This is a genomic window from Leifsonia sp. NPDC056824, assembly GCF_042789575.1.
Taxonomy (GTDB): domain Bacteria; phylum Actinomycetota; class Actinomycetes; order Actinomycetales; family Microbacteriaceae; genus Leifsonia.
In genome coordinates, this window is sequence record NZ_JBHUAV010000001.1 from 1 (window position 1) to 53,681 (window position 53,681).

Genomic DNA, 53,681 nt, shown 5'->3' on the forward strand with positions numbered 1-53,681 from the left:
CCCCGCGCCCGCCCCCGTCCCGCCCCCCTCCCCGGCCTCCCCTTCGCCGTGGGGCACTTTGTTGTCACTTTTCGGGCGCAAAAGTGACAACAACGTGCCCCTCGGCGCCTGGGGCTGTGGATAACTCGGGAGGGTGGGTAGCGCAGCTGGCAGGGTGGCGGGATGACGCGACGTATCGACCCTCTCCCTCGGCCGCTTCAGAGCGGGCCGTTCTCCACGCGAACCGCCCTCGAGTCCGGGGTGGGAGCCCGACGACTGCGCAGGAACGACCTCGTCAGGCCGATCCGAGGCTTCCGGATCGCCAAGGCGGACGACGGATTGGTGTCCCGGTGCCGCGCGTATGCGTCGCATCGCGGGACGGACTTCGCATTCAGTCACACCACCGCGGCAGTCCTTTATGGGATACCGCTTCCCCGGGTCGACGAAACCATCCATGTGAGCGTCCGCGCTCCCGGTCGGGCTCCGACCATCGAGGGGTTCGCCGGTCACAAGCTCGGCCGGTGGGAGGTCCGCATGGTCGCGGACCTGCCGGTCACCACACCCGAGCAGACATGGCTGGACCTCGCGCAGCTCCTCCATCGGGATGCACTGGTCGCAGCGGGCGACTACCTCGTCGGCGGATCGGAGCCGCTCACGGATCGGCTGGCGCTGGCGCACGCCGCCGCCGCTGCGACCGGCCGTCGGGGCGTCGCGCGGGCACGGGAGGCGATCGAACTCGTCCGGGTGGGGGCCGAGTCTCCCGGCGAGACCCGGCTGAGGCTTCTGCTCGCTGAGGCGGCGCTTCCTTCGCCGCTGCTCAATCACGAACTGCGGACGGCCGAAGGCGCCTTTGTAGCCCGCGTCGATTTCGCATTCGCCGCGAAGCGTGTCGCCCTGGAATACGAGGGCGACATCCATCGGGTGGACCAGGTCACCTGGCGCAAGGACCTCCGTCGGCGAGAACGCGTCGAGGACCTGGGGTGGCGCATGGTGCGCGTGACCGCGGACGACATCGCCGCACCGGCGGAACTCATCCGCCGCCTCCGCCGCCTCCTCGCGTGAAGCCGGCCCGCGAGGGGCACGTTGTTGTCACTTTCGGGCGCGAAAAGTGACAACAACGTGCCCCTCGGGGGAGGAGCTACCAGCGGGGGTGGGTGGTGGGGCGGAAGTGCGCGTCGTAGACGCCGCGGACGGAGTCCGCGAACGCGGCGGGGAGCGCGACGCCTGCGGCGGCGGCGTTCGCGCGGGCCTGCTCGGGCGAGCGGGCGCCGGGGATGACGGTGCTCACGCCGTCCTGCGCGACCACCCACGCGAGCGCCGCCTGCGCGGGCGTCGCGCCCTCCGGGGCGAGCGCGGCGAACTCCCGCGCTGCGCGCACGCCCTCCACGTAGTCGACGCCCGAGAAGGTCTCCCCCACGTCGAACGCCTCGCCGTGGCGGTTGTAGCTGCGGTGGTCGTCGGCGGCGAACTCGGTCGTCTCGGAGTAGCGGCCGCTCAGCAGCCCGGAGGCCAGCGGCACCCGCGCGATGATCCCGACCCCGGCCTCCCGCGCCGCAGGGAGCACCTCGTCGAGGGGCTTCAGCCGGAAGGCGTTGAGGATGATCTGGACGGTGGCCGTCCCCGGCCGCGCGATGGCCTCCAGGGCCTCGGCGCAGGTCTCGACGCTGACGCCGTAGTTCGCGATCGCGCCCTCCTCGACCAGTGTGTCAAGCGCGTCGTAGACGGCGGCGTTCGAGAGGACGGGAGTGGGCGGGCAGTGGAGCTGGACGAGGTCGAGCGTGTCCATCCCGAGGTTGCGGCGGGAGCGGCCCGTCCACTCGCGGAACTTCGCGAGCGTGAAGTTGGCCGGGTCCTGCGCCTCGCGGCGGCCCATCTTGGTGGCGACCGTCAGCGGGAGGTCCGGGCGGGAGGCGCGGTAGCGGCCGATGAGCTGCTCGCTGCGGCCGTCGCCGTAGACGTCGGCGGTGTCGAAGAAGGTGACCCCGGCCTCCGTCGCCGCGTCGAGGACGGCGAGCGCGTCGGCCTCGGTGACGTCGCCCCAGTCGGCGCCGAGCTGCCAGGTGCCGAGACCGATGACCGACACGTCGCGTCCGGTTCGTCCGAGGGTGCGTTTCTCCATGCCCTCCACCCTATGCGCGCCGCATGAAGCCGCCGAGGGGCACGTCGTTGTCACTTCCGCGGGCGAAAAGTGACAACGACGTGCCCCTCGGCAATGGGGATGGGCGGGCTAGGCTGCCGCGACCGTGACCTCCTGGTTGCGGAAGTGTCCGGCCAGCATCCCGACCACTCCGACGGCGGCCCAGCCCACCAGCACCAGCCACGGGAACAGCGCGTCAGCGGACGGGAAATACGACAGGTCGCGCAGCAGCGTGACGGAGGCGCCCGGCACGAACCACTGCCCGATCGCGCCCCACGGCCCGACCAGGAACTGCAGCGGCTGCGCAGCGGCCGACAGCGGGTTGCCGACCAGCACGGTCAGCACCGCGCCGATCGCGATGCCGACCCGTCCGAACAGCGCGTTCATCCCGACCACGAAGGCCGCGACCGCGAACATCGCCAGCCCGACGGCCAGCGCGTTGACCCAGTAGTCGCCCTGCAGGATGCCGAACCAGCCTTGCAGGATGCCGGTCACCGCCAGTCCGCCGGCCACACCGTAGAGCGCGACGGCGCCCAGGCGGCGCCAGCTCCCCGCGACGAGCAGGGAGATGAGCACGCCGCCGAGCATCCCGCCCAGCACGAGCGGGAACGACGACGCGGCCAGCCCGAGACCGCGAGCGTCGGTCGACGCCAACGGGACGACGTCGGTCACCTTCACCGTGATGGTGGGCGCCTTCGTTCCGGCCGGCGCGTGGCCGGAGGCGATGGCCTGCTGCACGGCGGCCTGCGCCTGCGCGTTGGCAGCGGCTTGGATGTTGGCGGCGACCGTGTTCATGATCTGCGCGACCGCGGCGCCGTTGGCCGAGGCGGTCAGCACCTCCGGGCTGTCGCCGAGGACGATCGCGCCGTAGACGCTGCGCTTCTGGATCGCGTCGACGGCCGCCTGCCGGTCGCTCAGGCTCGTGATCGCGAAGGCGCCGCTGGCTGCCTTGTCGAGCTGCTTCTCCACGACGCTGACCTGCGCGGACGGACCGGCGATCGCGATCGGGAGGTCCTTGACCGTGGAGGTCACGGTCGGCCATAGGAAGGCGAGCAGGATGACGACGACGATGGCCGCCGCTCCCACGGCGAGCGCGAGGGCGCGAGCCCAGGGCGTGTGGACGACGGGACGCGTGTTCTGTTCCTGGCGCGGGGTGATCTGGTCGACGCCGGGATCGGTGCTGGTGCTCATGGCGGCCTCCACTCAATAAAAACGAATGCTCGTTCTTTATAATCGACAGTTGAGCCGCTATTGTCAAGAACGAACGTTCTTTTTTTCGAGTCGCGAGGAGGCCGGGATGCCGAAGGTCACCGAGGAGTACCGCACAGCGCGGCGCCACGAGATCGCCCAGGCCGCCCTCCGCTGCTTCGCGCGCAACGGCTTCGCCGCCACCTCGATGGCCGACATCATCGCCGAGTCGGGTCTCTCGGCCGGCGCGATCTACGGGCACTTCACGAGCAAGGACGAGCTGATGGAGCTGACGGCGTCGGAGATCCTCGACGCACGCTTCCTGGAGGTCGCCGAGGCACGCGCGCAGCAGCCCCTCCCCACGCCCGGCGAGATCGTCCGCCTGCTCGTCACAGGCCTGATGACGCACATCGCGGACATCCAGCTCCTCGTGCAGGTCTGGGGGCAGGTGCCGATCAACCCGCGGCTGAAGCAGATGTCGTCCGACATCGGCGGCCGCATCCGCGCCATGTTCGTCGGCTACCTGACCGACTGGCACGCCCAGACGCTGCGCCTCGACGAGGCGCACGACCTCGCCGAGCGGCAGGCGCCCGTCTACATCGGGCTCGTGCAGGGCTACGTCACCCAGACCGTGCTGTTCGACGGCTTCGATGGGGAGGGCTACCTCGACTCCGTGGAGTCGCTCTCGCTCCCGTACTGAACACCAGAGGCCTGGCCGCTCGGTGTCTGGCCGCTCGCGGTCTGCCCGCCCGAGGCCTGACCACTCGACGCATCGCACGCCACCGCCACGACCCGCGCGAGCCGCTTGCGGATGAGGTGGTCGTTGGCCTCCACCCGGTGCATCGTCACATGCCGCATGGCCGCGATCACGGCGAGGCTGCCCGGCGCGATGAACGCGTCCATCGTGCCGTAGACGACCTCCACCGGCACGCGCACGCGCGCCAGGTCGTCGACCACGGTCTGCCGCTCGACGCAGTTCTGCAGCGACAGCACAAACGGCCGCCAGCTCTTCTCCGTGATCTCGAAGACGTTCTTGATCGGCAGCAGCCTCCCGAGGATGCCGGCGTTGCGCAGGGTGAACTCCTTGTTGCTCCGGAGGAACTCGTACGCCCGCAGGTAGGCGCTGACCCGGGTGCGCACCCGGCGGTCGCCGATCTCGGACGGCGTGGCGTACACGGGAGGTCCGACGAGCACCAGCCTGCTGAGCGCGCCGGGATGCTCGGCGGCGTACCGCGCGACGAGGAGGCTGCCGAGCGAGTGGCCGACGAGCACGAACGGTTCGCGCAGCTTCAGCGAGCGCAGCGTGCGGTCGATCGCGGCGACGTGCTCCTCGATCGTGTATTGCGCGTCCTCCGGCGCCGGCGAGCGGCCGAAGCCGAGGATGTCGATCGAGATGGCGCGGTGCCGCGGCTCCAGCAGCGGCACAAGGTTCTGGAACGTCACCGACGACGACGCGATGCCGTGCACGAGCACGACCACCGGCCCCTCCCCCACGTCGGAGGCGATGTGCAGCAGCGGCGCACGGCGCAGCCCGAGGCCGCGGCGCAGCCGTTCGAGGAGGCCGTCGCTCATCGGGACGGCCACCACGATGGAGTGAGCCGTTCGAGCAGCGCGAGCAGCGCCTCCACGTCCCGCGGGCCGGTGCGGGTGAGCCAGACCTCGATCGCGCCGATGATGCCGTCGGCCAGGTAGCGCTCGATCTCGCGGCGCTCCAGCTCGTCGGCGGCGGGAACGCTCACGCTGTGCTGGTCGATCAGCAGTTCGATGGAACCCTGGAAGTGGTCGCTGAGCATGGCGTGCAGGCCGGCCTCCGCGCCCTCCGCCCGGAGGCCGCGACGGTAGACGGCGTCGTGCTCGTCCATGTGCTGGAGGACCGCGCGCGTGACGCCGGTGATGGCCGCCGCGGCGTCGTCGGGTGCGACATCCAGAAGGTAGGCGGCGCGGAGCTCGTCGAGCTGAGCACGAAGCACGCGTTGCAGCAGGGCGGCGGGCGAGGCGGCGTACTCGTAGACGGTCGACCGGTGCACACCGGCGGCGGCGGCCAGGCCGGAGACGGTCACGTCGGTGATCGGCCGCTCCGCCGCGAGGGCGAGCACGGCGGAGCCCAGCCGCGCCAGTGTCTTCTCCTGGCGGGGGTCGAGGCGCGTTCGCTCCGGCCCCGCCGCTGCGACGGCGACCGTGTTCGCTCGGAGCGCATCCGGTTGCGGGCCCTTCGGCCTCCCTGTCTTCACCTTCTGATCGTACAATCGGAGTTATCCGACAGGTGTCGGATATCTGGAAGGAGAACAACTCATGGCTCAGTACGATGTCGCCGGCCGGTCCGCGATCGTCACCGGCGGTGGCTCGGGCATCGGACGCGCGGTGGCGCTGACCCTCGCGGCCAGCGGCGCCGCGGTCCTGGTCACCGATCTGAACGAGGAGCACGCGAAGGCCGTCGTCGCCGAGATCGAGGCCGCGGGCGGAACCGCCGCCGCACTCGCCGGCGACGTGACCGACCCGGCGTTCGCCACGGCGAGCGTCGAGGCCGCGAACGCCCTCGCCCCGCTGAAGATCGCGGTCAACAACGCCGGCATCGGCGGGGAGGCCGCCCCGGTCGCCGACTACTCGCTGGACAGCTGGCGCAAGGTCATCGAGGTCAACCTCAACGCGGTCATGTACTCGATGCAGCCGCAGCTCACCGCGATGGCCGCGAACGGCGGCGGCGCGATCGTCAACATGGCGTCCATCCTCGGCAGCGTCGGCTTCGAGAACTCGTCCGCCTACGTCACGGCCAAGCACGGCCTCCTCGGCCTCACCCAGAACGCGGCGCTGGAGTACGCCGGCCAGAACGTGCGCGTCGTCGCCGTCGGCCCCGGCTTCATCAAGACCCCGCTGGTGGAGGCCAACCTGAGCGCGGAGGCGCTGCAGTTCCTGGAGGGCAAGCACGCCCTCGGCCGACTCGGACAGCCCGAGGAGGTCGCCGCCCTCGTCGCCTTCCTCGCCTCCGACGCCGCGTCGTTCATCACCGGCAGCTACCACCTAGTGGACGGCGGCTACACAGCCCAGTAAGCGCTCACCCTCGACCATCGAGGGGCACGTCGTTGTCACTTGGACAGGCTCCAAGTGACATCTACGTGCCCCTCGGCGGAAGATACTGTCCCTGGTGGATTGTGCGCGCTTAGGGTGGAGGGCGTGACCACCCACGACGAGCTGCTGAGCGACGAGCGACTGGAGCGGTTCCGCGCCCGGGCCGCCGGGTACGACGCGGAGAACCGGTTCTTCACCGAGGATTTCGCCGAGCTGGCCGACGACGGCTACCTGAAGGCCCTGGTCCCGACCGAGTTCGGCGGCCTGGGGCTGACGCTGGAGCAGACCGCGCGCCTCCAGGTCCGGCTCGCTAGCGCCGCGCCCGCCACCGCCCTCGCGGTGAACATGCACCTGGTCTGGGCGGGCGTCGCCAAGACCCTGCGCGACCGCGGCGACGACTCGCTGGAGTTCCTGCTCCGGGAGGCCGGCGCCGGCGAGGTGTTCGCCTTCGGGCTGAGCGAGGCCGGCAACGACCTGGTGCTGTTCGGGTCGACCACCGAGGCCCGGCCGGAGGCGGACGGCTCGTACCGCTACTTCGGCACCAAGATCTTCACCTCCCTCTCCCCCGCGTGGACGCGCCTCGGCACGATGGGCCTGGACACGGCGAGCGCCGACGCCCCCAAGATCGTCTACGGCTTCGTGGAGCGCACTGGCGGCGGCTTCGAGATCCGCGAGGACTGGGACACGATCGGGATGCGGGCGACGCAGAGCAGCACCACCGTGCTCGACGGCGCGCTGGCCCCGGCGGACCGCGTGGTGCGCCGCCTCGATCCCGGCCCCAACCCCGACCCGCTCGTCTTCGCCATCTTCGCGAACTTCGAGCTCCTCCTCGCCGCCGTCTACACCGGCATCGGCGCCCGGGCGCTGGAGCTGGCCGTGGCCTCTGCCCACCGCCGGACGAGCCTGAAGAACGACGGCCGCAGCTACGCGAACGACCCGGACATCCGCTGGCGCGTGGCCTCCGCCGCGATCGATCAGGACGCCCTGCTCCCCCAGCTGGACGCGATCACCCGCGACGTCGACACCCTTGCCGACCACGGCGCGCAGTGGTTCCCGAAGCTGGTCGGGATGAAGGTCCGCGCCACCGAGACCGCCCGCCGCGTCGTCGATCAGGCCATCCGGGTCTCCGGAGGCTCGACCTTCTTCGCCGGGAGCGAGCTCGGCCGGCTGTACCGCGACGTGCTCGCGGGCATCTTCCACCCGTCCGACGCCGAGTCCGCGCACAGCACCGTCGCGAACGCCTGGCTCGGCCCCATCGAGGAGTGACCGCCATGCAGCAGATCACCGCCCAGCACTTCGCCGACCGGCTGGCCCGCGGCGCCGCCCAGGCGAAGGAGGCCGGGCTCGACGCCCTCCTGGTCGCTCCCGGCCCCGACCTCGCGTACTTCGCCGACTACCTCCCGCCGGCGACCGAGCGGCTGACCATGCTGGTGATCCCCACCGAGGGCGAACCGACGATGATCGTGCCCGTGCTGGAGCGCGACAGCGCCGCCGCGACCCGCTCCGCCGGGGCGATCCGCCTGATCACCTGGGCCGACGGCGAGGACGAGCACGCGCCCCTGGTCGACCAGCTCTGGTCGGGAGGCCGCTACGCCGTCTCCGACTCGGCCTGGGCGCTGCACCTGCTCGCGCTTCAGCACGAGCTTCCGGACGTACGCTTCGCCGCGTTCTCGGCCGCCCTGCCGATGCTGCGCGCGGTGAAGGGCCCCGACGAGATCGACCGCCTCGCCGCCGCAGGGGCCGCGGCCGACGCGACCTTCGAGGACATCCTCACCGTCGCCTTCGCCGGCCGCCGCGAGAACGAGGTCGCCGCCGACCTGGACCGCCTGCTGCGCGCGCACGGCCACTCCCAGGTGGACTTCACGATCGTCGGCTCCGGGCCCAACGGCGCCAACCCGCACCACGAGGCCGGCGACCGCGTCATCCAGCATGGCGACATGGTCGTGCTCGACTTCGGCGGACTGATGGACGGCTACGGTTCCGACACCACCCGCACCGTCCACGTCGGCGAGCCGACCGACGAGGAGCACGAGGTCTTCGAGGTCGTCAAGCGGGCGCAGCAGGCCGCGTTCGAGGCGGTCGCCGTCGGCGTGCCGCTGCAGGAGATCGACCGTACCGCGCGCGCAGTGATCCGGGACGCCGGCTACGGCGAGTACTTCGTCCACCGCGTCGGCCACGGCATCGGCACCACCACCCACGAGCCGCCGTACCTGGTGGAGGGCGAGGAGCAGCCGATCGTGGCCGGGATGTGCTTCTCGATCGAGCCGGGCATCTACCTGCCGGGGCGGTTCGGCGTGCGCATCGAGGACATCGTGGTCGCCGACGAGGACGGCGCGCGCCGGCTGAACAACACCAGCCGCGAGCTCCACATCGTCCGGTGAGCGCGCCGACCGCCCGCACGGGCGACGCCGAGAGCGCCGACGGCCGGCGCCCGGACGGCGAGCGCGCCGACGGCGAGCGCGCCGCGTCCGAGCGCGCCGCCTCCGAGCGCATCCGGGCCGAGCGCGCGGCGGCCGAGCTGCGCGACGCCGAGCGCCGCCGGGCCCTCCGCAGCATGAAGGCCCTCGCGACCAGCCTGCTCGCGGTCGCCGCCGTGATCTTCGCCGTCTCGTTCGCGCTCCAGGACCGCTACCCCTGGCTCGGCTTCGTGCGCGCCGCCGCGGAGGGCGCGATGGTCGGCGCGCTCGCGGACTGGTTCGCCGTGACCGCCCTGTTCAAACATCCACTCGGCCTGCGCATCCCGCACACCGCGATCATCCCGACCCGCAAGGACGAGATCGGCGAGACGCTGGGCGAATTCGTGGAGACCGAGTTCCTGTCCGACGACGTGGTCGCGACCCGGCTGACCGCGTACGACGTGTCCGGCGCCGCCGCCCGCTGGCTGACCGAGCCGGGCAACGCGCGCCGGGTGGTGGACGAGGCCTCCGGGGCCGTGGTCGGCTTCTTCGGCCTGCTGGACGACGACCGCATGCGCGAGGCCGTGGAGGCGGTCGTGCGCACGCATGTGATCGAGCCGGAGTGGGCGCCCCCGATCGGCCGCCTCGGCGTGCGGATCCTCAGTTCCGGCGGCCACCACGCCGCCGTCGACCTGCTGCTCGACCGGTTCGACGACTGGCTGGTCATCCACCCGGACGCGCTGACGAATCTCGTCTCCGGCCGGCTCCCGTCGTGGCTGCCGTCCTTCGTGGACAAGCTGGTCGACGAGCGCGTGTACCAGGAGCTGCGCCGCTTCATCGCCGACGTGCGCCGCGACCCCGCGCACCGCGCCCGCCGCGCGTTCGACGGCTACCTCGCCGAGCTCGCCGACCGCCTCCAGAACGACCCGGAGACGATCGCCGGCCTGGAGGCCGCGAAGGCCCGCGCCTTCGACGACCCGCGAATCCGCGAACTGGCCGCGCAGGCCTGGGCGGCGGCGCGCTCGGCGGCTGTGGACGCTCTCAGCGACCCGGACAGCGAACTCCGCCACCGGGTGTCCGCGGCCCTCGCCGACGCCGCCGGCCGCGTGGCCGCCGACCCGGAGCTGCGGGCCTCCCTCAACCAGCGCATCGCGGGCGCCGCCGGCCACTTGGTGTCCACCTACCGGCACGACATCGCGAGCGTCATCACCGAGACGGTGCGCGGCTGGGACCCGGCGGAGACCACCGACAAGATCGAGGTCCAGGTCGGCCGCGACCTGCAGTTCATCCGCATCAACGGAACGGTGGTCGGCGCGCTCGCCGGCCTGGCCATCTACACGATCGCGACGCTGATCGCCTCCGCATTCTGACCATCGAGGGGTCCCGACACGCCGTCATCCCGACGGCGTAGCGGCGTGTTGCGTCCCCTGGTTCGCGCGCGGAGGCGCGGCTACGCCCGCCGCAGCGCCCGGCGGCGCGCGAACGGAATCGCCACGATCCGCCAGCCGACCAGGAACACCCCGAGCACCACGAACGCCACCGCGATGAACGCCGGCTCCACGCCCTGGCCGGCGGAGGTGCGGATGAGCATCCCCAGCGCGACCGTCATCAGCCAGACCGGGACGCCCGGCCAGATCAGCGCGAGCGGGCGGCGCCAGGCCCAGGTGACGAACCAGCCGGCGGCGAGGCCGATGAAGAACGGCCAGTAGGTGCTGAGGATCCCGGAGGCGGACGCCGCCTCGCCGTGGCTGCGGCGCCCGACGAGCACGAACACGAGGATCAGCACGGCGTCGATCACGAACGCCACGGCCGCTGTCCTCCAGGTTTTCACGCGTCGATGCTACGATGCCGCGCCCGAGCGTTCGCTGGGTGCGACCCGTGCGGCGGCTTCAATAGACTGGCCGCGTCCAGCCCCCGCAGCCGAGGAGCAGCCGTGCCCAATTCCGACTTCCTGGCCCAGCCGTCCTTGCCTCGCCCGGAGGTCGGAACCGACGACGCCGCGGCCGTCGCCGAGCACGCCTTCGGGCTCACCGGCCGGATCACCGAGCTGGGAAGCAACCAGGACCGCAACTTCCTCGTCGACACCGGCACGCACCGCTACGTGCTCAAGATCGCCAACCCGGTCTTCGCCGTCGAGGAGCTGCACGCCCAGAACGCGGCGCTCGCGCTGCTCGCTGGGGCCGACGCGCGCATCCCGGCCGTGCTCGCCGCCCGCGACGGCGACGACGTCGTCGCCGTGGAGGTGCGCGGACGCACGCTGCATGCGCGGGTGCTGAGCTTCCTCGACGGCGAGCCGCTCACCGAGGTCGCGCGGCTCAGCGCCGAGCAACTGCGCACCCTCGGCCGGCTCTCCGGGAGCATCGCCGCGGGGCTCGCCGGGCTGCGGCATCCCGGGCTCGCGCGCACCACCCAGTGGGACGCGCGGATCGGCGGCGACGTCGTCGCGCTGCTCGCCGACCATGTCCTCCAGCCGGCGAAGCGGCTGGCCGTTGTGGCGGCGGCGGAGGCGGCACTCGCCGCGCTCGAGCCGCTGCGACGGCGGCTGCGGGTGCAGGCCATCCACGGCGACGTGACGGACGACAACATCGTGCTCGGCGCGGACGGCCCCGGCGTCATCGACTTCGGCGACGTAGCGGACGGCTGGCTGGTCGCCGAGCTCGCGGCGACCGTGACCAGCGCCCTCCACCACCAGCCGGAGGACCCGCTGGCCGTGCTGGACGTGATCGAGGCGTTCCATGCGGAGGCGCCGCTCGACGACGCCGACCTCGCCGCGCTCTGGCCGCTCGTCGTGCTGCGCGGCGCCGTCCTCGTGGTCAGCGGCGAGCAGCAGGTCGTCCTCGACGGGGACAACGCCTACGCCGACGAGAACCGCGCGCACGAGTGGGTCGCGTTCGACGTGGCGCGGCGGCTGCCGTTCGGGGAGGTGGAGGCCGCGATCCGCTCGCGACTGGCGACGCGCGAACCCGAAGCCCCGGCGCTCGGCCGCCTCATCGCGCTCGACAGCACCGACGCCCACCTCGCCGACCTCTCCGTCACCGGCCACGACCTGGACGACGGCCGCTGGCAACGAGCGGGCTTCGAGGACGCCGTGCTCGGCCGGATCTGCCGGGAGAACGGTCACGCGCTCACCCGCTACGCCGAAGCCCGCCTCACCCGCGCGCGGCTCGACCGCACCGAGCCGTCGCCGACGATCGCGCTCGGCGTCACGCTCGACGCCCCGGCCGGGACCGTCGTGCACGCGCCGTTCGCCGGCGAGCTGCGGCTGGTGGAGGGCGCCTGGCTGCTGCACGGCGAGGACGTGGATCTCTGGCTGGACGGGCTGTCCCGCCCGCTGACCACGGCCTCCGTCGACCGCGGCGAGGTGATCGGCAGCGCCGTGCGCCTGACCGCGCAGCTCAGCCGCGTGCCCGGCTGGCGGCCTCCCGCGTTCGTCACGCCCGCGCTGCCGGCGGCGGTGTGGCGCGCGGTCTCCCCCGACCCCTCCGACCTGTTCGGCGTCGACCTCGCGGCGGCCGCGGCCGACCCTGCCGACGTGCTGTCACGCCGCGACTCGTCGTTCGCGCGCGTGCAGGAGCACTACTTCGCCGAGCCTCCGCTGATCGAGCGCGGCTGGGGGCACCACCTGTTCGACACCCGCGCGCAGAGCTACCTGGACATGGTCAACAACGTGACCCAGATCGGCCACGCGCACCCGCGGCTCGTGCGCGCGGTCCGCGACCAGTGGGCCCTGCTCAACACGAACTCCCGGTTCCACTACGAGGAACTCTCCCGGTTCACCGAGCGGCTGGCGGAGGTCGCGCCGGACGGGCTCGACACCGTCTTCCTCGTCAACAGCGGCAGCGAGGCGGTCGACCTCGCCCTCCGGCTCGCGCAGGTGCACACCGGCCGCCGGACGATCCTCGCGGTGACGGAGGCCTACCACGGCTGGACGGTCGGAGCCGACGCCGTCTCGTCGTCGCTGGGCGACAACCCGCGCGCGCTGGAGACCCGGCCGGACTGGGTGGAGCTGATCGCGTCGCCGAACGTCTTCCACGGCCGGCACCGGGGGCTCGCCTCCGGGCCGGAGTACCTCGCCGAGCTGGACGAGCAGCTCGCCGCGCTCGACGCAGCCGGGACGGGCATCGCGGGCTTCATCGCGGAGCCGGTGTTCGGCAACGCGGGCGGCCTGATGCTCCCCGACGGCTATCTCGCGGGCGTCTACGAGCGGGTGCGCGCCCGCGGCGGCGTCTGCATCGCCGACGAGGTGCAGGTCGGTTACGGCCGGCTCGGCCACTACTTCTGGGGCTCGGCGCAGCAGGGCGTCATTCCCGACGTGATCACCGTGGCGAAGGCGATGGGCAACGGGCACCCGCTCGGCGCGGTCATCACGCGGCGGGAGATCGCCGAGTCGTTCGCGGCGGAAGGATCGTTCTTCTCGTCCGCCGGCGGCAGCCCGGTCAGCGCGGTGGTCGGACTGACGGTGCTCGACGTGATGCGCGACGAGCGGCTGCAGGAGAACGCAGCCGAGGTCGGCGACCACCTGGCCTCGCGCCTGCGCGCTCTCGGGGAGCGGCATCCCCTCGTCGGGGCGGTGCACGGGATGGGCCTCTACCTCGGCGTGGAGCTCGTGCTCGACCGGGAGACGCTGGAGCCGGCGACCGCCGAGGCCGCGCTGGTGTGCGAGCGGATGCTGCAGGAGGGCGCGATCGTGCAACCCACCGGCGACGGCAAGAACGTGCTGAAGATCAAGCCGCCGCTGTGCATCACGCGCGCGAGCGCCGACCGGTTCGTAGACGCGCTGGACCTGGTGCTGGCGACGATCTAGCCGCGCTCGAGCGCCCCCTGAGCGTCTTCCCGTTCGCCTTGACTAGTACCCCTCCTGGGTATAAAGTCGTCTCCGTTGGGATACCCCCTCTGGGTATACGCGAAGCGGAGGATGAGCCATGACGACCACGACGTTCCAGGTGACCGGGATGACCTGCGAGCACTGCGAGAGCGCGGTGACCGAGGAGGTGACCGCGATCGCCGCGGTGACGGGCGTCGGCGTCTCGGCCGCGACCGGCGTGCTGACCGTCGAGTCGGCCTCCCCCGTCGACGACGCCGCCGTGCTCGCCGCGGTCGAGGAGGCCGGGTACAGCGCGGTCCGCGCCTGATGTCCGCGACCGGCGCCCCGAACACCTCGCCACGGTTGGAACTGCTGATCGGCGGGATGACCTGCGCCTCCTGCGCTGCCCGCGTCGAGAAGAAGCTCAACAAGCTGGACGGCGTCGAGGCCAGCGTCAACTACGCCACGGAGAAGGCGACCGTGTTCGCGCCCGCGGGGTACGACACCGCGGTGCTGGTCGCGCAGGTGGAGAGCGCGGGGTACACGGCGGCGGTTCCGGCTCCGGCGTTGCAGGGCGCCGCGCGCGCGGCCGACCCCGAGCTCGCCTCCCTCCGCCGGCGGCTGATCGTGAGCGCGGCTCTCGGCCTCCCGGTCGTGCTGCTCTCGATGATCCCGGCGCTCCAGTTCCCGGGGTGGCAGTGGGTCGCGCTCGCGCTGGCGACGCCCGTCGTCGTGTGGGGCGCGTGGCCGTTCCACCGCGCCGCCGTCGTCAACCTCCGGCACGGCGCGGCGACGATGGACACGCTGGTGTCGCTCGGCGTCACCGCGGCGTTCGCCTGGTCGGTATACGCGCTGCTCTTCGGCGGCGCGGGCGCGTCCGGAATGACGGGCGCCGACCTCTACCTGGAGGTCGCCGCGGGCGTCACGGTCTTCGTGCTCGCCGGCCGCTACCTCGAGAAGCGCTCCAAGCGACAGGCGGGGGCGGCGCTGCGGGCGCTGCTGGAGTCCGGCGCGAAGGAGGCGTTGGTGCGGCGCGACGGCGACGGCGCTCCCCGCGAGGAGCGCATCCCGGTCGAGCGCCTGGTCGTCGGCGACGTGTTCGTGGTGCGCCCGGGCGAGCGGATCGCCGCGGACGGCGTCGTGACCGACGGCTCCGGCGCGGTCGACGCGTCGATGCTGACCGGCGAGTCGGTCCCGGTGGAGGTCGGCCCCGGCGACAGCGTCGCGGGCGGGACGGTCAACGCCGGCGGGCGCCTCCTCGTGCGCGCGACCTCGGTCGGCGCCGACACGAAGCTCGCGCAGATCGCCCGCCTGGTCGAGGACGCGCAGTCCGGCAAGGCGGCGGCGCAGCGCCTGGCCGACCGGATCAGCGGCGTCTTCGTCCCGGCGGTGATCGGGATCGCGCTCGTCACCCTCGCGGCGTGGTTGCTGCTGGGCGCGCCCGTGGAGGCAGCGTTCACCGCAGCGGTGGCCGTGCTCATCATCGCCTGCCCGTGCGCACTGGGGCTCGCGACCCCGACAGCGCTGCTGGTCGGGACCGGTCGCGGGGCGCAGCTCGGCATCCTGATCACGGGACCGGAGGTGCTGGAGGCGACGCGGCGGGTGGACACCGTGCTGTTGGACAAGACCGGGACGGTCACGACGGGGCGGATGACGCTGGTGGACGTCGTGGCGGCGGACGGCGATTCGGCCGGGGCACTGCGCCGCGCGGGTGCGGTGGAGGACGCCTCCGAGCACCCGATCGCGCGCGCGATCGCCGACGCGGCTAGGGACGCCGGAGCACTGCCTCCCGTCACGGCCTTCCGCACCGACGGCGGCCTCGGCGTCTCCGGAACGGTCGACGGCGAGCGCGTCGTCGTCGGACGCGCGTCATTCGTGGCGGCAGCGGGGATGCCGCTCGGCCCCGGCCTCCAGCAGGCCGTCGCCGACGCGGAGGCCTCCGGAACGACCACGGTCGTCGTGGGCTGGGGCGACCGTGCCCAGGCCGTCCTCACGCTGGCGGACGCCGTGGCCCCGCACAGTGCGGAGGCCGTCCGCCGGCTGACGCGGCTCGGCCTGACGCCCGTGCTGCTCACCGGCGACAACGAGACCGTCGCGCGCCGGGTCGCCCACGAGGTCGGGATCGACGAGGTCATCGCCGGGGTCCTCCCTGCCGAGAAGGCGGCGGTGGTCCGGCGCCTGCAGGCGGAGGGACGGCGGGTGGCGATGGTCGGCGACGGCGTCAACGACGCGGCGGCGCTCGCGGCCGCCGACCTCGGGCTGGCGATGGGGACGGGGACGGACGCCGCCATCCAGGCCGCCGACCTCACGCTCGTGCGCGGCGACCTGACCGCCGCCGCTGACGCCGTGCGGCTGTCCCGGCGTACGCTGGCGACCATCCGCGGCAACCTGTTCTGGGCGTTCGCGTACAACCTCGCGGCGCTGCCGCTGGCGGCGTTCGGCCTGCTGAACCCGATGATCGCGGGCGCCGCGATGGCGTTCTCGAGCGTCTTCGTCGTGACCAACAGCCTGCGGCTGCGCACCTTCCGCCCGGAGCGCGGGACCGAGGATCGGAGGACATCGTGAGCCAGACCGACCACACCGGCCACGCCGAGCACGCGCAGGCGCCGGACGAACACGCGGACCACATGGGCCACGCCGATCACGCCCCGGGGTCGCACGGCCACGACCACTCCGCCCACGACCACTCCGGCCACGTCGACGCCTTCCGCCGCCTCTTCTGGATCAACCTCGTCATCGCGGTCCCGGTCGTCGCCTTCTCGCCGATGTTCGCCATGATCCTCGGCTACCCCCTCCCCGACGCCGCCTGGGTGGCGTGGGTCTCCCCCGTGCTCGGCACCGTCATGTTCGTGTGGGGCGGCCGGCCGTTCCTGACCGGTGCCGTCTCCGAGCTGCGGGCGCGGCAGCCCGGGATGATGCTGCTCATCGCGCTCGCCATCACCGTCGCGTTCGTCGCGTCGTGGGGCGCGGCCCTCGGCCTCCTCGACCACCAGCTCGACTTCTGGTGGGAGCTCGCCCTCCTCATCGTCATCATGCTGCTCGGTCACTGGATCGAGATGCGCTCGCTCGCCCAGACCACGTCCGCCCTCGACTCGCTCGCAGCCCTGCTGCCCGACGAGGCCGAGAAGCTGGAGGGCGACGGCACGGTCGTCGTCTCCCCCGCCGACCTCACGGTGGACGACCTCGTGCTGGTGCGTCCGGGAGGGCGCGTCCCTGCCGATGGGCGCGTGGTGTCCGGCGCGGCGCAGGTGGACGAGTCCATGATCACCGGCGAGTCGCGTCCCGTCTCCCGGGGCGAGGGCGACCCCGTCATCGCGGGCACGGTCGCGACCGACTCGGCGCTGCGCGTGCGGGTCACCGCGGTGGGCGACGACACCGCACTGGCGGGCATCCGGCGGCTCGTCGCCGACGCCCAGAACTCGACCTCCCGCGCCCAGCGGATCGCCGACCGGGCCGCGGGCTGGCTGTTCTGGTTCGCGCTCGGCTCCGCGGCGATCACCGCCGTCGTGTGGACGGCGATCGGCCTCCCCGACGACGCGGTCGTCCGCGCCATCACGGTGCTCGTGATCGCCTGCCCGCACGCGCTCGGGCTCGCCATCCCGCTCGTCGTCTCGATCGCGACCGAGCGGGCGGCCCGGGGCGGCGTCCTGGTGAAGGACCGGCTGGCGCTGGAGACCATGCGCACGGTCGACACGGTGCTGTTCGACAAGACCGGGACGCTGACCAAGGGCGAGCCCGCCGTCACGGGCGTGGACACGGACGGCGACGACGACCGCGTGCTCGCCCTCGCGGCCGCCGCGGAGTCCGACTCCGAGCACCCGTTGGCCCGCGCGATCGTGTCCGCCGCCTCTGCCCGCGACCTGACGGCGCCGGCCGCGAGCGACTTCACCGCCTCCCCGGCGGTCGGGGTGGCGGCGACGGTCGACGGGCAGCGGGTGGAGGTCGGCGGGCCTGCACTTCTGGAGCTCCGCGGCGCCGCCGAGCGGCCGATCGCGGCGACGTGGCGCGACGAGGGCGCGATCATCCTGCACGTCCTGGTCGACGGGCGCACGGTCGGGGCGCTCCGCCTGGCCGACGAGGTCCGCGAGGAGTCGCGGCAGGCGGTGGCGGCGCTGACGGAGCGGGACATCCAGGTCGTGATGATCACGGGCGACGCGGAGGCCGTCGCCGCGTCGGTCGCCCGCGAGCTCGGGATCCAGCGCTGGTTCGCCGGCGTCCGCCCGGAGGACAAGGAGTCGACCGTCGCCGGCCTCCAAGCAGAGGGCCGCACCGTGGCGATGGTCGGCGACGGCGTCAACGACGCTCCCGCGCTGGCGCGCGCGGACGTCGGCATCGCGATCGGCGCCGGCACGGACGTCGCGATCGCCTCGGCGGGCGTCATCCTGGCCAGCGACGACCCGCGCTCCGTGCTGTCGGTGATACGGCTCTCCCGGGCGAGCTACCGCAAGATGACCCAGAACCTGTGGTGGGCGGCCGGCTACAACCTGCTCTCTGTCCCGCTCGCGGCGGGCGTCCTGGCGCCGATCGGGTTCGTGCTGCCGATGTCGGTCGGGGCGATCCTGATGTCGCTGTCCACCATCGTCGTGGCGCTGAACGCGCAGCTCCTCCGCCGCCTCGACCTCCGCCCCGACGCGCTCTGACTCCGCCGAGGGGCACGTAAACGCCCCTAAAACCGCGTTTTAGGGGGCGTTAAGTGCCCCACGGCTCCCCCCGCGGGGGGCCCCTAAACCCCCCTAAAACCGCGTTTTAGGGGCGTTTACGTGCCCCTCGGCGGGTGGGCGGGGCGGAGCGCGCTCGCCGCCGCGCGTGCGATGGCGGCCGCGACCGCGTCGAGCGCCGCCGAGTGGAGCGACCACTGCTGCCAGTACAGCGGCACGTCCACCGCGCCTCCCGGGTCCAGCACCACGAGTCGGCCGTCGGCCACGAGCGGGTCGGCCTGCAGGTCCGGCACCATCCCCCACCCCAGCCCCAGCACCGCGGCGCCGACGAACTCCGTGGACGCCGGGACGAAGTGCCGCGGCGGGCGCGCTCCCGGCGCCAGGGCAGCAACGTAGCGGTCCTGGAGGGCGTCCTTGCGGTTGTAGACCAGCATCGGCGCGACCGCGGCTCGCTCCGCCGTCCAGCCATCCGGGCACCAGCGCTCCACGAACGCCGGACTGGCGAGCGGTCGGTAGCGCATCGCCCCCAGCGCGGTGACCGTGCAGCCCTGCACCGGCTCCGGGTCGGAGCCGATCGCGGCCATCGCGGTCCCGTCCCGCAGGCGGTCGATGGTGTGCTCCTGGTCGTCGAGCACGATGTCGAACACCGCGCCAGGCACGGTCGCGAGCGCGGGCAGCACCCACGTCGCGAGGGAGTCCGCGTTGACGACCAGCGGGATCGGGGTCGCGGCGGCCCCGTCGCCGCCCTCCAGCTCGGCCGCCGCCTCCGCCTCCAGCAGCGCGACCTGGCGGGCCAGGCGCAGCAGGACGGCGCCGGCCTCCGTGGCCTGGATGGGCTTGCTGCGCCGCACGAGCACCCGCCCGCTCTGCTCCTCCAGCGACTTGATCCGCTGGCTCACCGCGGACGGCGTGATGTGGAGAGCCGCGGCGGCGCGGTCGAAGGTGCCGTGGTCGATCACCGCGGCCAGCGTGCGGAGCTGATCGGTCGAGGCATCCATCGTCAGCAATGCTAATGGTTCGTAAGGAAATCAAGCTGTACTGATGGCGCGCTGTTGCCTATCGTCGAATGGTGCTCTCCGTCTACCTCACCGGCCTCGGCTCGGCCGCCGCTCTCATCGTCGCCATCGGCGCGCAGAACGCGTTCGTCCTCCGGCAAGGACTCCGCCGCGAGCATGTGCTCGCCGTGGTCGCGATCTGCGTGGCGAGCGACGCGCTGCTGATCGCCGCCGGCGTCGCCGGGATCGGGACGCTGGTGAAGGCCGCCCCGCTCGCGCTCCAGATCGTGCGCTGGGCCGGGTTCGCGTTCCTGGTCGGCTACGCGGTGTTCGCCGCCGTGCGCGCCGTCCGCCCGACCACGTTGACGGCCGCGACCTCGGGAGGCGGGACGCTCGCTGCGGCGATCGGCACCTGCCTCGCGATCACCTGGCTGAACCCGCACGTCTACCTCGACACGGTGCTCCTGCTCGGTTCGCTGTCGGCGACGCACGGCGACCCGGGCCGCTGGGTGTTCGGCGCGGGTGCGGCGACGGCGAGCCTGCTCTGGTTCGTGGTGCTCGGGTTCGGGGCACGGGTGGCGGCGCCGGTGTTCGCGCGGCCGATGGCCTGGCGCGTGCTGGACGCGGGAATCGCGGTGCTGATGCTGGTGCTCGCGATCATGCTGGTGGTCTGAGCCGACAGCGCCGCAACGACAGCGCTCAAACGACAGTGCCTTCAAAGCAAAAGGACCGCCATTCCTGGCGGTCCTTTTCCTTCCGGTGGAGCTAAGGAGATTCGAACTCCTGACCTCTTCGATGCGAACGAAGCGCGCTACCAACTGCGCCATAGCCCCGGGGGATTGCTTAGAAACAATAGCACCCTCGCGGGGCCGTTTCGAAATCGAGCGGGGCTCAGCTGGCGGCCCGACGGCGGCGGAGGACGGCGTCCAGGTCGAGGGCACCGTCGTCGACCTGGCCGATGATCCCCATGCTGGAGTACACGCTCTGGGCGGCCTCCACGACCGTCGCGGGAGCCGGGCGGGAGACGACGGAGGCGGCCTCCTGCGCGACCGCGACCGGGCGCAGCAGCACCGGCGCGGGCACGGCGGGCTCCGCCTCGGCGACGGCGGTCGCCTTGCGCTCGAACTCCGCGCGGGCGGCCATGCGACGCAGCTCGGCGGCGGCGTCCACCGACGCCATCGCGGCCGCGGCCACGGTCCCCGGCGACAGGTGCAGGGGCTTCGGGAGCGGCTGCGGCGTCCAGCTCTGGCGCAGCGCCTCCTGCACCGGGAGGTCGTGCTTGGCGTCGTCGTACAGCGCGGGCGACGCGGGCGCGGCCGGGATGAACGGGACCGGCGCGGGCATGGCGTTCGCCGCGCGGGACAGGCGGCTCAGCATCCCGAGGGCGGCTACGGTGACCGTGACGGACCCGGCGGCCAGCAGCCACGCGCCGGTCGCGAGCAGCAGCGCTCCTCCGGACGCGACGCCCACCAGTCCGGCGACCAGCAGGAGGGTGCACAGGGCGCGGGAACGGCGCAGCCGGCGACGGCGCTGGGGCGAGAGCACAGGGCGCGCGTTCAGCGCCGCGAGCTCGCGTGCCCGCTGGGCCGCTGCCGCACGGGATGCGCGTTCCATCGCGATGGCGTGGGCGGCGGCGCGCTCGGCCTCCTCCGCGGCCTCGCGGCGCTCCTCGGCGACGGCCTGCTCGCGGCGGGCGTGGGCGGCGGCCTCCGCGCGCGCGGTGGCCAGACGCCTCTCCTCCGCTCTGCGAAGGACACGCTGCTGCTCCGCGACCGTCTTGGCGGTCGCCTCCATGCGGACCTCGTCCGGAAGCTCACTCGTCTCGGCCAGGATGCGCAGCGTCTGCTGCAGGCGCACGGCATTGCGTTCGGTCGCCAGGTACTCGCGGCGACGCAGCCACACCGGGACGAGGTAGGCCAGCCAGAGGGCGGCCGCGATGGCGACGACGACCCCTCCGCCCATCACATCCCCAGTCATGCTCCTACGGTAGGGGTCGGCCGGTCGGCCTCCCGGGACGCGCCCGGGTGTGTCTTCGATGGAGAGGACTCTCAGCGTGCGTTCGACCGGCGTGCGGCACGCTCAGAGCGACGGCCGCTCAGTGTCGCCGGGCCACCGGCAGCGGGATGGCCGCGGCGGCACGGTCCTCCGCCGTCACGGCCGCCGCCTCCGCAGGCGCTTCGCCGTCCATCCAGCGCCGCAGCACGCCCTGCTGCAGCTCCTCGGACACCAGGCCGAAGCAGTAGTGGTCGCGCCAGTCGCCGTTGATGTGGATGTAGCGCCGGCGTAGCCCCTCGTAGCGGAAGCCGAGCTTCTCGACCACGCGCAGGCTCGGCACGTTCTCCGGGCGGATGCAGATCTCCATCCGGTGCAGGCCGAGCTGGTAGAAGCAGTAGTCGGTCGCCAGCGCGACGGCGGTCGGGGTGATGTTGCGGCCGGCGAACTCCTCGGCGATCCAGTAGCCGATCGTGGCGCTGGAGAGGGAGCCGTAGGTGACGGACGAGACGTTGAGCTGGCCGGCCAGCCGGCCGTCGTACTCCACGATGAACGGGAGGCCGTGCCCGGCCCGCGCGTTCGCGAGCAGGGAGCGGATGCTGGCGCGCGTGTCGAACGCGCCGGGCGCGTAGGGGCTGGTGGCCTCCCACTGCCGCAGCCAGGACCGGTTGTCGAGCAGCGAGCGCTCCAGGGCGCGCGCGTCCTTCAGGCGGATCGGTCGCAGTCCGATGCGTCCCTCGCTGAGCGTGGGGATGACGAACGCCACGGCGTCCTCCTTCTGCGGCAACCGTTCGCCGCAGGTAGAACGCTAGCGGTTAACGCTCTCCGACGCGTCAGCCGCGTCGATCGGCATCTCCTCGAGGACCTCGCGGGGCTCGTCGTGGAGGCCGTCGGCGAACTCCTTCAGCCACGGCCGCAGCTCCGGGCCGAGGTCCTCGCGGTCGACGGCGAGCTGCACGATCGCCTTGATGTAGTCGAGCCGGTCGCCGGTGTCGTAGCGGCGGCCGCGGAAGACGACCCCGTACACGCCGCCCGTCCAGTCCGGCGCCTGGGCCATCGCCTCGAGGGCGTCGGTGAGCTGGATCTCGCCGCCGCGGCCGGGTTCGGTGCGCTCGAGGACGTCGAAGACCTCCGGGCGCAGCACGTAGCGGCCGATGATCGCGTAGTTGGAGGGCGCCTGGTCGGCGTCCGGCTTCTCGACCAGGCCGGTGATCCGCACCACGTCGTCGTCGCCGGTCTCCTCGATGGCGGCGGCGCCGTACAGGTGGATGGACTCGCTCGGCACCTCCATCAGCGCGACGACGGTGGCGTTGTACTTCCGCTGGACGTCGAGCATGTGGTTCAGGAGGTCGTCGCGCGCGTCGATGATGTCGTCGCCGAGCAGCACGGCGAACGGCTCGCGGCCGACGTGCATCTTGGCGCGGAGCACCGCGTGGCCGAGGCCCTTCGGGTCGCCCTGGCGCACGTAGTGGAGGTCGGCGAGCGAGGTCGAGTAGTGCACCTTTTCGAGCCGGTCGGTGTCGCCCTTCTTCTCGAGCGTGTCCTCCAGCTCCGCGTTGCGGTCGAAGTGGTTCTCGAGCGCGTTCTTGTTGCGCCCGGTCACCATGAGCACGTCGTGGAGGCCCGCTGCGACGGCCTCCTCGACCACGTACTGGATGGCCGGCTTGTCGACGACCGGCAGCATCTCCTTCGGCATCGCCTTGGTCGCCGGGAGGAACCGGGTGCCGAGGCCTGCTGCGGGGATCACTGCTTTCGTCACATGAGTAGCCATACCGCCCACAGTATCCGCATTTCGATCGCCGTCCCGGGGGGATCTTCTAGGATTGCGCTATGGAGACCGACACAGCAGCCCATCGCAAGCGCGCCCTGCGCGCGGAGCTGCGCGAGCGCCGGCAGAACCTCACGAGCACCGAACGGCAGGCCGCGACCGCCGGAATCACCCGGAACTTGGTCGACCTGACGACGGACCTCTCGGCCCGATCCGTGGCCTGCTACCTGTCGACGACGATCGAGCCGGACACCCGTCCCTACGTCAACTGGGCCGTCGCCCAGGGGCTGCGGGTGCTACTCCCGGTCTCCCGCGAGGACGGCCTCCTCGACTGGACCACCGGCGACGGCGAGAGCGAGACCGAAGGGCTGTTCGGGATGCCGGAGGCCGTCGGCGAGCTGCTCGGGCCGATCGCGATCAACGACGTCGACCTCATCCTCGTGCCGGCCGCCGCCGTCGACGCGGGCGGGATGCGCATGGGCTGGGGCCGCGGCTATTTCGACAAGACCCTCGGCAGCATGGAAAAATGTCCCCCGGTGTACGCCGTCGTGTTCGACGGCGAGCTCGTGGACGAGGTCCCGCGCGAGCGGCACGATCAGCCGGTCGACGGCGCGGTCACCCCCACCCGCATCGTCCAGTTCACCTGACCCACCCAGCACACGGAAGACCATGCCGACCTACTCCTACTCGTGCCGCGACTGCGGCCACGCCTTCGACATCCACCAGGCGTTCACCGACGACGCGCTCACGGTCTGCCCGGACTGCGGCGGCACGCTGCGCAAGGTGTTCGGGGCGGTCGGCGTGACCTTCAACGGGTCCGGGTTCTACCGGACGGACTCGCGCGGCGGGGCGAAGACGGGTGGAGGGGCGTCGTCCTCTTCGTCGGGGTCGTCGTCCTCGTCGTCGTCTGGCTCGGGCTCTGGCTCGTCCTCGTCGGGCTCGTCCTCGTCTGGCTCGTCGTCCTCGGGCTCGTCATCCTCCTCTTCCGGCTCGTCGGGCTCCGGCTCGTCGGCGTCGTCGGGCTCCGCAGCCTGACCCCGCGCCCTCCCGGGCGCACAGCACCACCAGTTCCATCCACCGAGCGAAAAGGACCGGTCATGCTCAAAGGCTTCAGAGAGTTCATCCTCCGAGGGAACGTGCTCGACCTGGCGGTCGCGGTCGTCATCGGCGCCGCATTCACCGCGGTCGTCACGGCGATCGTGACCAACCTCATCAACCCCGTGATCAGCGCGTTCTTCAAGCAGAGCGACCTCAGTCACGCGATGGTGGTCACCCTCAACGGATCGAGCATCAAGTTCGGCGCGATCCTCGGCGCGCTCATCAACTTCCTGATCGTCGCAGTCGTCGTCTACTTCGTCTTCGTCTTCCCGCTCAACAAGATCAAGGAGCGCGCGGACCGCCTCCGCAAGAAGGGCGTCGTGGAGCCGGACGCCCCGATCACCGACCTCGACCTGCTCACGCAGATCCGCGACCTCCTGGCAGCGCAGCAGTCGCCGCCGTCGGCGACCGCGGGCAAGCACGCCGACCCGCTGCCGTAGGGCGCGCGCTCAGTAGTGCGGCGGCACGTCCCGCCGCAGCTGCTCGTCGTTGGGCGACCAGGACTTCTCGTCGCGGTCCCGCTCCGGGAGGTGCGGCGTCGGGTCGGCGCCCGGCGCGCCGGCGCGCTGCACGCGGCGGGAGCGGCGCGCGGGGCGTTCGGGGTCGGGCTTGTCGTTCATACGTTCCAGGCTAGCCGCCGTCACAGCGACAGGTGGAACCGCAGAGCTTCGTCGACCTGGTGCATGATCCAGGCCGGCGTGATGCCGAGCGGCCGCCCGATCTGCGAGAAGCCGATCGCCCGGACCTGCTCGACCTGCACCTTGGAGGGGACGCGCAGTCCCATCTGATCCAGGTCCTCGCGTTCGGTGACCTCGACCTGGAACTCGGGGTGCACCACATCGACGTTGGACGTCAGCGGTACGAAGGTGATCACGCCGCGCGATCGCTTTGTCACAGCCGCGTTCATCCCGGCCGAGCTGACGACGACGCAGGGGCGTCGTTTGCCCGCCTCCCCGTCGACCACAGGGTCGAGGAGAACCTCGAGAACGTCTCCCCGCCTCACTCGGACAGCCCATCGCCTACAGTCTGATCCCACAGCGCCTGGTCTCCGGAACCCTCCCACTCATCGAGCGCCTGGGCGTACGCGCTCTCGGCATCGAGCTCCCGCTGGATGCGCAAGAGCTTGTGGATGGCCGCAGATCGATTGCCCTTGACGTCCGCCGCGATCTTGTCCAGGTAGACCAGGTCGTCGTCGGACAGACTCACACTCAGCTTCACGGTCATACCACGATGCTACCAGGGTGCGACCCTGACCTCCTCGCACCGATTCCGCACGAATGCGGCGAATCGCGCTGCGCGATTCGGCACGAATGTCGCGAATGGCGGCGCCAAAGGCGACATTCGGCACGAATGTCCCGCGTTAGAGCTGCGGCAACGTGATCGGCGCCGTCTCGGTGCTCGCCTCGTCGGTGGCGCCGATGAGGCGCGCGATGCGGGACGCGACGGTGTCCGGGTCGGCGAACAGCTCGAAGCTGTGCACCCGGAGGTAGTGCCAGCCGAGGCGGCGAAGCACGTCGGGGCGCAGGCGCAGCGACTCGCGGAGGCTGCCGCGGTTCACGTCGTCGTCCGTCTCGACCACGACGGCGCGGCCCACGTTCGAGGCGACCAGCGTGAGTTTGCCGCGGTAGCCGATCTGCACGTCCAGGCCGCGGCGGGCCAGGCGCTTGGCGAGGTCCACCACCATCGGGTCGGCGTCCGGGCTCAGGTATTCGGGCACGGCGGCCTGCAGCTGGTCGGCCTCCCCCAGCACCTGAGCGAGCGCGGCGATTCCGTGGCGCATCCGGGACTCGTCGATGTCGTCGGGGCGGAAGCAGGAGACGATGTCCATGCCGCGGCGGGCGCGGGTCATGCCGACCGCGAGCAGGCGGTCGCCGCCCGGCTCGGCGAGCGCGCCGAAGTTGGATAGCAGGCGGCCGTGCGGGGTGCGGCCGTAGCCGATCGAGAACACGACGCGGTCGCGGCTCTGGCCGACGGACTGCTCCAGCGTGACCACCGAGAACGGCTCCGGCCGGTCGCCGAGGATGAAGTCGGCCAGCTCGGTCCGCTTGGCGAACGCGGACAGCACCGCCTGGTTGACGCGCACCGCGTGGCGTTCGCTCGCGGTGATGACCATGAGGGATTCGCGCGGCCGGTCGGTCGCGTGCCGCAGCACGAGCTCGACGACCTTCGCCACCTCGGCGTCGGTGCTCTCGACCGCGCCGGTGTCGGTGTCGGGCATGCCCTGGCCGCCGGTGACGTAGTGGAGGGCGAGGCTGCCGTGCCCGAGGTAGGTGCCGGCCCACGGGAGGGAGTCGATGTTGCCGCCGTAGAAGCGGCGGTTGACCAGCTCGGCGAGGTCTTCGCCGCCGGCGCGGTAGCTGCGGGCCAGGGTGTAGACGGGCAGCAGCTCGGAGAGCCGGGAGAGGGCGGAGTCACCGTGCAGGGAGTCCACGTCCGTGGCCTCCACGGTCGTGCCGTACTCGTGCACGCCGACGTCGAAGCGGGACGGGGTCTGAGTCACCGGGTCGCCGAACGCGACGATCTGGCGGGCGCGGCGCAGCGCCGGGATGTTCTCGGCGAGGCTGGAGGCGCCGGCGTCGATGAGCACGACGGTGTCGAACGCGACCTCCGCGTCGATGCTGGGGACCTCGTAGGGCGAGACCAGCCAGACCGGCGCCAGCGGGCGCGCGAGGTGCGGGGCCGCGGCGTTGAGCGTCGCGGCCGTCGGCGCGCTCGTGGTGAGCAGCTTCTTGAGGGCCTTGGCCTCCTCCGGCCAGTCCACGATGCCGATCTTCCAGGTCTCGGCGAGCATCCAGGCGAGCTGCTTGCCGGTGGCGGAGGCGTGGGCCTCGTCCACCAGGCGGAAGTCCGCCTCCAGCCGGTCCAGCACGCTGGTGTTGCCGCTCAGCAGGGCGCGGTCGGAGGCGAGCAGGGCCTCCAGCACCGACTGCCACCAGGCCAGCTCCAGTTCGGCGCTGACCTGCGACTCCGGCACATGGCGCACGGACAGGTCGGACAGCAGCGGGTCCAGCCCGCGCTCGCGGAGCTGCCCGAGCAGCGCGGTGCGCTCCTGCAGGTTGGCGAGCACCTCGGACTCGGCGGCGAGGCCGGCGACCTGGCGGGTCAGCTCCTCGACCGGGAGGGCCGCGAGCGACTGCGGGGTGCCCACGCGGCGCAGCGGGATGTCGAGCCGGGCCAGATCCTCCGCGACGCGCTGGTAGGCCACCTGCACGTCCGCGATGCCGACGGGTACCTCCGGCACGACGCCGGCGACGGCGAACCGGTTCCAGAGGATGCGCTGCTGCTGGATGCGGCGCAGGGCCTCGTTGAGGTCGGTGACGTGCACGCCGGGGCGCACGTACTCCAGGGCGAGCTTGCGCAGCCTGCGGCGGTTCGCGCCCGACATGGCGGGCGACTCGCGGCGCGAGGAGGTCGCGGCGATCAGCTCGGCGATCGAGCGGTCGAACACGGCCGGCGTGAAGCGGTCGAGCGTCTCCCGGACGTCGAGCAGCAGCCGCAGGTAGACGCCGAGCTCGGCGATCGACTCGAACGGCCGCATCCGGGTCTGCCCGATCAGTGCCTTGGCGCGATCCAGGAGGCGGGGCAGCTCGGCGCGGCTGAGCTTCTTGGCGAGGTCGTGGGCGGACTTGCCCTCCTCGGTGGTGCCGAAGGAGGCGCCGTACCAGGGCGAGTCGTTGGGCCCGTAGCGGAACTCGCCGAGGCGGGCGGCGCGGATCAGCGCGTCGGCCGCGCCGTCGCGCCCGGAGGCGAGCGCCTCGATGGAGGCCGGACTGAGGCGCGCGGTCGTCGACGGCGGCGACGGCAGGAGGGCGAGCCGGGACAGCTCCCGCAGCGCGTCCAGCACCGAGACGTGCAGGACCGGGTCGCGACGGGCGAGCGCCGCGCGGTAGTCCAGCAGTACCTTGCGGAGGCGGACGAGCGCGTCGTCCACGTCGGTGACGCGCGGCTGCTCGGCCTTCTCGTTGCGGCCGATCGACTGGATCAGGTCGCGGCGCAGGCTCCGCGGCGTGACGGCGACGCCGGGCAGGCCGACCTTCGCGAACCGCTGCGCGATGTCCTCCAGGCTGGAGCGCCGGGGGCCGACGACCAGGACGCGCTTGTGCTGGGCGACCAGCGCGCCGACGGCGTTCACGACTGTCTGGGTGCCGCCGGTGCCCGGGAGGGTCTTCACGACGAGCGAGTTGCCCGCGGCGATCTGGGCGACGACGTTCTCCTGCGCCTCGTCGGCGTCGAGCAGGAGGGAGTCGGTGGCCGGCGGCCGCTCGTCCTGGCGGACGGGCTGGGCCGGGTTGAAGGCGCTCTCGATCGTGCTGCGCGCGGTCGGGTTGCCGGCCAGCGCGTCCAGGAGAGTGGTGTCCAGGTCGTCGGCCTCCGCACGCAGCTCGGGTGCGACGTCCACGAAGGACGACACCACCAGCCGGGGCTGGACGTTGAACCAGGGCAGGTGCGAGGTGAGCCCGCGCAGGCGGTCGATGACCGGCTGCGGCTTGAAGGCACCGTTGTCGAGGGCGAGCGCGACGAACGCGCTCGCGTCGAGGGTGATCTGGAACTGCTCGGCCAGCGCGCGCGACAGCTCGGGGTTGAGGAACGGCTGACCCTTGAGCTTCAGCTCGAAGTCGCGGCCGTAACGCCGGATCGCCATCGGGCGCAGCAGGATCGGCGCCATGAACTCCTCGGTGCCGTGCCGCCACTGCGCGAGCCCGATCGCGAGATGCACGGATTCGATGCCGCGCACCGAGCGCAGCTCGATCCCCTTCGCCGTGATCGCGTTGGCCGCCGCCCGCGCGGTGCGCAGGGCGAGCTCGTCGCGGATCAGGCTGGAGAGCAGCGTGCTCTGCCCGGTGATGAACTGCGGGAGGCCGCCCGGGTGCGTCGTGCTCAGCTCGATGCGCGTCCGCGGGCTGTCCTCGAAGTGCAGCAGCGGGGAGTCCCCGCCGATCGCCGCGATCTCCTCGCGCCAGCGCGCCCACACCGGCTCGGCGATGTTGCCGGCCACGAGACCGGCCTCGCCGAGGCTGAGCGTGTGCGGGGAGGTGGTGCTGGCGGCCGGACGCAGGGCATCGCCCTCCAGCACGTCGGACGTCATGTCGTCGTCGTCCTCGCTCTTCCTATCCAGTCGCCACACACCGACACCCTACGTGCCGATCCGCGAAACATCTGGCAATCGGCCGGGTTTCGCGCCAACTCGCCGCGTCGGGCGGGCGTCAGGAGGGCGTCGACCGGGAGGCGGCCGGCTCGGGCACGGCCTCCGCGGTCGTGCGGCGGCCGCCGAGGAAGAGCAGTGCGATCACACCGCACAGCAGGTAGAGGGAGGCCTGCACGTCGAGGACGTGCACAGCGCCGACCGAGCCCGCGACGAGCCCGGCCACCAGGAGTCCGACGCCCTGCGCCGCGCCGGAGATCGTCCTCACCGCTGCGATCACCCGGCCGAGGGCTGCGCGCGGCGTGACCGTCTGCACGAGGGTGATCTCACCCGTCTCGGTCGCGACCGCGGGCAGGCCCATCGCGATGAACAGCCCCGCGTAGACCCAGACGGCCGTGGTGACGGGCGCCAGGTTCCAGGTCAGCAGCGAGAGCGCGCCGAACACCAGGTAGCCGACGCCGATCAGCGGCCGCGGCGCGACCCGGCGCACGAGCAGCCCGGCGAGGAGGCCGCCGAGCACGCCGCCGATCGCCTGGACGCCGCGCAGGATGCCGACCTCGGTGTCCCCGGCATGCAGGTTCTCGGTGACGTAGACGATGAAGAGGACGAGGAAGACGCCCTGCGCGAGGCTGCCGATCACGGCGATGACCGTGACGGTCGCGAGCTCGCGGCTGCGGACGATGGTGGCGATGCCCTCCACCCACTCCCGCAGCAGGCGACGCTCGACGGCGGGCGCGGACTCCTCCCCCGGCTCCGGCACGCGCGGCGGCAGCGGGCGGGTGAACGCGACGAGCAGGGCGGTCACGACGAACGAGACCGCGTCCACGATCACGACGCCGGGGAGGCCGGACACCGCGAACGCGAGACCGCCGAGCGGCGAGCCGACCAGCCGGGCGAGGTTGTCGCTGATCGCGAGCAGCGCGTTGCCGCGACCGAGCTCGTCGGGCGTCAGCAGGCGCGGCACCATCGACTGGCGGGCCGGGTTCATGATGGCGCCGAGGCAGGCCTCCACCGCCGCGACCGCGTAGACGATGCCCATCCGGTCCGGGCCGGCGGCGAGCAGCGGCAGGAGCACGAGCCCTTGCAGGAGCGCGGTCACGACCATGGTGCGCCGCGGGTCCCAGCGGTCGACCAGCACGCCGAGGAAGGTGCCGGCCAGCAGCATCGGGATGAGCTCGGCGAGGAAGACGGTCGAGGCGCCGAGTGCCGAGCCGGTCGCGGAGAACGCGAACAGCGGCAGGGCGATCATCAGCAGCCAGTCGCCGGTGTCGGAGACGAGGCCGGCCGACCAGATCAGGGCGTAGTCGCGGCGGAGGAGCGGGGAGCGGGTCATGATGCGCCGCCCTCATCGGACGCGGCCGGCTCGTCCGGGTGCCGGAAGGCGTTGAGGCCCAGCACGACCACCGAGCTGTCGTCCGGGGCGTCCGAGCGGGTGAGCGCGATGTACGGGCGGATGAGCGCGTCCAGCTTCTCCCCCAGCTCGCGCAGCTCCTCGGGCGCGATCCGCAGCGCGTAGCCGGAGAGGATGCTCGCCTCCCGCCACTCGGTCGGAACGCTGTCGCGCTGCGCGATCGAGCGGTGCAGGCGGGCGGCGTCCTCGTCGATCTGGTGGTCGGCGAAGAAGCGCTCGACGGTGTCTACGCCGAACTGCATCGCCGGGTCCTCCGTGCGGCCGAGCGTGAGTCCGGTGGCCGTGGACTGCCAGGGCCGCTCGCGGCCGTCGTCGGCCTCCACCCGCTCCACCAGCCCGAACTTGGCCAGGGCGCGCAAGTGGTAGCTGCAATTGGAGGGCGTGGAGCCGACCGCCTCGGCGCACTCGCTCGCGGTGCTCGCACCGAACGACATCAGATGGTCGAGCAGCGCGATCCGGAGCGGGTGCGCGAGCGCCCGGAGCGCCCGCGGGTCGGTGACCGTGCGGCGGTCCTCCGGGCGACCTCCCGATATGAAAGACATGTTTCAGATTGTGCGCGCTCCGTTCTTTCACGTCAAGTCGGATGCGGGGAATGATCCCGACCGGGGGCTGTTGTTCACAGAGATGAACGAAATCACCCGGGCAAGCGTCGGCTTCCGCTCCGAGCGGGGACCGATCCTGATCGCACTCATGCTGACGACCGGACTGGTCGCCATCGACGCGACCATCCTCGCCACCGCCGTCCCCTCGATCGTGCGCGACCTGGGCGGCTTCGCGCAGTTCCCGTGGCTGTTCTCCATCTACCTGCTGGCGCAGGCGGTCTCCGTGCCGGTCTACGCCAAGCTGTCCGACACCGTCGGGCGCAAGCCCATCGTGCTGGCGGGCATCGGCCTGTTCTTCCTGGGCTCGGTGCTCTGCGGTTTCGCCTGGAGCATGCCGGCGCTCATCGCATTCCGCGCCCTGCAGGGGCTCGGCGCCGGCGCCATCCAGCCGATGTCGATGACGATCGCCGGCGACATCTACACGGTGGCCGAGCGCGCCAAGACCCAGGGCTACCTCGCGAGCGTGTGGGCGATCTCGTCCGTCGTCGGCCCGACCCTCGGCGGCCTGTTCTCGCAGTTCCTCTCGTGGCGGTGGATCTTCTTCGTCAACGTGCCGCTCTGCGTCCTGGCGGCGTGGATGCTGATCCGCAGCTTCCACGAGAGCATCGAGCCCAAGAAGCACCGCATCGACTACGCGGGGTCCCTGCTGCTGACCGCCGGGATGTCGCTGATCATCCTCGCGGTGCTGGAGGGCGGGCAGGCCTGGGCGTGGGACTCCGTCTGGAGCATCGGCGCGTTCGCGCTCGGCGCTCTCCTGCTGGTCGCCTTCGCCGTCGTCGAGCACCGCGCGGCCGAGCCGGTCATGCCGCTGTGGGTGTTCTCGCGCCGGCTGCTGGTGACGACCACGCTCATCTCGCTCGGCATCGGCGCCATCCTGATCGGCCTCACCTCGTACGTGCCGACCTATCTGGAGGCGACGGTCGGCGCGCCCCCGCTGGTCGCCGGACTCGCGGTCGCGGCGCTGACGCTCGGCTGGCCGATCGCGGCGAGCATCTCCGGACGGTTCTACCTGCGGATCGGCTTCCGCAGCACCGCCCTGCTCGGCACCAGCATCACGATCCTCGGGACGATCATCCTGGCGGCGACGAGCGTGCACCCGAGCGTGCTCTTCGTGGCGGTGAGCTGCTTCGTCGTCGGGCTCGGGATGGGCCTCGTCGCGACGCCGACGCTGATCGCGGCGCAGTCGAGCGTCGCCTGGAGCGAGCGCGGCGTGGTCACCGGGACCAACATGTTCGCCCGGTCGATCGGCAGCGCAGTGGGCGTCGCGGTCTTCGGCGCCATCGCGAACGCGATCATCCTCTCCAGCACGGGCGGGGCGCACTCGCCCACGGCCGTGCAGGGCGCGTCGACCGCGGTGTTCACGGCGGTGGCCGTCGTCGCGGCGCTGACCATCGTGGCGGGCGTCGCGATGCCGCGCTCGCGCGTGGAGGACGTGGAGTTCCGCGGCGCCGCAGCTCCCGCCGAGTAGGCGACCCACCCGCGTCATCGAGGGACGCAACACGCCGTTCCGGCCCGCCGCCGGCGGCGTGTTGCGTCCCCGCTGTGCGTCGAGGGCACGGCGGCGGCGTGATAACGTGTGGTCGGACCATGTGGTCCGACCACAGAGGGACGAGGAGGCCGCGGTGACGCCAGAGCCGAAGGCGTGGGAGAGCGTGCTCGCCCGCATCGAGGAGCGCCTGGTCGACGGCCGGCTGCGGCCCGGCGACCATCTGCGTCCCGAGCGCGCGCTGGCTGCCGAGTTCGGCGTCGCGCGCTCCAGCGTTCGCGAGGCCATCCGGGTGCTGGAGGCGATGGGCCTGGTCCGCACCCAGACCGGCTCGGGACCGAGCTCCGGCGCGATCATCGTGGCGCGGCCGCTCGGCGGGATGCAGGCGCTGATGCGCCTCCAGGTCGCCGCCAGCGGGTTCCCGGTCGCCGACGTGGTCAGCACGCGACTGCTGCTGGAGTCGTCGGTCGCGGGCGAACTCGCCGAACGCGGGTCCGCCGACCTCGCCGACGCCCGCCAGCTCCTCGACGCGATGGACGACCCCGCCCTCACCGCGCAGGAGTTCCTGGCACTCGACGCGCAGTTCCACCTCGCCCTCGCGGAGGCGGCGGGCAACACCGTCGTCGCCACGATGATGGCCGGCCTCCGCAGCTCGATCGAGGGTTACGTGCTCGCCGGCGCCGAGCGCATCCCGGACTGGGAGGTCATGGCCGCCCGGCTCCGCGCCGAGCACCGCGGCGTGATCGACGCCATCGACGCCGGCGACCCGGCGGCGGCGCGCACCCGCGTCCACGACCACATCAGCGGCTATTACCGCGACGCCTCCCCCACGCACCCCCTGTCCCCGTCCACCGACGCACGTTAGGCACACGAACATGGTCACCCGCCAACTCCCCAAGCCCGCCGAGCTGTTCGAGCTCCTGTCGTTCAAGAAGCCGGAGCTCGACGCGAAGAAGCGCCGGCTGAACGCCGCGCTCACGATCGAGGACCTGCGCGCGATCGCGAAGCGCCGCACGCCGAAGGCCGCCTTCGACTACACCGAGGGCGCCGCGGAGGGCGAGCTGTCGCTGGCCCGCGCCCGGCAGGCGTTCCAGGACATCGAGTTCCACCCGTCGATCCTGCGCGACGTCTCCACGGTGGACACCTCGTGCGAGATCTGGGGCGGTCCGTCGGCGATGCCGTTCGGGATCGCGCCCACCGGCTTCACCCGGCTGATGCAGACCGAGGGCGAGGTGGCCGGCGCGGGAGCCGCGGGCGCCGCGGGCATCCCGTTCACGCTCTCGACCCTCGGCACGACCTCCATCGAGGGCGTGAAGGCGGCCAACCCGGCCGGCCGCAACTGGTTCCAGCTCTACGTGATGCGCGACCGCGAGATCTCGTACGAGCTCGTGCGCCGCGCCGCCGCGAACGGCTTCGACACCCTGTTCTTCACGGTCGACACCCCCGTCGCCGGCGCCCGCCTGCGCGACAAGCGCAACGGCTTCTCCATCCCGCCGCAGCTCACCCTCGGCACGATCGTCAACGCGATCCCGCGGCCGTGGTGGTGGTACGACTTCCTCACCACGCCCAAGCTGGAGTTCGCGTCGCTGTCCTCCACCGGCGGCACCGTCGGCGAGCTGCTCGACGCGGCGATGGACCCGTCCATCAGCTTCGCCGACCTCGACATCATCCGGAGCATGTGGCCGGGCAAGATCGTCGTCAAGGGCGTGCAGAACGTCGAGGACTCGCAGAAGCTCGTCGACCTCGGCGTCGACGGCATCGTGCTCTCCAACCACGGCGGCCGCCAGCTCGACCGGGCGCCCATCCCCTTCCACCTGCTGCCGAAGGTCGTGGAGGCCGTCGGCGACCGCACCGAGGTCGCGATCGACACCGGAATCATGAACGGCGCCGACATCGTCGCCGCGTACGCGCTCGGCGCGAAGTTCACACTGATCGGGCGCGCCTACCTGTACGGGCTGATGGCGGGCGGCCGCGCGGGCGTCGACCGCACAATCCAGATCCTGTCCGACCAGGTCGTCCGCACGATGAAGCTGCTGGAGGTGCCGGCCCTCGCCGACCTCACGCCGGCGCATGTGACGCAGCTGCAGCGGCTGATCCCCGTAGCGTCGACCGGCGCGTCGACCGGCACGAGCGCCCGAATCTGACCAGGGCTCCAGCGGGTGCTCGGCGCATCCAAAGCTTTTGCCAATACGCTTGCTTCTCGGATACCGTCCCCCTTTCTCGAATGGAATGACCTGTATGGCTGCTACGGGCAGAGGCGCCTCGACCCCGACGAAGAACGATCGCCGAGCCGAGGCACGCGAGACCGCTCGCCGGATGCGCGAGGAGGCCGCGAAGAAGGCCAAGCGGCGCAAGATCATCGTGCAGAGCTCGGTGATCGTCGGTGTGATCGCGGTGCTCACGGTCATCGGCCTCATCATCTTCACCAGCGTCGGCGGAACCACCAGCGTCGCCAACCCGAAGAACATGCTCAGCGGCGGCCTGCAGCTCACCGCGTCGGACAAGGCGGTCACGACCCCGGCGATCGCGCCGGGCGCCAAGCCGACGCCGACGAAGCAGACGCTCGACGGCAAGACCGCGCACATCCAGATCTGGCTCGACTACCAGTGCCCGTTCTGCGACCAGTTCGAGACCACCAACGCGGCGCAGATGAAGCAGTGGATGGCAGACGGCTCGGCGACGCTCGAGATCCACCCGGTCGCGATCCTCGACTCCAGCACGAACAACCAGTACTCGACCCGTGCCGCGGCGGCGATGTCGTGTGTGGCGAACTACGAGCCGGACAAGTACTTCGACCTCAACAGCGCGCTGTACGCCAACCAGCCGGACGAGCAGACCGGCTCCGGCCTCACCAACGCGAAGATGCTGTCGCTGTTCAAGACCGGGGGCGTCAGCTCCTCCGCGGTCACCGACTGCGTGAACAAGCAGACGTTCGCGAAGTTCGTCACCGACCGCACGAACGAGGCGGTGTCGAACTCGCAGCTCAAGAACCCGACGTCCGGCGGCTTCGGCACGCCGACCGTGTTCGTGAACGGCGAGCGCTACCAGGGCGGCTTCACCGACGCGTCCCAGTTCGCGGCCTTCGTCGCCGCGGCGGTCAAGGACGCCGGCTCCAGCGGCACGTACAGCTTCCCGAAGTAACGACCTCCCCGTCCCCTCTCCTGCTGCGCCCGCCCGCGGGTGTACGTTCGGCCCGAACAGGCCGGATCGCAGGAGAGGGGACGAGCATGGACGACCGCATCCCGGAGGACGGCGCGGACGGGCCGGAGATCGGCGACTCCGACGCCGGCGACACGGCCGGCTGGGTGGACCCCCGCGACGGCGAGGTCGACTACGCGTTGGACGACCCGATCGCCGAGGCCGACTTCGCCGACGAGCTGGTGACGAACGACGGCGTGGCCGGCGAGACCGTCTGGGACGGCCCCGGCGACGGCAACGACGGGCCGACCGGCGGGCAGACCGGCGGGCAGACCCGGGAGGCCGAGCCCTACTACGACGAGCACGATCCGGAGGGGAACCCGGAGGACGGCGTGCTCACCCAGGACGACCTGGACGAGGAAGGTATTTAGGCGGGAACCGCCTCCACCACCCCGTTCGCGCTGCGCTCCAGGAAGGCGACGATGTCGCCCGACGGGAGGTCGGTGCCGATCGCGCTCGAGACCAGCACGTCCTCCGCGAACGCGATCCACGAGCGCAGGCCGATCCGCAGCAGCGGGGTGTCCGTCGCGCCGAGTTCGAGGAACACCGCGAGGATGCGGTCGGCCTGCTCGGCCCGCGCCTCCTCGATCACCACGCGGACCTCCTCGTCGCCGCTCGCGACGCCGCGGACTAGCGAGTAGAAGGTGCCGCTGTACTCGCGCACGAACGCGACGATGCGCGTCAGGGTGTCATGCAGGCGCTCGCGCGGCGGCAGCTCGGGGACGGGCTCCGTGGCGTGGAGCATGCTGTCGCGAGCCGTCCGGACGACCTCCCGGTGCAGCCCCTGCTTCGACCCGAAGTAGTGGAACAGGAGGGCGCGCGACACCCCGGCCCGAGCCGACAGCTCCTCGATGGTGAGGGTGTCGAGGGGCCCGTCGGCGAGGTGCGCGACCCCGAGTGCGACGAGCTGCGCCCGGCGCTCGTCCGGGGTGAGCCGGGTGCGCCGATCGGTGTCCATGGTTCGAGCCTAGTTGCGGAACGGTCTTTCCGTCCTCCATTGTGCCGACTATTGACAACCGGTCAATAGCGTCTAGTCTCGTCGTGGGAACGACCGCACCGCCGCTGTCAAGCCCCCGAACAGGAGGATCGATGAAGTTCCGCAAGCTCTCCGGCTCCCACGCCGGACGCATCGTGCTCGCCGCCGTGCCCGTCGCCGTGGTGTCCACGCTGCTGATGGCCGGGGTCGCACAGGGGGCCGTCCCGGTCTCGTTCGCCGTCTCCGGCAGCCAGTTCCAGATCAGCGCGTCGAAGCTCGACGGCACCGGCTTCTCGCAGTACGCCGGCGTCGCGCCGGACACCGCGGGCAAGCAGCACCAGGTCGCGATCGCCAACATCAAGTCGGCCACGCTCGCCGACCTCTGCCAGTCGGTCGTCTCGGACACGCCGCTCGGCAAGGTCGGCATCCTGATCACCGCAGGTGGCGGCGGCAACCCGGCCAGCGCCTCCGACCTCCAGATCGGCATGACCGACCTCGCCGGTGACGCGCAGTTCCACAACATCCGCATCGGCGTCGACGCCTCGACGGTCAACACGGCCGCCAAGGGCAGCGCGGGCGACTTCGCCCAGGACGCCGACACGGTCACGATCAACAACCTCAAGCAGACCGCGTGGAGCACGCAGGCCTCGGTCTTCTCGCTCACCGGCATGCATGTGCAGCTCACGGACGGATCGAAGGGATGCTTCTGAGCCGCCAGGGGACGAGGCACGCGATGGTCGAGCCGGAGGTGGGGATGCCCGAGGATTCGGAGACGGCAGCGGAGCCGGAGACGGCAGCGGAGCCGGAGGCCGCCTGGGAGCCTGAGTTCGCAGCGGAGGACGAGACCGCCGTGGAGCCCGCCCCGTCCGACGACCGGAGCGCCAGGGAGCGGTTCCGCGCCTGGCGCCGCGAGCGCCCGTTCACCGGCGGACTGCTGACCGCGCTCGGCGGCATCGAGATGTTCTTCTCCGGGCAACTCGACATCGGCCGCATCCACGTCCAGCTCGGGATCGAGGGACTGCAGGCGACGATCATCCCGATCCTGCTCGTGCTGCTCGGCATCCTGATCGTGGCGATGCCCGCGCACCGGATCTTCTACGGCGTGATCGCGCTCGCCATCGCGGTGTACTCGCTCGTCGGCGTCAACCTCGGCGGCTTCTTCATCGGGATGCTGCTGAGCACTGTCGGCGGAGTGCTCTCGGTGGCGTGGATGCCGCTGGGGCAGCGCGGCGAACGGCGTCTGCGTGGCCGTCGCCGCCGCAGAGCCGCGCTCGCTGCCGACGACTCGGCCGATGACGCGGCGGAGGAGCCCGCGTGAAGGCCCGCAGAGGTCCCGCCGGCGTCGCACTGGCGGCCGGTCTCGCGCTCGCCGGCGCGCTGACCGGGCTCGGCGCGACCCCGGTGCCCGCCCACGCCTCGCGCACGGCGGCGCCCGCCTCCCTCTGCCTTCCGATCTTCAGCTCGTGCGACCCGTCGACGCCGACGCCGTCGCCGTCATCGGGCGCGCCCTCCCCTGCTCTGCCGCTGCCCGGCCTCCCGAGCGCGCCGGGCACGCCCGTGACCGGCAGCGCGACGCCGGCCCCCGTGCCGACGCCCGCCTCCCCGGACGGCGCAGCGCCCGTCTTCACCCAGCCGCCCGCGCAGCTCGGCAGCAACTCGCTGTCGTTCACCGGGCTCAAGGGCGCCACCGTCGTGACGGTCGCGATGGCGGACGGCAGCCGCATCCCGGTGATCAAGATCTCGGCGGACACCATCACGATCCAGGGCTTCAGCCTCAACGTCCGCAAGCAGACCGGGCCGGTGCTGCTCACGACCGCGGACACGATGACGCTGAGCGGGAACGTGCAGGTCTACCTCGACTCGGCGACCGCCACCCTCCCGGACGGCACGCCGCTCACCCTCGGCGCGTCGACGCCGCCGCCGAACAGCGGCCTGCCGCCGCAGCTGCTGCGGGTCACGCTCGGCCTCGTCGGCGCCACCGCCGACTCGATCGTCTACACCAACACCAAGCAGCACCTCTCGGAGTAGCCCCGCGAGGGGTCGTGACACGCCGCTGTCCGCATCGGACAGCGGCGTGTTGCGTCCCCTGGTTCGCGGAGAAGGGGCTCGCGGAGAGGGAGCGCGCGGTCAGCGGCCCTTGCGCTGCCGCCGCCGCTCGCGTCGGCTGAGCGCCGCCAGCGCCTCCGCCTCCGCTCGCCGGTTCGCCTCGGCCTCGCGGAGGCGCGCGTCGCGGCGCTCGGTCCAGCGGGCGACCTCCTCGTCGGCGTCGCGGGTCGGCGTGACGACGGGAGGGCCGCCCTGGAGCTGCCGCCTGGCGTTCACCACCCGGCGGTTGAAGTCGGCGACGTGCTCTCGCACCGCCCCCTCGGAGCCGAGCCGGTCGAGCCTCGCGTCGAACTCGGCGTGCTCGGTGCGCAGCGTGAGGGCGGGAGGGCCGAGGCCGGTGAGCTGCTCGCGCTCGATCTTGCGGCGGATCCACCAGTCCGGGTCGTGCGTGCCGGTGAGCCCGGGCAGCGGCTTGCCCGCGCCGGGGAGGTCGTCGAACTCGCCGCGCCGGATCGCCTGCTGGATCGCGTTCTCGATCACATGCGAGCGCTGGTCCATCGTCGGCTGGCCCGCGTTGACCTCCTCGACCTCCTCGCCGCGCGCCTCGGCCTCGCGACGCAGGCGGTAGCGCGCAGCCTCCACCTTCGCGTCGGGCTCGGGGCGCAGGCTGTCGTCGGCCATGCGACCAGCCTACGACGGCGCCGTCGACGCCTCCACCACCGCCGAGGGGCACGTAAACGCCCCTAAAACCGTGTTTTAGGGGCGTTTACGTGCCCTTCGACGGTCGGAGGGTGGGGATAGCGTGGGTGCATGGAGGCGTTTCGGATCAGTGTGCCCGACGATGTACTCGCCGACCTCGACCGCCGGCTGGCGGCGACCATCCTGCCGGGGAGGACGCCGGGGCCGGACTGGTCCAACGGGATCCCGCCCGAGGTGCTGGGCGGCCTGCTCGAGCGGTGGCGCGACGGGTACGACTGGCGGGAGGCCGAGCGGCGGCTGAACCGCTTCGAGCAGTTCGTCGTGCCGGTCGACGGCTGCGATGTCCACGTCGTCGTCGCCCGCGGCCGCCGGTCCGGCCGGCTCCCCGTCGTGGTCACGCACGGCTGGCCCTACTCGTTCACCACGATGCTGCCGCTGGTCGACGCCCTCGACGGCGAGCTGGATGTCGTGGTGCCCTCCCTGCCCGGCTACGGCTTCTCGGGAGTCCTCCCGTCCGGCTTCTCCTCGGCCACCGTCGCCGACCGGTGGGACGCGCTCATGACGACCCACCTCGGCTACGAGCGCTACCTGACCTATGGGGAGGACGTGGGCGCGGGCGTCAGCGACTGGCTGGCCGGCGCGCATCCCGCGGTCGCGGGCATCGTGGCCAGCCACGCGTCCTTCTCCGGGCGCAGCCGGCCCGGCGTGGAACTCGACGACGCCGAGCGGGCCTTCCTCGCCTCGGTCGCGACGCCCGCCGAGTCCGGGTACGCGCACCAGATGGGCACGCGGCCCGACACGCTCGCGGCGGCGCTGGTCGACTCCCCCAGCGGACTGCTGGCGTGGATCAGCGAGAAGGTCGCGGCCTGGAGCGACGGCGACGGCCTGGCGGCGTTCGACCCGGACGACGTCCTCACGAACGTCATGGTCTACTGGGTCACCCGCTCGATCGGCACGAGCTTCCGGCCGTACTGCGAATCACCGAACGACGACGACCTCCACCCGGTCGTGCAGGCGCCGGCGAGCATCCTCATCCAGACTCACGAGTCGGCGTACCCGCGCTCGCTGGCCGAGAAGAGCTACGCCGACATCCGCTCGTTCGCCAGGCTGACGCAGGGCGGCCACTTCACGGCATGGGAGAACCCGGCCGCCGTGGCGGAGGCGATCCTGGCGCTGGAGGCAGCGGTCCGCTGAAATCCGTGCCGCAACCCGGTTGACAACCGGTAGGGCACGGATAATGTGTGCACTAAGCAACCGGATGGCAGGCCGAACCGTATGGGGACGGGCGGCTGTACTGCGTTCCCGGTGGGCGATGGCCCGGCCTGTGGCAGGCCGGGCCATCTCCCGGCTTCCCGCTCAGCGGGAGGCCGGATCTCTCAGTCTGACTGCTGTCAGAGCGGTCGGATGTTGGAGGCCTGCATCCCCTTCGGCCCCTGGGTCAGGTCGTACTCGACCTTCTGGTTCTCCTCGAGCGTGCGGTAGCCCTGCGAGGAGATCTCGCTGAAGTGGGCGAAGACGTCGGCACTGCCGTCATCCGGGGCGATGAACCCGAACCCCTTCTCTGCGTTGAACCATTTGACGGTGCCTGTAGCCATCGTTTTCTTCCTTCGTCGTCTTCTCCGAACACTCGATCGAGCGCACGGCACTGCCAGGCTACTCTCCGCGGGCTTGTTAGCATTCATCGCGTGCACTCGGAAAGTAACGCGATCGCCGACCGGATCGGCGAGAACATCCGCGGACGGCGGGAACAGCTGCTCTTCACGCTGGACGAGCTGGCCCGGCGCGCCGAGCTCCAGGAGCACACGCTCTGGCGGATCGAGCGGGGCACGATCATGCCCACCGTGCTGAATCTCGTGCACCTGGCGGACGTGCTGGAGTGCCGGCCGGGCGAGCTGCTGCACGGGGTGTCGGCGACGATGGACGAGGCCTCCTGAAGCCCTGTCGCCCGAGCCGCGCTCAGTCGTAGCCGAGGATGACCACGTCGGCGTCGCTGCGGAAGCCGCCGCCGTGCCCGCCGATCCCGAGCGCGCCGCCGAGCCCGAGGGGTGCACCGGCGTGCGTTCCCTCTGCGGGGTGAACCCGGGTCCGGTCTTCGTCGACGATGGCGCTCATGTCAAGGATGGTAGGCGTGCGGCCGCGACGTCAGAATCGACACCACGTCCAATGTCCGGGCGCGGATCGACACGGTGTCCATTCGCCGGCGGCTTCTCCGCCGCCAACCTGGAGACCTCCGGGGCCGGGGAGTCCACGAACTGTTCCCCCAGAGTTTCCCGACATTCCCGATTGCCCCCTTCCTGGGGGTGGTCCGCTCGTGCCAGAATCACGGAACCCGCTGCCCGTCGGCGGTGCACCAAGGCCCGAACACGCTGACAACGACGCCACGAAGGAGAGCCTTATGACGGACATCATCGCCCCCGCCGCTGTGCGCGCCGCCCTCGACCATGCGGTCGCCGCGGCCGGGGAACGCCATCGCTACGCCTTCCCGGCCGACGGACTGGTCCGGTTCACCTGGGACGCCGAGGGGACGGAACGCGGCGACCTGATCGGCGAGGCGCTGCGCGAGCTGGCGCCCGACGTCTACGAGCACCTGGCCATCGTCGAGACGGACGACCCGGGACAGCCGGTCGAGTCGGTGCTCGACCTGGCCGAGCACGGCCTGGCCGTCCCGCTCGCCACCGTGGCGGCGCTGGACGAGGCGCGCGCGATCGAGGACGCCGGCGGCACCTGGGGCGAGGCGCTCGCCCACTTCAACGAGACCTACTTCGACTCGGCGGCGCTGGCGGGGTGAAGGCACGGGCTCGGGCGTGTTCACGCACGGCCGGGCCCGCTCTATCCGCCGTACTCGTCGCAGTCGATTTCGGCTCCGATGTTCGTGAGGAACGCGAGCGTTCGAGCATCCAGGTGCCATCCGAGCAGTTGATGCTGTCCGGCCAGCCTCGTGAGCACGTCTCCGGTCGGAGAGACGACCGAATCGAGGATCTCAGGTTCGCCGTCCTCGGCATCGAAGTCGCGGACGATCTGGAGCACCGCGTCGACGTCCTTGGTCGCGACAAGTCTCCGGACCCGATCCTCGACCGGTTGCAGGCGGCGGACGACTCGTTCGACCTGAGCGCCGACGGTAATCCCGGGTCGATCGCAGTGGAGCTGCCAGGAGTGCGCGACCGGAACCGGCGGATCGATTCTCTTACTCCCCCGCACAGTGACCACATCCGGATCGAGGCCCAGCGCTGCCGTGATCGCGTCAGCGGTGACCACCTCACTGAACAATCTGAAGTAGACGTACTGACGAATGCGCACAGGCACAGCATGGTGGGGAGTCGAGAGCGAAGCAAGCCACGACAGCAAACGTCCGCGACTCGGAGCCCCGCGCCCTACGACATCGGGTCGTACTGGAACTCGCGGACCTCCTGATCGCACCGGCACGCCGCCGCGATCTTGGCCGCCCACTCCAGCGCCGCGTCGCGGGTCGGCAGGTCGAGGATGGTGAAGCCGCCGTCCAGCAGCCGTGTCTCGGGATAGGTCCCCGGCGAGACCGTTCCGTCGCCCGACACCATCACCGGTCCGACCGCCTCGTCGATGCCGCCGCCGAAGACGTACACCCCGGCCTCCTGGGCATCCCGGATCACCGCGTGGGAGGCATCCGACACCGCCGGCAGCTCCTCCTCGGTGATGTGCATCGCTCCACTGGGGAACGAGATCATGAACTTCGTCATCGCGCGACTCCCTCGCGGTCGGGACTACGCGCGCGACTCTACTCGCGGCGTGCTCAGGCGCGCGACTCCCGGGAGGCCCGGCGGAGCGTGGTGAAGCAGCCGAGCACCGCGAACAGCAGGGCCAGCAGCACCGAGGGCAGGTACGACTGCCACATGTCCCCGTTGGTGAACAGGTTGTCCCAGAACAGGCGCCAGACCCGGTCATCGGCGAGGGCGTCGCCGAGCGGGATCTTCAGGGCGGCGACGAGGTCGACGAAGATCCCGGCGAGCAGCGACAGCACGACGGTCACCGCGACGATCGCGATGATGCCCCAGAACGCGCCTCGGGTGACCCGCGCCTTCGACCCGAACCGGTAGAGCCAGACGGCGCCGATCGCGACGCCCCAGGTGACGATCGAGGCGATAAAGCCGATGTTCCAGAGGACGGTCCAGGCGACGACGCCGGCCGGGATGATGAGCAGCGCGAGCGCGATCCCGCGGCCGACGCGCTCGGACTGGGTGAAGGGCTGAGGTGCAGGCGCGAACCCTCCGAAAGGCTCGGACGCAGTGAAGGGCACGCCGTCAACGGGAGCCGGCACGGACGGCTCGGCGCCCTCCGGCGCAGGCTGCACTCGGTCGTCGGTCGCGTCGGTCATGCTGGTTCCCCCTTTGCACGCCCCCGTGGCGCGCGCTGGACAGCCTGGCACAGCGGTCCTGCGGAAATCGATTGCGCGGCGGCCCCCAGTTCGGGGTGCGGCGCCGGTCACATCGTCGGCCGCATCCCGCCGTCGATCACCACGTCCGACCCGGTCAGGTTGCCGAGCACGGGGCTCGCGAGCATCGCCACGAGCGCGCCGACCTCCTCCGGGGTGGTGAAGCGGCCGGTGACCATGGCCTGTTCCGCGCCGTGCCGTACCTCCTCGGGGGTGCCGCCGCCGGCCGCCGACACCGTCTGGGCGACGCCGCCGTCGCCCAGCCAGAGCGCGGTGGCGACCGGACCGGGGCTGACAGAGTTGACGCGGATTCCGCGCGGCCCGAGCTCCTTCGAGAGCGACTTCGTGAAGCTGAGCAGCGCCGCCTTGGCCGCGCTGTAGTCCATCACCAGCGGGTCGGCGAGGATCGCGTTCTCGCTGACCACGTTGACGATCGCTCCGCCGTCGGGGATCAGGTCGAGCAGCGCGCGGGTGACGCGCACCGCGGCGAGCGCGTTCAGCTCGTAGGTGCGCAGCCAGTCGTCGTCGGTGATGGAGGCGAACCCGCCGGGCCGCGGTGGTGCGGAGCCGACGTTGTTGACCAGGATGTCGACCCGGCCGCCTTCGCCGGTCAGCTCGTCGCGCAACCGCACGATACCGTCCGGGTCGGAGAGGTCGGCGGGGTGGAAGCGGAAGCCGGCCGCGGCCTCCAGAGCCCGGGACTCGTCGGTCGGGGTTCGCGCGACGCCGACGACGGTCGCCCCCTCGTCGAGGAGGGCGCGGGCGGCGGCCAGCCCGATGCCGCGGCTGGCGCCGGTGACGACGGCGTGGGTGTCGGTCAGTCGAAGGTCCACGCGCGAAACCTAGTGCCTGCGCGCCGGCGACGTCCAGGGCCGACCGCGGCCGTCACTCGGGGCCGAACCACCTGCGCAGTGCCGCCGACAGCCCGTCCTGGCGGTCGCCGATCCACGCGACGTAGCCGTCCGGTCGCAGCAGCAGCGCCGGCTCACCGATCGGGAGGTCCGGGTCCGCGACCAGGCCGACCCGGTCGCCCCAGCCCGTGGCGGTCAGCCGTCCCGTCCGGTCGAGCAGGAGTCCGCGGCCGTCGCGCATCAACTCGTACAGCCGACTGTGCGGCAGCGGGAGATCGCGGAGCCGCCGTCCGAGGAGGTCAGGCCCCGCGCCGAGGGCGTAACGGATTCCCAGCCCGCTGACCTGCTCGGCGAGGAGGAGCCCGACCCCGTCGACCTCCATCAGCTCGGTGAGCAGCCGCCGCACGGCCTGCGGCCCCGGCTCGGGGTCGATGAGCACGCTCTGCGCGCGCGTCAGGGTGAGCACCTGCTCCGCCACCGGCCGCCGCTCGGTCTCGTAGCTGTCCAGGAGGCCGGCCGCCGCGCGTCCGGCGACCTCGGCCGCGAGCTTCCAGCCCAGGTTGAACGCGTCCTGGATGCCGAGGTTCAGTCCCTGCCCGCCGAGCGGCGGGTGGACGTGGGCGGCGTCGCCGGCGAGCAGAACGCGACCGACCCGGTAGCGGTCCGCGAGCCGGGTGGCGTCGGTGAACCGGGACAGCGCCCGCGGCGAGTGCGCGCCGAAGTCGGTTCCGGCATACGCGTGGAGCTGCGCCCGGAACTCGTCCAGCGTCGGCGGCACCGTGCGGTCCTCCGCGACGGAGGCCGCCGGCACGACCGCACGGAACAGCCCGTCCACCACCGGCCCGATGCCGAACCCGCGGTGCACCCTTCTGACCTCCTCCGACACCGCCGCCACCTCGTTGGCGGGCATCGTGACCTCGACCTCCCCGAGCAGCCACTCGGTGCGGGCCGGCTCGCCAGAGAAGCCGACGCCGAGCAGGCGGCGCACCGGGCTGCGGCCGCCGTCGCAGCCGACCAGCCAGCGCGACCGCAGCCGCTCGCTGTCGGCGAGCTCGACCGTGACGCCGTCCTCGTCCTGCTCGAAGCCGACGACCTCGGCCCCGCGGCGCACCTGCGCGCCCAGCTCGACGGCGTGCTCCTCCAGCAGCCGGTCGGTGACGGTCTGCGGAATGCCGAGGAGGTACGCGTGCGCGCTGTCCAGCGCCACCGGTCGCGGCGGCACGATCCCGGCGAACCGCCCGACCCCGTCGGGATACCGCCGGCCCAGCGCCAGGAAGCGCTCCAGCAGCCCGCGCATGTCGAGGATCTCCACGCTGCGCGGGTGCAGCCCGAGCGACCGGACGAGCGGGCTGCGCACCTCCTCGCGCTCCAGGACGACGACGTCGACGCCGCGCAGACGCAGCTCCGCGGCGAGCATCATGCCGGTCGGGCCGCCGCCGGCGATGGCGACGTCGTGGGTGTGCTGCTGCGTCTGCGAACTCACGCACCGACTCTACTGTCCGGCCCTCACGCGCCTCCGGCCGGGCAGGCCTCCACCGACGAATCCTCACGTTCTACTCCCCTGGCCCGGCCGCCGGGCGATACCCTGGCCCGCGAAGGCCCGGACCAGAGCGGGCCGGGAGGGGCCAGCGATGGCCAAGAGCAGAATTCTCGCCGTCTTCGGAGTGTCCGCGGCCGTCGCCCTCGTCGCGTTCGGTGTGCCGCAGACCGTCGAGGGGATCGTGCCGGGGCAGCCCAGCATCCAGTTCACGGCAGCGGGAGACTACGCCGCGAACGCGAACACCCAGTCCGTGCTCTCCGGGATCAAGTCGCTCAACCCCGACCTGCATCTCGCCGTCGGTGACCTGTCGTACGCGGCCACCGGGCAGGAGCAGGCCTGGTGCGATTTCGTCACCCAGACCGTCGGAGCAGGGTTCCCGTTCGAGATCGTGTCGGGCAACCACGAGAGCAGCGGGCAGAACGGGAACATCAACGACTTCGGCGCCTGCCTGCCCAACCAGCTGCCCGGCGCGGTCGGCACCTACGGGCGGCAGTACTACGTCGACGTGCCGCAGGGGTCGCCGCTGATCCGGTTCGTCATGATCTCGCCCGGCCTGCCCTTCTCCGACGGCACCTGGACCTACGCGGCGGGGACGGACCACTACAACTGGACCTCCGCCGCGATCGACGGCGCCCGCTCGGCCGGCATCCCGTGGGTGGTCGTCGGGATGCACAAACCCTGTCTCTCGATGGGCCAGTACACCTGCGAGGCGGGCCCCGACATCATGAACCTGCTGGTCTCCAAGCGAGTCGACCTCGTGCTGACCGGGCACGAGCACCTCTACCAGCGCACCAAGCAGCTCGCGACGGGAGCCAACTGTCCGACGATCACCCCCGGCACGTATACGCCGGCGTGCGTCGCCGACACGGGCAACGCGCTCGTCAAGGGCGCCGGAACGGTCTTCGCCACGGTCGGGACCGGCGGCAACAACAACTACGACATCAATCCCGCGGACACCGAGGCGGGCTACTTCGCCTCGACCTACGGCAACTCGACGGCTCCGCTCTTCGGGCTGATGGACGTCACCGCGACCGCGACCCAGCTCAACGCCTCGTACGTGCGAACGGCCGGCGCGAACTTCAGCGACCAGTTCACCATCGGGCCGCCGACCGGAGGCGGCAACCAGCCCCCCAACGCGGTCATCTCCTCCTCGTGCACCAACCTCACCTGCGCGTTCGACGGGACGGGCTCCAACGACCCGGACGGGACGGTGAACTCGTACGCGTGGGACTTCGGCGACGGCACGACGGGCACCGGCAGCACTGCGAGCCACACCTATGCGGCGGCGGGGACCTACCCGGTGCGCCTGACCGTGACGGACAACCTCGGCGCGACGGGGACGGCGACGACCTCGGTCTCGCCGACCGCCCCACCGCCGCCGCCGAACGTGCTGGCGGCCGACTCCTTCTCGCGCACGGTGTCGGGAGGCTGGGGCACGGCCCCGACCGGCGGCGCGTGGTCGGTGGCGGGGTCGGGGACCCTGTACTCGGTCAACGGAAGCGCTGGCCTGATCCAGCTGCCCACCGGCTCCGGCGGGACGACCCGGCTGCCCGGCGTATCCTCGACCGCGACGGACCTGCGCCTATCGGTCGCACTGGACAAGGTCCCGTCGTCCGGCAGCGTCTACCTGACCGTCCAGGGCAGGCGGATCAGCACGGCCGGCGGCTACACCTCGAAGGTGATCGTCTCCTCCGCGGGCAAGGTCACGATCCAGATCACGCGGGTCGACCAGAACGGCGCGAACGAGGTCGTCGTGCAGCCGGCGGTCACCGTGACGGGCCTCACCTACGCGGCCGGGCAGAAGCTCGACATCCGCGTGCAGGTGGTCGGGACCAACCCGACGCTGGTGCAGACGAAGACCTGGCTCGACGGCACGACGGAGCCGACGGCCTGGCAGCGCTCGGTGACGGACTCGACGGCGGCACTGCAGGCGGCCGGCGGGCTGGCGATCACCGGGTATCTGTCCGGCGGGGTCGCGAACTCGCCGGTGACCATGTCGGTGGACGATGTGAACGCCGTGACGCCGACGCCCTGACGCCAGGCCGCCCGGCCGCGAGCGTGGCCGCCGATCGCCGGATCGGCGGCCACGGGTGCACTCAGCCCGCCGCGCCGCCCCAGAACCCGCTGAGCCCCGCGGCGGCGGCCCTCCCCTGGTCGTAGCCCGCCCGCGCCGATGCCGGCCGGCGCGAGAGGTCCATCATGCTGTCGCCGAAAGCGTCGAGGGATGCCTGGTCGGGCATGATCGTCTCGACCAGGCTGCCGCCGGCGCGGAGCTCCTCGACCTGCGCCGCGAGCTGCATCCTCCACTCGAGCGGATGCCGGGTGCGGCCGCCGAACGGCGACAGCACGAGCACCCGCCCGTAGCCGGCCGCGAGGTCGGCGTTCTCGTTGCGCCGGTAGCCGCCGTCGATGTACTGCTCGCCGTCGATGGCGTAGGCGAAGCCGCTCGAGCAGCTCGCCGCGACGGCGTCCGCCAGCTCGACGCCGCTGTCCCGGTCGAAGGTCACGCCCTCGCCGGTGCGCGCGTCGACGGCGGTGAGGAGGATGCGCTGCTCCGGCCACTCCTGGCGGGGCAGGCGCGAGGCGACGGTCGCGCGCCACTGGTGCTGGCGGCCGGGGTCGGCCTGATCGGCGAGCCCGATCGCCCACGCGCCCAGCCCGCGGCGCATCTCGGCGGCGTCGGAGGACTCCGCGATGATGCGGCCGGTGACCTCCAGCTGGCTGGAGACGGAGCCGGCGACGCCGCGCGCGACGCCGTCCCCGCCGGGTCGGCCTCCACCCGGGGCGCCCGGGCGCTGGGGCGGCGGCGCGTCGAGGATCGCGGCCAGGAGGTCGGTCGGCGATGCGCTGGTGATCTGGGCGGCGGCGGTCGACCCGGCCGACGTTCCGACGATGAGGTCGGCGCGGGTGACGTCCACCCCGCCGTCGAGGAGGCCGGCGACCACGCCGAGCTCCCAGGCGTTGCCGGAGGACCCGCCGCCGTGGAGGACGAGCGCGCGGGAGGAGGAAGAAGTGTGTGCGTTCATGGGAGTGCCTTTCACGAAGATGCCTTCGGGCGCTCCAGCGACGGCTACCGGCGTCGCGCGATCGTGCACTGCAGGGAAGCACCCAGTGCGGATACTGCGTTCATGGGTCTCACCTCCTGCGTTCGGATCACGATCGGGAGAACGTTAGCACGGCCGGCCTGCCGAAGGTGGTACTCGCCGGGCCTGGTTCCGCGGCGACGGCCGGCGCAGGCTGGAGGGCGTGAACATCACGACAACCACCGCACTCGTCACCGGAGCCACCAGCGGGATCGGGAAGGAGATCGCCCGCCAGCTCGCCGCGCAGGGCTGGAACGTCCTGCTCGGCGCCCGCGACCGTGAGCGCGGCGAACAGGCCGCCGCCGAGGTCGGCGGCACCGTCCTCCCGCTCGACGTCACCGACGCCGACAGTGTGGCCGCCGCCGCCGCTGCCGTGCCGGCCCTGGACGTGCTCATCAACAACGCCGGCATCTCGCTCGACATCGCCGAGGTCATCACCGACGTGGACGTGGACGTGTTCCGGCGCACCTACGAGACCAACGTCTTCGGCGTGGTCGCCGTCACGAACGCGTTCCTCCCGGCGCTGCGCCGCTCCGCGCATCCCCGGATCGTCAATATATCCAGCGGCACCGGCTCGCTCACCTGGAGCAGCGGGCCGAACCCGCAGTTCGACCACGTCGCCGCCTCGTCCGGCCGCGGCGCCGCCTACCGGTCGTCGAAGGCCGCGCTCGACGGCGTGACCCTCTTCTACGCGCACGCCCTCGCCGCCGACGGGATCAAGGTCAACGCCCTGGCGCCCGGCCTGCGCGCCACCAACCTCAACCCACGGGCCGCGGGCCTGGGCGGCGACCCCGCCGAGGCGGCGGAGGGAGCGATCCGCCTCGCGACGCTGCCCGACGACGGCCCGACCGGACTGCTGTTCTCGTGGGACGGCACAGTCGCGCCCTGGTGAGGGAGCGCGGCGTGCTGTTCGTCAGCGGACGTCGTACTGGGACCGCCCGAACAGCGCCACCCATTCCGCGTACGTGTGGTCGTGACCGATCGGGCACCAGCACCGGACGCTGATCGTGCGGCTGTCGCCGGTGCCCTCGATCGTCTCGACGTGCGCGACGGGCGCGGGCCTCCTGATGGGGGTAATCGCTGCACCCATGATCGTTTCCTGTCTCGTTCGGTTTCCCCCACCTCTCGATGAAGAGTAGGTCGGCGACCTGGGATGGACGCCCTGGATCAGCGAACTCGAAGCCTGGCGGCCGCCCCAGTTCTCGGGTAGACGGAGGCGCTCATCCTCGGGCGGGCGGCGTCCCGGTCAGCGGCGCCCGCAGTCCGGCCGCGACTGGCCGGCGCGTGGCCCAGCGCGTACGATCCACACCATCACCCGTTCGCCGACCGAGACGAGTCCGTCATGGAAACGCGCACCATCCACACGCCAGGAGCCGAGATCGTCTACGACGTCGCCGACGCGGAGGCCGGCGACGGAGGCCATCCCCCGCTCGTGATGATCGGCCAGCCGATGGACGCGGGCGGCTTCTACGCCCTGGCCTCCTACCTCCCCGACCGCGTCGTGGTCACCTACGACCCGCGCGGCCTCGGCCGGAGCACGCGCAGCGACGGCGAGGTGACCAATACCCCCACGACGCAGGCCGAGGACGTCCACGCCGTCATCGACGCGCTCGGGGCCGGCCCGGTCGACCTGTTCGCGAGCAGCGGCGGCGCCGTGACCGCCCTGGCCCTGGTGACCGCCCATCCTGGGGACGTGCGCACCCTCGTCGCGCACGAGCCCCCGCTGCCGGGCGTCCTCCCCGACGCGGAGGCCGCCGAGCGCGGCCTCGACGCGGTGCACGCCGCCTACGAAGCCAAGGGCTTCGGGGCGGGCATGGCCGCGTTCGTGATGATGACCTCGTGGCGCGGCGAGTTCACGGACGACTACTTCGCCCTCCCCGCACCCGACCCCGCCATGTTCGGGATGCCCACCGCCGACAACGGCGACCGCACCGATCCCCTGCTCTCGCAGCGCTCGGTCGCGATCACCGGGTACCGCCCCGACATCGCCGCACTGAAGGCCGCCCCGACCCGCATCGTGGTCGCCGTCGGCGAGGAGTCGGAGGGCGTCTTCACCGGCCGCACCTCCACCGCTCTGGCCGGCCTGCTCGGGACGTCGCCCGTCGTCTTCCCGAGCCACCACGGCGGCTTCGCGGCCGAGGACTCCGGCTACCCCGGCAAGCCCCGGGAGTTCGCCGCCCGGCTCCGGGACGTGCTCGACGAGTCGTGAGGAGCGACTTCGCCGGGACCACCGCCCAGTACTACGCCGGCTTCCGCCGCGACCTGCCGGCCGACCAGACCGCCCTGCTCGTCGCGGCCGCCGGTCTGCGCGCCGACGACATCGCCCTGGACCTCGGCTGCGGCACCGGCCAGCTCGCGGTGCCCCTCGCGCAGCACTGCGCCGCCGTGGTCGCGATCGACCCGGAGCCCGACATGCTCGCGGGCCTGCGCGCCCGTCGCGCCGAGCGGGTGGTGTGCGTGCTCGGCGACGACCGGGACCTGCCGGTGCTGGCGGTCCCCTTCGCGGCCCCGATCGGCCTCGTGACGATCGGCAACGCCCTCCACTGGATGGACGAGCGCTCGACCCTGCGGGCGGCTGCTGCGCTGGTCCGGCAGGGCGGTGCGGTCGCCGTCGTCACGCAGGGGCCGCCGCTGTGGCTCGGGCGCGCGCCGTGGCAGCGGACGGTGCGGGAGGCGCTCGAATCGTTGTACGGGCCGGTTACCGGCAACTGCCGCACGGATTCGACGGCCCTGGAGGAGCGCCGCGCGACGGCGGCGGAGCTCGGGCTCGCCACGGAGGTGCTGACCTGGACGGCTGAGTACCCGGTCACGGTGGACTGGGTGATCGGGCATCTGGGGAGTGCGTTGGGCGGCGACAAGCTGAGCAGAGTGGAGGAGCTGACGGTGTTGCTGGAACCGCTTCGAGGCGAGCCGATGGTGGAGGAGGTCACCACGAGCGTGCTGGTCGTCCGCCGTCACGAGTGAGCGGCGATGCCAACGCACCGGGTCGTGGGCCACACTGACACCGTGACAACCTCCGAGCGCACCCTCATCCTGCTGCGCCACGCCAAATCCGACTGGTCCGGCGCGCTCCCCGACATCGAGCGCCCGCTGGCCGAGCGCGGGAATGCCCAGGCTCCCCTCGCGGGTCGCTGGCTCGCGAGCCACGGCGGCGTGATCGACCTCGCCATCGTGTCGCCCGCGCAGCGCGCCCGCGAGACGTGGCAGCTGGCGTCCGCCGAGCTCGATCCCGCTCCTCCCGTGCGCTTCGACGAGCGCGTGTATGCGGCATCCGCGGACGAACTGCTCAGCGTCGTGCGCGAGACGCCGGACGAGGCCCGCACGCTGATCCTGGTCGGTCACAATCCCGGGATGGAACAGCTCGCGTCGCTGCTCGCCGACGACGAGGTGATCCTGCGAACCGCGGGCATCGCGGAGTTCGGCGTCTCCGGCCGGTGGTCCGGGCTCGATGCCCGCTCGTCGGCGCTCCGGGCTGCGGGTCGCGCCGACGGCCATGGCCTGAGCTGATCTCGCATCCCGCCGGCCAGTCGCGGCGCGCTCTCCTCCCGAGTTCGCGCCGGACGCCCTAGGTTCGGATCATGGCCCGGTCGGTGTGGAAGGCTCCCCTGATCGCCCTCGCGATTCTCGCCGGACTGGGCGGAATGCTCGCCGGGGCGTTCGCGCTCATGAGTCTGCCATCGGGCACGGCGATGCCACGCCATCCGGTCCCGGGCCCCGACGCCACGCTCTCCTCGACGGCGCAGGCCTACATGGAGGCGGCGCAGCACAACGACTGCGGCATGACCCGCGCCCTCACGACCTCGAACACGACGGCGTGGTGCGACGGCCCGAAGCTGCTCTCCTACACATTCCTCGGGCGCACCGGAGACGATGGCGAGTGCATGGGGTACTCGATCACCACCGACACCGGCCTCGACGGCACCGACCAAGGCGGGACCGAAGGGTGGTCGTTCTGCTACCGCCTCACGAAGGCGGGCTGGCGGCTCTGGGATCAGGGCCAGGGCTGACCCGCCGAACCGGCCTCGACGCGCAACATTCGCATTGACCGGGCGGTCAATCAATTCTAAAATGCGATATGACCCCCAGATCGGGAGCCGACTGACGAAGGGATGTTGGTGTCGATGAAGAAGTGGACTCGCTGGCAGGACTGGGTGGCCGTC

Annotated in this window: 58 protein-coding genes and 1 tRNA gene (1 of these 59 running past the window's edge); 32 read left to right on the forward strand and 27 right to left on the reverse strand. The window is 72.0% G+C overall.

Annotated features, from left to right (window positions below; all coding sequences use genetic code 11):
- Positions 1-513: 513 nt before the first annotated feature.
- Positions 514-1,041: a hypothetical protein gene (locus ACFRFH_RS00005; protein ID WP_382460986.1), complete on the forward strand. Its 528-nt coding sequence runs from the start codon at positions 514-516 to the stop codon at positions 1,039-1,041.
- A gap of 76 nt (positions 1,042-1,117) precedes the next feature.
- On the opposite strand, the gene ACFRFH_RS00010 is transcribed toward ACFRFH_RS00005, so the two are convergent.
- Positions 1,118-2,098, reverse strand: a complete 981-nt coding sequence (locus tag ACFRFH_RS00010) for an aldo/keto reductase (protein ID WP_382460987.1) — start codon at positions 2,096-2,098, stop codon at positions 1,118-1,120.
- 108 nt (positions 2,099-2,206) lie between these two features.
- On the reverse strand, positions 2,207-3,307 hold the full coding sequence (locus tag ACFRFH_RS00015; RefSeq protein ID WP_382460988.1) for an ABC transporter permease: 1,101 nt from the start codon (positions 3,305-3,307) through the stop codon (positions 2,207-2,209).
- A 106-nt stretch (positions 3,308-3,413) separates the two neighbouring features.
- Between ACFRFH_RS00015 and ACFRFH_RS00020 the strand changes: the two genes are divergently transcribed.
- Positions 3,414-4,004, forward strand: coding sequence for a TetR/AcrR family transcriptional regulator (locus ACFRFH_RS00020; protein WP_382460989.1), 591 nt, complete (start codon positions 3,414-3,416; stop codon positions 4,002-4,004).
- On the opposite strand, the gene ACFRFH_RS00025 is transcribed toward ACFRFH_RS00020, so the two are convergent.
- The gene (locus ACFRFH_RS00025) at positions 3,965-4,876 is read right to left on the reverse strand and encodes an alpha/beta fold hydrolase (protein ID WP_382460990.1); all 912 of its coding nucleotides are present in this window, start codon (positions 4,874-4,876) and stop codon (positions 3,965-3,967) included. The two genes, ACFRFH_RS00020 and ACFRFH_RS00025, sit on opposite strands and share 40 nt — an antisense overlap.
- The gene (locus tag ACFRFH_RS00030) at positions 4,873-5,535 is read right to left on the reverse strand and encodes a TetR/AcrR family transcriptional regulator (RefSeq protein WP_382460991.1); all 663 of its coding nucleotides are present in this window, start codon (positions 5,533-5,535) and stop codon (positions 4,873-4,875) included. Before ACFRFH_RS00030 ends, ACFRFH_RS00025 begins: the two co-directional genes overlap by 4 nt.
- A gap of 61 nt (positions 5,536-5,596) precedes the next feature.
- On the opposite strand from ACFRFH_RS00030, the gene ACFRFH_RS00035 reads away from it, so the two are divergent.
- The 4 genes from ACFRFH_RS00035 to ACFRFH_RS00050 all read left to right on the forward strand — a co-directional run bounded on the left by ACFRFH_RS00035 (position 5,597) and on the right by ACFRFH_RS00050 (position 10,136).
- Positions 5,597-6,352: an SDR family NAD(P)-dependent oxidoreductase gene (locus ACFRFH_RS00035; RefSeq protein ID WP_382460992.1), complete on the forward strand. Its 756-nt coding sequence runs from the start codon at positions 5,597-5,599 to the stop codon at positions 6,350-6,352.
- 123 nt (positions 6,353-6,475) lie between these two features.
- A complete protein-coding gene (locus ACFRFH_RS00040; protein WP_382460993.1) occupies positions 6,476-7,636 on the forward strand; it encodes an acyl-CoA dehydrogenase family protein in 1,161 nt (386 codons plus the stop codon).
- A gap of 5 nt (positions 7,637-7,641) precedes the next feature.
- Positions 7,642-8,751: an aminopeptidase P family protein gene (locus tag ACFRFH_RS00045; protein ID WP_382460994.1), complete on the forward strand. Its 1,110-nt coding sequence runs from the start codon at positions 7,642-7,644 to the stop codon at positions 8,749-8,751.
- Positions 8,752-8,861: 110 nt separating this feature from the next.
- The gene (locus tag ACFRFH_RS00050; RefSeq protein WP_382462704.1) at positions 8,862-10,136 is read left to right on the forward strand and encodes a DUF445 domain-containing protein; all 1,275 of its coding nucleotides are present in this window, start codon (positions 8,862-8,864) and stop codon (positions 10,134-10,136) included.
- Positions 10,137-10,216: 80 nt separating this feature from the next.
- Here the strand turns inward: ACFRFH_RS00050 and ACFRFH_RS00055 are convergent, their stop codons facing one another.
- Positions 10,217-10,597 (reverse strand): DUF3054 domain-containing protein, encoded by a 381-nt coding sequence (locus ACFRFH_RS00055; RefSeq protein WP_382460995.1) that lies wholly within the window; start codon positions 10,595-10,597, stop codon positions 10,217-10,219.
- 102 nt (positions 10,598-10,699) lie between these two features.
- Between ACFRFH_RS00055 and ACFRFH_RS00060 the strand changes: the two genes are divergently transcribed.
- From ACFRFH_RS00060 to ACFRFH_RS00075, 4 genes are all read left to right on the forward strand, one after another.
- Positions 10,700-13,570, forward strand: a complete 2,871-nt coding sequence (locus ACFRFH_RS00060; RefSeq protein WP_382460996.1) for an aminotransferase — start codon at positions 10,700-10,702, stop codon at positions 13,568-13,570.
- A 118-nt stretch (positions 13,571-13,688) separates the two neighbouring features.
- Entirely contained in the window at positions 13,689-13,898 is a 210-nt protein-coding gene (locus ACFRFH_RS00065; RefSeq protein WP_382460997.1) for a heavy-metal-associated domain-containing protein, read from the forward strand.
- Positions 13,898-16,135 (forward strand): heavy metal translocating P-type ATPase, encoded by a 2,238-nt coding sequence (locus ACFRFH_RS00070; protein ID WP_382460998.1) that lies wholly within the window; start codon positions 13,898-13,900, stop codon positions 16,133-16,135. The genes ACFRFH_RS00065 and ACFRFH_RS00070 overlap by 1 nt, the downstream gene beginning before the upstream one ends.
- Before the next feature lie 62 nt (positions 16,136-16,197).
- Positions 16,198-18,210, forward strand: a complete 2,013-nt coding sequence (locus ACFRFH_RS00075) for a heavy metal translocating P-type ATPase (RefSeq protein ID WP_382462705.1) — start codon at positions 16,198-16,200, stop codon at positions 18,208-18,210.
- 116 nt (positions 18,211-18,326) lie between these two features.
- Here ACFRFH_RS00075 and ACFRFH_RS00080 read toward each other — a convergent pair whose 3' ends face one another.
- Complete coding sequence (locus tag ACFRFH_RS00080) at positions 18,327-19,226, reverse strand: LysR family transcriptional regulator ArgP (RefSeq protein WP_382460999.1); 900 nt, start codon at positions 19,224-19,226, stop codon at positions 18,327-18,329.
- Between the two features lie 68 nt (positions 19,227-19,294).
- On the opposite strand from ACFRFH_RS00080, the gene ACFRFH_RS00085 reads away from it, so the two are divergent.
- Positions 19,295-19,897, forward strand: a complete 603-nt coding sequence (locus ACFRFH_RS00085) for a LysE/ArgO family amino acid transporter (protein WP_382461000.1) — start codon at positions 19,295-19,297, stop codon at positions 19,895-19,897.
- 86 nt (positions 19,898-19,983) lie between these two features.
- Here the strand turns inward: ACFRFH_RS00085 and ACFRFH_RS00090 are convergent.
- The 4 genes from ACFRFH_RS00090 to galU form a co-directional block, all read right to left on the reverse strand.
- Positions 19,984-20,056 (reverse strand) — tRNA-Ala (locus tag ACFRFH_RS00090).
- A gap of 58 nt (positions 20,057-20,114) precedes the next feature.
- On the reverse strand, positions 20,115-21,200 hold the full coding sequence (locus ACFRFH_RS00095; RefSeq protein ID WP_382461001.1) for a hypothetical protein: 1,086 nt from the start codon (positions 21,198-21,200) through the stop codon (positions 20,115-20,117).
- Between the two features lie 118 nt (positions 21,201-21,318).
- Positions 21,319-21,981: a GNAT family N-acetyltransferase gene (locus tag ACFRFH_RS00100; protein ID WP_382461002.1), complete on the reverse strand. Its 663-nt coding sequence runs from the start codon at positions 21,979-21,981 to the stop codon at positions 21,319-21,321.
- Positions 21,982-22,023: 42 nt separating this feature from the next.
- Positions 22,024-22,986, reverse strand: a complete 963-nt coding sequence (galU, locus tag ACFRFH_RS00105; RefSeq protein WP_382461003.1) for a UTP--glucose-1-phosphate uridylyltransferase GalU — start codon at positions 22,984-22,986, stop codon at positions 22,024-22,026.
- 59 nt (positions 22,987-23,045) lie between these two features.
- Here galU and ACFRFH_RS00110 point away from each other — a divergent pair, with 59 nt between their 5' ends.
- The 3 genes from ACFRFH_RS00110 (at position 23,046) to mscL (ending at position 24,521) form a co-directional block, all read left to right on the forward strand.
- The gene (locus ACFRFH_RS00110; protein ID WP_382461004.1) at positions 23,046-23,630 is read left to right on the forward strand and encodes a 5-formyltetrahydrofolate cyclo-ligase; all 585 of its coding nucleotides are present in this window, start codon (positions 23,046-23,048) and stop codon (positions 23,628-23,630) included.
- Between the two features lie 22 nt (positions 23,631-23,652).
- Positions 23,653-24,018, forward strand: coding sequence for an FmdB family zinc ribbon protein (locus ACFRFH_RS00115; RefSeq protein ID WP_382461005.1), 366 nt, complete (start codon positions 23,653-23,655; stop codon positions 24,016-24,018).
- Between the two features lie 62 nt (positions 24,019-24,080).
- Positions 24,081-24,521, forward strand: a complete 441-nt coding sequence (mscL, locus tag ACFRFH_RS00120) for a large conductance mechanosensitive channel protein MscL (protein WP_382461006.1) — start codon at positions 24,081-24,083, stop codon at positions 24,519-24,521.
- A 9-nt stretch (positions 24,522-24,530) separates the two neighbouring features.
- On the opposite strand, the gene ACFRFH_RS00125 is transcribed toward mscL, so the two are convergent.
- The 6 genes from ACFRFH_RS00125 to ACFRFH_RS00150 all read right to left on the reverse strand — a co-directional run bounded on the left by ACFRFH_RS00125 (position 24,531) and on the right by ACFRFH_RS00150 (position 31,177).
- Complete coding sequence (locus ACFRFH_RS00125; RefSeq protein WP_382461007.1) at positions 24,531-24,701, reverse strand: hypothetical protein; 171 nt, start codon at positions 24,699-24,701, stop codon at positions 24,531-24,533.
- 20 nt (positions 24,702-24,721) lie between these two features.
- Complete coding sequence (locus ACFRFH_RS00130) at positions 24,722-25,144, reverse strand: type II toxin-antitoxin system PemK/MazF family toxin (protein WP_382461008.1); 423 nt, start codon at positions 25,142-25,144, stop codon at positions 24,722-24,724.
- Positions 25,081-25,305 (reverse strand): antitoxin, encoded by a 225-nt coding sequence (locus ACFRFH_RS00135; RefSeq protein WP_382461009.1) that lies wholly within the window; start codon positions 25,303-25,305, stop codon positions 25,081-25,083. Before ACFRFH_RS00135 ends, ACFRFH_RS00130 begins: the two co-directional genes overlap by 64 nt.
- Positions 25,306-25,441: 136 nt before the next feature.
- Positions 25,442-29,206: an AAA family ATPase gene (locus ACFRFH_RS00140; protein ID WP_382461010.1), complete on the reverse strand. Its 3,765-nt coding sequence runs from the start codon at positions 29,204-29,206 to the stop codon at positions 25,442-25,444.
- Positions 29,207-29,285: 79 nt separating this feature from the next.
- A complete protein-coding gene (locus tag ACFRFH_RS00145; protein ID WP_382461011.1) occupies positions 29,286-30,557 on the reverse strand; it encodes an MFS transporter in 1,272 nt (423 codons plus the stop codon).
- Positions 30,554-31,177 (reverse strand): ArsR/SmtB family transcription factor, encoded by a 624-nt coding sequence (locus tag ACFRFH_RS00150; protein WP_382461012.1) that lies wholly within the window; start codon positions 31,175-31,177, stop codon positions 30,554-30,556. The genes ACFRFH_RS00145 and ACFRFH_RS00150 overlap by 4 nt, the downstream gene beginning before the upstream one ends.
- An 82-nt stretch (positions 31,178-31,259) precedes the next feature.
- Here ACFRFH_RS00150 and ACFRFH_RS00155 point away from each other — a divergent pair, with 82 nt between their 5' ends.
- The 5 genes from ACFRFH_RS00155 (at position 31,260) to ACFRFH_RS00175 (ending at position 36,292) form a co-directional block, all read left to right on the forward strand.
- Positions 31,260-32,705, forward strand: a complete 1,446-nt coding sequence (locus ACFRFH_RS00155) for an MDR family MFS transporter (RefSeq protein ID WP_382461013.1) — start codon at positions 31,260-31,262, stop codon at positions 32,703-32,705.
- Between the two features lie 154 nt (positions 32,706-32,859).
- Positions 32,860-33,588 (forward strand): FadR/GntR family transcriptional regulator, encoded by a 729-nt coding sequence (locus ACFRFH_RS00160; RefSeq protein WP_382461014.1) that lies wholly within the window; start codon positions 32,860-32,862, stop codon positions 33,586-33,588.
- A 10-nt stretch (positions 33,589-33,598) separates the two neighbouring features.
- Positions 33,599-34,867 carry an alpha-hydroxy-acid oxidizing protein gene (locus tag ACFRFH_RS00165; RefSeq protein ID WP_382461015.1) on the forward strand — a complete coding sequence of 423 codons (1,269 nt, stop codon included), beginning with the start codon at positions 33,599-33,601 and terminating at the stop codon, positions 34,865-34,867.
- Between the two features lie 172 nt (positions 34,868-35,039).
- Positions 35,040-35,864: a DsbA family protein gene (locus ACFRFH_RS00170; protein ID WP_382461016.1), complete on the forward strand. Its 825-nt coding sequence runs from the start codon at positions 35,040-35,042 to the stop codon at positions 35,862-35,864.
- Between the two features lie 86 nt (positions 35,865-35,950).
- Positions 35,951-36,292, forward strand: coding sequence for a hypothetical protein (locus ACFRFH_RS00175; RefSeq protein WP_382461017.1), 342 nt, complete (start codon positions 35,951-35,953; stop codon positions 36,290-36,292).
- Here the strand turns inward: ACFRFH_RS00175 and ACFRFH_RS00180 are convergent.
- Complete coding sequence (locus ACFRFH_RS00180) at positions 36,289-36,879, reverse strand: TetR/AcrR family transcriptional regulator (protein ID WP_382461018.1); 591 nt, start codon at positions 36,877-36,879, stop codon at positions 36,289-36,291. The genes ACFRFH_RS00175 and ACFRFH_RS00180 overlap by 4 nt on opposite strands.
- 131 nt (positions 36,880-37,010) lie before the next feature.
- Here ACFRFH_RS00180 and ACFRFH_RS00185 point away from each other — a divergent pair, with 131 nt between their 5' ends.
- The 3 genes from ACFRFH_RS00185 to ACFRFH_RS00195 are packed head-to-tail and all read left to right on the forward strand — an operon-like array spanning position 37,011 to position 38,925.
- Positions 37,011-37,607, forward strand: a complete 597-nt coding sequence (locus tag ACFRFH_RS00185) for a DUF6230 family protein (RefSeq protein ID WP_382461019.1) — start codon at positions 37,011-37,013, stop codon at positions 37,605-37,607.
- Positions 37,598-38,215 carry a DUF6114 domain-containing protein gene (locus ACFRFH_RS00190; protein ID WP_382461020.1) on the forward strand — a complete coding sequence of 206 codons (618 nt, stop codon included), beginning with the start codon at positions 37,598-37,600 and terminating at the stop codon, positions 38,213-38,215. Before ACFRFH_RS00185 ends, ACFRFH_RS00190 begins: the two co-directional genes overlap by 10 nt.
- On the forward strand, positions 38,212-38,925 hold the full coding sequence (locus ACFRFH_RS00195) for a hypothetical protein (RefSeq protein WP_382461021.1): 714 nt from the start codon (positions 38,212-38,214) through the stop codon (positions 38,923-38,925). The genes ACFRFH_RS00190 and ACFRFH_RS00195 overlap by 4 nt, the downstream gene beginning before the upstream one ends.
- A 99-nt stretch (positions 38,926-39,024) precedes the next feature.
- On the opposite strand, the gene ACFRFH_RS00200 is transcribed toward ACFRFH_RS00195, so the two are convergent.
- Positions 39,025-39,624, reverse strand: a complete 600-nt coding sequence (locus ACFRFH_RS00200) for a DUF1992 domain-containing protein (RefSeq protein ID WP_382461022.1) — start codon at positions 39,622-39,624, stop codon at positions 39,025-39,027.
- Positions 39,625-39,753: 129 nt separating this feature from the next.
- On the opposite strand from ACFRFH_RS00200, the gene ACFRFH_RS00205 reads away from it, so the two are divergent.
- A complete protein-coding gene (locus ACFRFH_RS00205) occupies positions 39,754-40,836 on the forward strand; it encodes an epoxide hydrolase family protein (RefSeq protein WP_382461023.1) in 1,083 nt (360 codons plus the stop codon).
- Between the two features lie 197 nt (positions 40,837-41,033).
- On the opposite strand, the gene ACFRFH_RS00210 is transcribed toward ACFRFH_RS00205, so the two are convergent.
- Positions 41,034-41,237 carry a cold-shock protein gene (locus ACFRFH_RS00210; protein ID WP_382458966.1) on the reverse strand — a complete coding sequence of 68 codons (204 nt, stop codon included), beginning with the start codon at positions 41,235-41,237 and terminating at the stop codon, positions 41,034-41,036.
- Between the two features lie 90 nt (positions 41,238-41,327).
- Here ACFRFH_RS00210 and ACFRFH_RS00215 point away from each other — a divergent pair, with 90 nt between their 5' ends.
- On the forward strand, positions 41,328-41,576 hold the full coding sequence (locus ACFRFH_RS00215) for a helix-turn-helix domain-containing protein (protein WP_382461024.1): 249 nt from the start codon (positions 41,328-41,330) through the stop codon (positions 41,574-41,576).
- A gap of 22 nt (positions 41,577-41,598) precedes the next feature.
- On the opposite strand, the gene ACFRFH_RS00220 is transcribed toward ACFRFH_RS00215, so the two are convergent.
- Positions 41,599-41,754 (reverse strand): hypothetical protein, encoded by a 156-nt coding sequence (locus tag ACFRFH_RS00220; RefSeq protein ID WP_382461025.1) that lies wholly within the window; start codon positions 41,752-41,754, stop codon positions 41,599-41,601.
- Between the two features lie 283 nt (positions 41,755-42,037).
- Here ACFRFH_RS00220 and ACFRFH_RS00225 point away from each other — a divergent pair, with 283 nt between their 5' ends.
- Positions 42,038-42,430 carry a hypothetical protein gene (locus ACFRFH_RS00225; protein WP_382461026.1) on the forward strand — a complete coding sequence of 131 codons (393 nt, stop codon included), beginning with the start codon at positions 42,038-42,040 and terminating at the stop codon, positions 42,428-42,430.
- Positions 42,431-42,471: 41 nt separating this feature from the next.
- Here ACFRFH_RS00225 and ACFRFH_RS00230 read toward each other — a convergent pair whose 3' ends face one another.
- The 5 genes from ACFRFH_RS00230 to ACFRFH_RS00250 all read right to left on the reverse strand — a co-directional run bounded on the left by ACFRFH_RS00230 (position 42,472) and on the right by ACFRFH_RS00250 (position 46,381).
- Complete coding sequence (locus ACFRFH_RS00230; RefSeq protein WP_382461027.1) at positions 42,472-42,939, reverse strand: DUF4279 domain-containing protein; 468 nt, start codon at positions 42,937-42,939, stop codon at positions 42,472-42,474.
- A gap of 74 nt (positions 42,940-43,013) precedes the next feature.
- Positions 43,014-43,355: a YciI family protein gene (locus tag ACFRFH_RS00235; RefSeq protein WP_382461028.1), complete on the reverse strand. Its 342-nt coding sequence runs from the start codon at positions 43,353-43,355 to the stop codon at positions 43,014-43,016.
- Positions 43,356-43,408: 53 nt separating this feature from the next.
- Positions 43,409-43,990, reverse strand: coding sequence for a hypothetical protein (locus ACFRFH_RS00240; protein WP_382461029.1), 582 nt, complete (start codon positions 43,988-43,990; stop codon positions 43,409-43,411).
- A 107-nt stretch (positions 43,991-44,097) separates the two neighbouring features.
- Entirely contained in the window at positions 44,098-44,880 is a 783-nt protein-coding gene (locus ACFRFH_RS00245; RefSeq protein ID WP_382461030.1) for an SDR family NAD(P)-dependent oxidoreductase, read from the reverse strand.
- 52 nt (positions 44,881-44,932) lie between these two features.
- Positions 44,933-46,381: an FAD-dependent monooxygenase gene (locus tag ACFRFH_RS00250; protein WP_382461031.1), complete on the reverse strand. Its 1,449-nt coding sequence runs from the start codon at positions 46,379-46,381 to the stop codon at positions 44,933-44,935.
- Between the two features lie 148 nt (positions 46,382-46,529).
- Here ACFRFH_RS00250 and ACFRFH_RS00255 point away from each other — a divergent pair, with 148 nt between their 5' ends.
- Complete coding sequence (locus ACFRFH_RS00255) at positions 46,530-48,473, forward strand: PKD domain-containing protein (protein ID WP_382461032.1); 1,944 nt, start codon at positions 46,530-46,532, stop codon at positions 48,471-48,473.
- A 61-nt stretch (positions 48,474-48,534) separates the two neighbouring features.
- On the opposite strand, the gene ACFRFH_RS00260 is transcribed toward ACFRFH_RS00255, so the two are convergent.
- On the reverse strand, positions 48,535-49,464 hold the full coding sequence (locus ACFRFH_RS00260; RefSeq protein WP_382461033.1) for a patatin-like phospholipase family protein: 930 nt from the start codon (positions 49,462-49,464) through the stop codon (positions 48,535-48,537).
- 220 nt (positions 49,465-49,684) lie between these two features.
- On the opposite strand from ACFRFH_RS00260, the gene ACFRFH_RS00265 reads away from it, so the two are divergent.
- A complete protein-coding gene (locus tag ACFRFH_RS00265; RefSeq protein WP_382461034.1) occupies positions 49,685-50,413 on the forward strand; it encodes an SDR family NAD(P)-dependent oxidoreductase in 729 nt (242 codons plus the stop codon).
- Between the two features lie 21 nt (positions 50,414-50,434).
- Here the strand turns inward: ACFRFH_RS00265 and ACFRFH_RS00270 are convergent, their stop codons facing one another.
- Positions 50,435-50,611 carry a hypothetical protein gene (locus ACFRFH_RS00270; protein WP_382461035.1) on the reverse strand — a complete coding sequence of 59 codons (177 nt, stop codon included), beginning with the start codon at positions 50,609-50,611 and terminating at the stop codon, positions 50,435-50,437.
- 252 nt (positions 50,612-50,863) lie between these two features.
- On the opposite strand from ACFRFH_RS00270, the gene ACFRFH_RS00275 reads away from it, so the two are divergent.
- From ACFRFH_RS00275 to ACFRFH_RS00295, 5 genes are all read left to right on the forward strand, one after another.
- A complete protein-coding gene (locus ACFRFH_RS00275) occupies positions 50,864-51,730 on the forward strand; it encodes an alpha/beta fold hydrolase (protein WP_382461036.1) in 867 nt (288 codons plus the stop codon).
- A complete protein-coding gene (locus tag ACFRFH_RS00280) occupies positions 51,727-52,485 on the forward strand; it encodes a class I SAM-dependent methyltransferase (RefSeq protein ID WP_382461037.1) in 759 nt (252 codons plus the stop codon). The genes ACFRFH_RS00275 and ACFRFH_RS00280 overlap by 4 nt, the downstream gene beginning before the upstream one ends.
- Before the next feature lie 42 nt (positions 52,486-52,527).
- Positions 52,528-53,028, forward strand: coding sequence for a SixA phosphatase family protein (locus tag ACFRFH_RS00285; protein WP_382461038.1), 501 nt, complete (start codon positions 52,528-52,530; stop codon positions 53,026-53,028).
- A 71-nt stretch (positions 53,029-53,099) separates the two neighbouring features.
- On the forward strand, positions 53,100-53,528 hold the full coding sequence (locus ACFRFH_RS00290; protein ID WP_382461039.1) for a hypothetical protein: 429 nt from the start codon (positions 53,100-53,102) through the stop codon (positions 53,526-53,528).
- 114 nt (positions 53,529-53,642) lie between these two features.
- A protein-coding gene (locus ACFRFH_RS00295; RefSeq protein ID WP_382461040.1) for an SPW repeat protein crosses the window boundary here: on the forward strand, positions 53,643-53,681 show its beginning. The gene runs 315 nt beyond the window's last position; 39 of the gene's 354 nt are visible here — the first part of the coding sequence; the start codon lies at positions 53,643-53,645; its stop codon lies off the right edge, out of view.

Excerpts from the sequence above, each read along its gene's own strand:
- ACFRFH_RS00005 (WP_382460986.1), top strand. The coding sequence starts at position 514 with ATGGTCGCGGACCTGCCGGTCACCACACCCGAGCAGACATGGCTGGAC.
- ACFRFH_RS00010 (WP_382460987.1), bottom strand. The coding sequence starts at position 2,098 with ATGGAGAAACGCACCCTCGGACGAACCGGACGCGACGTGTCGGTCATC.
- ACFRFH_RS00015 (WP_382460988.1), bottom strand. The coding sequence starts at position 3,307 with ATGAGCACCAGCACCGATCCCGGCGTCGACCAGATCACCCCGCGCCAG.
- ACFRFH_RS00020 (WP_382460989.1), top strand. The coding sequence starts at position 3,414 with ATGCCGAAGGTCACCGAGGAGTACCGCACAGCGCGGCGCCACGAGATC.
- ACFRFH_RS00025 (WP_382460990.1), bottom strand. The coding sequence starts at position 4,876 with ATGAGCGACGGCCTCCTCGAACGGCTGCGCCGCGGCCTCGGGCTGCGC.
- ACFRFH_RS00035 (WP_382460992.1), top strand. The coding sequence starts at position 5,597 with ATGGCTCAGTACGATGTCGCCGGCCGGTCCGCGATCGTCACCGGCGGT.
- ACFRFH_RS00045 (WP_382460994.1), top strand. The coding sequence starts at position 7,642 with ATGCAGCAGATCACCGCCCAGCACTTCGCCGACCGGCTGGCCCGCGGC.
- ACFRFH_RS00065 (WP_382460997.1), top strand. The coding sequence starts at position 13,689 with ATGACGACCACGACGTTCCAGGTGACCGGGATGACCTGCGAGCACTGC.
- ACFRFH_RS00070 (WP_382460998.1), top strand. The coding sequence starts at position 13,898 with ATGTCCGCGACCGGCGCCCCGAACACCTCGCCACGGTTGGAACTGCTG.
- ACFRFH_RS00075 (WP_382462705.1), top strand. The coding sequence starts at position 16,198 with ATGGGCCACGCCGATCACGCCCCGGGGTCGCACGGCCACGACCACTCC.
- ACFRFH_RS00080 (WP_382460999.1), bottom strand. The coding sequence starts at position 19,226 with ATGGATGCCTCGACCGATCAGCTCCGCACGCTGGCCGCGGTGATCGAC.
- ACFRFH_RS00085 (WP_382461000.1), top strand. The coding sequence starts at position 19,295 with ATGGTGCTCTCCGTCTACCTCACCGGCCTCGGCTCGGCCGCCGCTCTC.
- ACFRFH_RS00095 (WP_382461001.1), bottom strand. The coding sequence starts at position 21,200 with ATGACTGGGGATGTGATGGGCGGAGGGGTCGTCGTCGCCATCGCGGCC.
- galU (WP_382461003.1), bottom strand. The coding sequence starts at position 22,986 with ATGGCTACTCATGTGACGAAAGCAGTGATCCCCGCAGCAGGCCTCGGC.
- ACFRFH_RS00110 (WP_382461004.1), top strand. The coding sequence starts at position 23,046 with ATGGAGACCGACACAGCAGCCCATCGCAAGCGCGCCCTGCGCGCGGAG.
- ACFRFH_RS00115 (WP_382461005.1), top strand. The coding sequence starts at position 23,653 with ATGCCGACCTACTCCTACTCGTGCCGCGACTGCGGCCACGCCTTCGAC.
- mscL (WP_382461006.1), top strand. The coding sequence starts at position 24,081 with ATGCTCAAAGGCTTCAGAGAGTTCATCCTCCGAGGGAACGTGCTCGAC.
- ACFRFH_RS00125 (WP_382461007.1), bottom strand. The coding sequence starts at position 24,701 with ATGAACGACAAGCCCGACCCCGAACGCCCCGCGCGCCGCTCCCGCCGC.
- ACFRFH_RS00135 (WP_382461009.1), bottom strand. The coding sequence starts at position 25,305 with ATGACCGTGAAGCTGAGTGTGAGTCTGTCCGACGACGACCTGGTCTAC.
- ACFRFH_RS00145 (WP_382461011.1), bottom strand. The coding sequence starts at position 30,557 with ATGACCCGCTCCCCGCTCCTCCGCCGCGACTACGCCCTGATCTGGTCG.
- ACFRFH_RS00150 (WP_382461012.1), bottom strand. The coding sequence starts at position 31,177 with ATGTCTTTCATATCGGGAGGTCGCCCGGAGGACCGCCGCACGGTCACC.
- ACFRFH_RS00155 (WP_382461013.1), top strand. The coding sequence starts at position 31,260 with ATGAACGAAATCACCCGGGCAAGCGTCGGCTTCCGCTCCGAGCGGGGA.
- ACFRFH_RS00165 (WP_382461015.1), top strand. The coding sequence starts at position 33,599 with ATGGTCACCCGCCAACTCCCCAAGCCCGCCGAGCTGTTCGAGCTCCTG.
- ACFRFH_RS00170 (WP_382461016.1), top strand. The coding sequence starts at position 35,040 with ATGCGCGAGGAGGCCGCGAAGAAGGCCAAGCGGCGCAAGATCATCGTG.
- ACFRFH_RS00175 (WP_382461017.1), top strand. The coding sequence starts at position 35,951 with ATGGACGACCGCATCCCGGAGGACGGCGCGGACGGGCCGGAGATCGGC.
- ACFRFH_RS00180 (WP_382461018.1), bottom strand. The coding sequence starts at position 36,879 with ATGGACACCGATCGGCGCACCCGGCTCACCCCGGACGAGCGCCGGGCG.
- ACFRFH_RS00185 (WP_382461019.1), top strand. The coding sequence starts at position 37,011 with ATGAAGTTCCGCAAGCTCTCCGGCTCCCACGCCGGACGCATCGTGCTC.
- ACFRFH_RS00190 (WP_382461020.1), top strand. The coding sequence starts at position 37,598 with ATGCTTCTGAGCCGCCAGGGGACGAGGCACGCGATGGTCGAGCCGGAG.
- ACFRFH_RS00200 (WP_382461022.1), bottom strand. The coding sequence starts at position 39,624 with ATGGCCGACGACAGCCTGCGCCCCGAGCCCGACGCGAAGGTGGAGGCT.
- ACFRFH_RS00205 (WP_382461023.1), top strand. The coding sequence starts at position 39,754 with ATGGAGGCGTTTCGGATCAGTGTGCCCGACGATGTACTCGCCGACCTC.
- ACFRFH_RS00210 (WP_382458966.1), bottom strand. The coding sequence starts at position 41,237 with ATGGCTACAGGCACCGTCAAATGGTTCAACGCAGAGAAGGGGTTCGGG.
- ACFRFH_RS00220 (WP_382461025.1), bottom strand. The coding sequence starts at position 41,754 with ATGAGCGCCATCGTCGACGAAGACCGGACCCGGGTTCACCCCGCAGAG.
- ACFRFH_RS00225 (WP_382461026.1), top strand. The coding sequence starts at position 42,038 with ATGACGGACATCATCGCCCCCGCCGCTGTGCGCGCCGCCCTCGACCAT.
- ACFRFH_RS00235 (WP_382461028.1), bottom strand. The coding sequence starts at position 43,355 with ATGACGAAGTTCATGATCTCGTTCCCCAGTGGAGCGATGCACATCACC.
- ACFRFH_RS00240 (WP_382461029.1), bottom strand. The coding sequence starts at position 43,990 with ATGACCGACGCGACCGACGACCGAGTGCAGCCTGCGCCGGAGGGCGCC.
- ACFRFH_RS00255 (WP_382461032.1), top strand. The coding sequence starts at position 46,530 with ATGGCCAAGAGCAGAATTCTCGCCGTCTTCGGAGTGTCCGCGGCCGTC.
- ACFRFH_RS00260 (WP_382461033.1), bottom strand. The coding sequence starts at position 49,464 with ATGAACGCACACACTTCTTCCTCCTCCCGCGCGCTCGTCCTCCACGGC.
- ACFRFH_RS00270 (WP_382461035.1), bottom strand. The coding sequence starts at position 50,611 with ATGGGTGCAGCGATTACCCCCATCAGGAGGCCCGCGCCCGTCGCGCAC.
- ACFRFH_RS00275 (WP_382461036.1), top strand. The coding sequence starts at position 50,864 with ATGGAAACGCGCACCATCCACACGCCAGGAGCCGAGATCGTCTACGAC.
- ACFRFH_RS00290 (WP_382461039.1), top strand. The coding sequence starts at position 53,100 with ATGGCCCGGTCGGTGTGGAAGGCTCCCCTGATCGCCCTCGCGATTCTC.